Below are 56,645 nucleotides of genomic sequence, written 5' to 3'. Positions count from 1 at the left end.
CCCCAGGCATCCATTTCGAACCGGTCACACCCCAGCGAGGCAATGCAATCCGCCATCAAAAGCGCCGGGTGGTCCAGATCGTCCAACAAGGCGCGTAGTGCTGGAATGTCGTTCCGGATTGAGCTTGACGTGTCCACATGAACGGCCAGTACCGCCTTGATCATGTGGGCTTTGTCGTCACGCAATGCCTCGGCAATACGGTCAAAATCCCACGCCGAGGACGAGCCGAAGTCGATCAATTGAACCTTGGCGCCGATACCCTCGGCCATCTCGGCCCAGCCATGGGTAAATCGGCCAGATGCGGGGGCTAGAACCGTTTCACCGGGTGCGATGACGTTGGACAGCGCGGCTTCCCACGTTCCGTGGCCGTTAGAGATATAGATAGCAACATTATGCTCGGTCCGCGCCACGCGACACAGATCGCGGGTCAGCGACGGCATCATCTCGATCAGCTCGCCTTCGTAGATATTCGGTGACGGGCGGTGCATGGCTTGCAACACCGCGTCTGGAATGACCGAAGGTCCTGGAATCGCCAGATATTCGCGCCCTTGCGCCAGGGAAATGGAGTTTGTCATGGGATCAACCTGTATGAATTGACGCCCACCCTAGCGCAGCTTTAAGCGGCGTCAATCCATCAGCTCGGAGGCCGCGCGCGCAAGGTTTTCGATACCGGCCCAATCCCCATCAATGACCATCTTTTTCGGCGCAACCCAGCTTCCGCCCGCGCAGACCACATTGGACAAGGACAGGTAATCCTTTGCATTTTCGGGGGACACACCACCGGTCGGGCAAAACTTGATTTGCGGCAACGGTGCGCCGATCGCCTTCAACGCCGGTGCACCACCCGATGCTTCGGCCGGGAAGAACTTGAGCATGTCATAGCCCTTTTCCAACAGACACATCGCCTCACTGGCTGTGGCGGCGCCGGGCAACAAGGGCAGGCCTTCGGCCTCGCAAGCCGCGATCAGAATGTCGGTGGCACCGGGCGAGACCCCGAATTGCGCGCCTGCCTCTTTCGCGGCGCGCACATCTTCGGGCGTCACCAAAGTTCCTGCGCCGACGACGCCGCCCGGCACATCCGCCATCGCGCGGATCGCGTCCAGCGCGGCGGGTGTACGCAGAGTAACCTCAAGCGCGGGGAGGCCACCTGCGACAAGCGCCTCTGCCAATGGTCGCGCCTGAGCCGCATCATCGACGACAAGGACAGGAACAATGGGCGCAAGTGCGCAGATTTCACGCGTGCGTTGGGTTTTGGACATGGGTCAAACTCCGAAAATACTGGCGCCGGTGTCTGCTGATCCGACATTTTGGCGGAAGGTAGCGAACAGGTCACGCCCCACGCCGTGTTGGTTGGCCGACAGATCAGCAGTGGCAGGCGCACGGTCCAGAACCCCGGGGGTGACAATCTCCAACTCACCCTTCACCGCATCGACGCGCAAGATGTCGCCATCCTGCAGGTAAGCGATCGGCCCACCATCGAGCGCCTCGGGGCAGACATGGATCGCCGCAGGGACTTTTCCGGACGCGCCGGACATACGACCATCGGTTACAAGCGCCACCTTTTGCCCACGGCCCTGCAAGATCGACAGGATCGGCGTCAGCGAGTGTAGCTCGGGCATGCCATTTGCTTTGGGTCCCTGGAACCGGACAACAACGATGACGTCGCCTGTGAACTCTCCAGCCTTGAACGCGGCTTTCGCCTCATCCTGATCATGGAACATGCGTACAGGTGCTTCGACAACCTGATGTTCCGGGGCGACGGCCGAAACCTTCATCACGCCGGTGCCCAAATTGCCAGTCAGGCGCGACAACCCACCAGTGGGTTGGAACGGGTCTTTCGCCGGGCGGACGATTTTTTCGTTCAGGCTGTGGCCAGCTCCGTCTTCCCAAACCAGCTCACCGTTCTTCAGCTTCGGTTCTTTGGTATAATTCTGCAGCCCCTGCCCCGCGACGGTTAGAGTGTCGGGGTGCAGCAGCCCGTCTTCCAGTAGCGTTCCAATGCAGTACCCAAGACCACCCGCTGCGTGGAAGTGGTTCACATCTGCCAGACCGTTCGGATAAACCCGCGCAACCAAAGGCACCACGGCGGAAATGTCAGAAAAATCCTGCCAATCCAACACGATACCACCTGCGCGCGCCATTGCGATCAGATGGATCAGCAGGTTGGTCGACCCACCCGTGGCCATCAGACCCACGATGCCGTTCACAAACGCCCGCTCATCCAAAACCTGATAGACTGGTGTATAGTGGTTGCCCAGCGCACTCAGCGACAGGGCGCGGCGCGCGCCTTCTTCGGTCAGTGCGTCCCGCAGAGGCGTGTTGGGATTCACAAAGCTGGAGCCCGGCAGGTGCAGGCCCATGAATTCCATCAGCATCTGATTGGTGTTCGCGGTGCCATAAAAAGTACAAGTGCCCGGTCCGTGATACGCGGCCATTTCAGCGGCCATGAGTTCGTCGCGGCCGATCTCTCCTGCGGCAAATTTCTGGCGAATCTTGGCTTTTTCATCGTTGGGCAGACCGCTGGTCATCGGTCCTGCTGGCAGGAAAACAGCGGGCAGATGTCCGAACGCCTGTGCACCAATGACCAGACCGGGCACGATTTTATCACAGACGCCCAGGAAAACGGCCGCGTCGTAGGTGTTGTGGCTCAGCGCCACTCCGGTCGCCAGGGCAATCACGTCGCGGGAAAACAGAGACAACTCCATCCCCGCCTCGCCTTGGGTGACCCCGTCACACATGGCTGGCACGCCACCCGCAACTTGTGCGGTGCCACCTGCGGCTCGGATCGCATCGCGGATCAGGCCGGGATAACGCTCGAACGGCTGGTGGGCGGAAAGCATGTCGTTATAGGCGGTGACGATGCCCAGATTACCGGCCGTATCAGTGGCCATAGCTTGCTGATCCTTACCCGCACCGGCATAGGCGTGGGCTTGGCCGCTGCAAGACAAATGCGCGCGCGCCGGTCCCTTAGACCGGGCATGTTCCATACGTTCAATATGCGGGCCGCGCAGTTCGGCGCTGCGGTCGATGATGCGTTGAGTGACGTCGGTGATGACTGAATGTACCATGATTACCCTCCGATCTGACGCCAGCGGCGCCCATCGCGATGCATCAGCATCAGCGCTTCTTCTGGGCCGGAACTGCCCTGATCATATTTCGCAGGGCGATCTCCACGCTCTTCCCAACTGTGAATAATGGGATCAACCCAGGCCCAGGCGGCCTCTGCCTCGTCCCCGCGCATGAACAGTGTTTGGTCGCCACGAATGACATCCATGATCAGTCGTTCATAAGCGTCCGGCGACTGGGCCTCATCACCCAGTGCATCGGCAAAGCTCATGTCCAGCGCCACGTCGGACAAGCGGAAGCCGCCTTGCCCCGGTTCTTTGATCGTGGTGCGCAGTGTGATGCCCTCGTCCGGTTGCAGGCGGATCACCAGCACATTGCCGTGCAGCGGGCCGACATTGGGAAAGATCGTATGCGGCGGATCCCGGAAAAACACCGCGATTTCGGATTCGCGGGCACGCAGGCGTTTTCCGGTTCGCAGATAGAATGGTACGCCCGCCCAGCGCCAGTTGCCGATATGGGCCTTAAGAGCGATGTAGCTTTCGGTGCGGCTTGCGGGGTTACCAACATGATCCAAGTAACCGTCGCCGCCCTTGCTCGAACGATATTGACCGCGTGCGATGTCAGACGGCGCAACAGGCTCCAGCGCCTCGATCACCTTGACCTTCTCGTCCCGCACGGCGTTGGGCGAAAATTTGGACGGAGGTTCCATCGCAGTCAGACACAGAAGCTGAACAAGGTGGTTCTGCACCATATCCCGCATCGCACCGGACTGATCGTAATAGGCCCCGCGCCCTTCGACGCCAACAGTCTCGGCCACGGTAATTTGAACGTGATCGACATGTGTCGCGTTCCAGAGAGGTTCGAACAGGGAATTTGCAAAGCGCAGCGCCATCAGGTTCTGCACCGTTTCCTTTCCCAAATAGTGGTCGATCCGATATATCTGGTGCTCTTCAAAGCAGGCTCGCAGCCCGGAGTTCAGCGCCCGGGCTGACGCGAGGTCGTGGCCAAAGGGTTTTTCGACCACGATACGGCTGTCAGGGGTCGCCAAACCATGATCGCTCAGCCGTTTTGCGATGCCCGAGAAAAGGCTGGGACCAACTGACAGGTAGAAGGCGCGTACCACGTCAGGACGCAAGGTGTTGGCAAGATCTTTCCAGCCAGAATTTCCCATTGCGTCAACGGGAACATATTCAACATGGCTTAGAAACTGATCCAGAACGTCCTTTTTGAATGCAGGCGCAAATTCTTTCATCGAGGCGCGTATTTGGTCCCGGAACCCGTCGCTGTCCATGTCGGACCGCGCTGTGCCGATAATCTTTGCGTCTTCGGGCATCTGACCGACTTCGAACCGATGATAGAGCCCGGGTAAGATCTTGCGCTGCGCCAGATCACCGGTCGCGCCGAATAGCACCAGATCGAACGGGTCTACCGGGATTACGCGTGAAACCATCTATGGGCTCCTTCAAATCTGCTGGCATCACTTAGGCGCAGTTATCACTGGTCCTTGTGATGCAAGCATTGTTACCGCTAACATTCAGGCACTGAATAGGGAAGCACAACTGGAAAATCAACCCTGATTCCGCAACCACTCCATTACCGAGGATCGAACCGATTGGTCTCCGCGATGACGGGCGTCGGCAATGATCTTACGCAGTGACTGCAGGTCGGCACGCAACAACACGCTTTTGACCGGGCCAATCGACGCCGGGCGCATTGACAAGGTCCGAATACCCATGGCTGCCAGACACAGTGCCTCAACCGGTCGCCCGGCATCCTCGCCACAGAAAGACAACGGCGTGTTCGAGATATTGCAGCGCTCGACAATCCGTTCGATGAAGGTCAGGAAGCTGACGTTCAGCGTGTCATAACGTCGGCGCACCAGCTCGTTTTCGCGGTCAGCGGCAAAAAAGAACTGTTTCAGGTCGTTGCCCCCGATCGAGACGAAATCCACCTCGTCAAAGAACTTCTGCGGGGCAAAGGCGAGAGATGGCGTTTCCAGCATTGCGCCAACTTCGATCGATTCTGGCAGCACATGACCAAGACGCTTTTCGCGTTCGATGGTCTTGTTCACTTCCCAACGTGCTTCGCGGTATTCTTCGGCCTGCGCCACAAACGGGAACATGATTGTTAAAGGCCGCCCATTGGCTGCGCGCATCAGGGCCTGCAGCTGCATCCGCATCACGCCGCGTTTGTCCAGACCAACGCGAATAGCGCGCCAGCCCAAAGCCGGGTTCGGCTCTTCGACGTGCTTCATATAGGGAAGCACTTTATCCGACCCGATATCCAGTGTGCGGAACACAACGCGCATGTCGCCAGCAGCATCCATTACGCGTTGATACTGTGTCACAAGCTCGGACCGCTTGGGCATCTGATTGCGGATCAGGAACTGAAGCTCGGTGCGGAACAGGCCCACACCCTCGGCCCCGGAATTTCCCAGCGACGGCAGATCGGCCATCAGGCCCGCGTTCATAACCAGATTGATCCGCTCACCATCGCGCGTCACTGTCGGAGTATCGCGGATCGAGGCATAGCGTTCCTGCGCTTTGGCCTGCATGGCGATTTTATCGCGAAACGCGGAGACAACCGTATCTTCCGGGCGCAGTTGGACCATGCCCTGATCGCCATCGACCAGAATATGATCTCCGTTCAATGCCTCGGTTGTGATGTGCCCAACGTGAACCACCAGTGGAATTGCCAGGGCACGGGCCACAATCGTTGCGTGGCTACCGACTGAGCCTTCTTCAAGAACGATCCCTTTCAACGAGCGGCCATATTCCAACAGATCCCCAGGTCCGATGTTTCGGGCAACCAGGATCGGATCGGGTGGCAGGTCGGCCCCGTTGGTACCCCCCTGCCCGGTCAAGATGCGCAGCAGCCGGTTGCTGAGATCATCCAGATCTGCCAGCCGTTCACGCAGATAGGGGTCGGTGACCTGCCCCATCCGGGCGCGGGCTTGCGATTGTTCTTTCTCAACCGCCGCTTCGGCGCTAAGGCCCAGGGCAATGTCCTCTTCCATGCGGCGCATCCAGCCCTTGGAATTGGCAAACATCCGGTATGCTTCCAGTACCTGCAATTGCTCCTTGTCACCGCCCTGCGAAATCTCAAGCATCTTGTCGACGCCCACGCGCAGTTCATCCACGGCCTCGTTCAGACGTTCGCGTTCGCGGTGGGGATCGTCGGCAATCGGGTTGGTGACGACAACACGGGGTTCATGCAACCAGACATGCCCTTCGGCAGCTCCTTCCTGTGCCGGGCCTCCTTCAAATTGCACTGATTGCTGGTGCCGAGGTGAAAGGGCAGCGCCCTCGCCTACAAAGGCGCCAAGCTCGGTCATTTCGGCCAAGACCATGGCGACCACTTCCAGCGCGTAGACCTCGTCAGCGGAATACAAACGCGCGTCACGAGATTGAACGACCAATACGCCCAGCTTTTCACCCAAACGCTGGATCGGCACCCCAATAAAAGACGAGAATCTTTCCTCACCAGTTTCCGGCATATACCGAAACCCTTTGGTCGAAGGCGCGTCGGCGGTGTTCACGACCTTGCCGGATTGCGCGACATGACCCACGAGGCCTTCACCCAACCGCATACGCGTTTTGTGAACCGCCTCTGGCGACAACCCTTCGGTCGCGCAAAGCTCAAGTGTATCGGCATCCCGGAACAGATAGATCGAGCACACCTCGGCCCGGATACTATCCGCGATCAGATGCGTGATCCGGTCAAGACGTTCCTGACCGGCGGCTTCGCTCGCCATCTCTTCGCGCAGCCGCCCCAGCAGCTTGCGGGATTCTGTTTCGGTGCCTTCCGCCATATCCCACCCAAATTACGGAATCAGGCGAGACCTTTGGCTGAAATGCTTAGGCCGCCTTGTCCAATTCAAAGGCATCATGCAGTGCCTGAACAGCAAGTTCCATGTATTTCCTGTCGACAAGGACGGAAATTTTAATCTCAGAGGTTGTAATGACCTTGATGTTGATCCCCTCATCCGAGAGTATCTTGAACATCTTGGCCGCCACGCCCGACTGCGAGCGCATACCGATACCCACGACCGAGACCTTGCAGACATCCTGGTCCGCGACCAGTTCGGCATAGTTCAGCTCACCCGCATCCTTGATTGCCAGCAATGCCTGTTCGGCGCGCGCCACCTGATCGGTGGGGCAGGAAAAGGTCATGTCCGTGCGCCCCTCGTCCGAAATGTTCTGCACGATCATATCGACATTCACGCCCGCATCGCTGAGCGCGGTAAAGATAATCGACGCGATGCCCGGGCGGTCAGCCACCGAGACAACGGTCATCTTGGCTTCGTCGCGGGAATAGGCCACACCGGCCACAACATTGGATTCCATGATATCCTCCTCATCGCAGACCAGGGTACCGGCCTCGTCGGATTGTTCCTCAAAGCTTGAAAGAACGCGCAGTTTTACCTTGTAACGCATCGCCAGTTCGACAGAGCGGGTTTGCAGAACCTTTGCCCCCAACGAGGCCAATTCCAGCATTTCCTCGAACGAAATTCGGTCCAGCTTGCGTGCTTTTTCGCAGATGCGCGGGTCGGTGGTATAAACACCGTCAACATCCGTGTAGATGTCGCACCGCTCGGCACCGAAGGCGGCGGCAAATGCCACGGCGGTGGTGTCCGACCCACCTCGGCCCAGGGTCGTGATACGGCCTTCCGGGCTGATGCCCTGGAACCCGGCGACCACGGCAACCTTCATGCCCTCGCCAAACTTCTGGTTCAGGTTATCGGTCGGAATTTCTTCGATCCGGGCCTGGCTGTGGGCGCTGGTGGTCATCAGCGGAACCTGCCAGCCCTGCCAGCTGCGGGCCGGGACATCCATTTCCTGCAACGTCAACGCCATCAGGCCAGCGGTGATATTCTCACCCGAGGACACGACGGCATCATATTCCCGCGCATCGTACAACGGTGATGTTTCATCGACCCAGCCCACAAGCTCGTTTGTCTTGCCGGACATGGCCGAGACGATGACGATCACGTCATAGCCCTTCGCCACTTCGACGCCGATGCGCTTGGCTGCGCGGCGGATACGGTCAAGGTTGGCAACCGAAGTGCCGCCAAATTTCATCACGAGTAAGGGCATGGGGGCAAGTGTCTCCGCGCCTTGGATTTCTGGTCTCGTGCGTCTTATGCGAGGGGGGCCGCAAGGGCAAGAGTTCAAAACCGGTCGGATGGCCGCATCTGACCGCTTTACAACGGCCACAGAGGCTGTCAGCCTGCACCCCGCAATTATTCCCAGAGGTTTTCCATGTTCCGCGTTGCCGCAGCCCTCGCCCTTTTGTCTTCATCCGCCTTTGCGCAGGTCTCTACGCTGGCAGCAACCGACGGCAAGAATGCTTTGGGCACGGTGCCCTGTGCCAAAGCCGGTGCAGCGCTAAGCAGCTGCCACGCCGAGCTGCGCCACCATGACGACGGTACTACGACCTTGGCAGTGGGGCTGGGCGGAGCCGAAGTACGCAGCATCTATTTCACGGATGGTGTACCGACCTCTAGCAGCTCACCTGCCCGGATCAGTCACGAAACACGGGGTGATTTAACGGTGGTCTTCATCGATCCGGATGAAGTTTACGAAATCCCAACGGCGGCTTTGAAACGTCAATAAGCGTGCGGCTGACCGTCCCAGGTTTCAAAACACCCGGTTGTGGCAAGTGACAATGCCCCAAAGCGGTCAAGCAGCCCGTCGGCAGCCTGATCAACAGTGATCGCAGCCTGAGTGCCCCCCATATCCGTCTGCACCCAACCCGGATGGTAGATGCCAACGGCGACACCATCCGCGCGCAAATCCGTCGCCAGATTGCGCCCCAGATTCAGGGCCGCCGCTTTGGACGCACGATAGATATAGCTGCCACCGGGCGCGCGCGTATGCGACGCCATCTGGGACGACAGGATCGCAACCTTGCCTTTCGCGACCTGAAGATTGGGCAAAAGCGCCTGCACGGTCAGAAACACGCCCGTCACGTTGGTCGCAAAACTCTGCGCCCACATGTCGGCAGGATAGCCGTCTATGCCGTGGCCTTTGTCCAGATAGACCCCGGCGTTGCAGATCAACAGATCAACCGGACGACCCGCAAGCCCTTGTGCCATCGCGGCCTGCTGTTTCGGATCAGTCACATCCAGTACAAGCTGCGCACTGGAATCCCGGGCGGTTCCGGTAACGTCATGCCCCTGCGCGCGGTAACGATCTGCCAGAGCTTGGCCAATTCCGCGATTAGCGCCGGTGATAACGATATGCATGGGTCAGTTCGTTTTACGGGTGGGTAGGAAAGGAAGCGGCGAAACCGGCACGCCATCTTCAATCAGCGCTTTCGCCTCATCGGGCTTGGCTTCGCCATAAATCGCGCGTTCGGGCGCATCGCCCAAATGGATCTTACGCGCCTCTTTGGCAAAGTCCTTACCGACATAGTCCGAGTTTTCCTCGACCTTGCGGCGCAGATCGGCCAGCACCTTCTCGATGTCTGGCGACGGGGTCGCGACATCCACCTGTTTGCCTTGTGGTTCAGTTGTCTGAGCATTGCGGGCCGGACGAACGCGAGGGGTCATGATAGCCTTATCTACTTGCGCGTCACCACACACAACGCAGGTCACCATACCTGCGGAGGCGAGTTTGTCGTAAGCGGCGGCCGATTGAAACCAACTGTCAAATGTATGGTCGCGGCTGCATTTCAGCGAATATTGAATCATGGTCCGTCCATTTTCCGGTAGGCAAATAGATACCGACAGACATGGCAAGATCAAGCCCTTCGCAAGGCGAGTCAGTGTAGAATCGGGCCAAGACGGCGTAACAAAAGGGACAGTTCCCGCGATTTCACCAGAGAGGCCGCTTTTTTAGGCGAAACCCACTTTCGCTTTCGTTGGGCCCGTTCAGGAAATTCAGGCGCTATCGACGTAACACAGAGGGGAAAGACATCCACCAGACACAATACGGGGTTCGTACTGGAGTGGGGTTTCAAATATGAGAAACGGCCCATGGGATTGTTTGCGCAGTTGCCTTTAACCCCAGCCTCTTCCCAAGCTTCTCGTCCGGCGGTTTGCGACGGTGTCATATCCTCGATTAGCCAGCCCTTCGGTATGATCCAGCGCTTGGATTTGCGCGTTGTGATCAGCAAAACCCTGAGCTTTCCGTGTTTGATGCGATAGCAGAGCGCTGCCGATTGATGCTTAAGCCGCAGGTGCTGTTCGCTTCCCCGCAGACACGTCGGTTGCCTCGCACCGATCACGCCGCACCACCTTTCAAACTGCTTTCACCCTCAATCGCCGACCTTTGAGGTTTTTATACATTTAGCGGCCGGCTGGGGTCAGAATACCATATGGTGCGGTTTCTTCCAAGCATTTAGGTCGGTTTCAAACGCGGGCAGCCAGCTTCCGAACCAGATCTTCATGCGGGATATCGGCATCGATTGCCAGTCGCCGCAACCCGAAGTGAACGCGCGCCACCTGTTGATAATATCGGGTGTAGACATAGTTCGTACCACCACCTGCGATCGCACCCAGAACCGGTATCGATTGCGCTGCCAGCTTCTGGCCCAGTACAATGGACAGTCGCGGCGCTACCGCTGAAATTAGCTTTTGCATCGCTGGGCCAGTCAACGTCAGGCGGACCGAAAAGAAACCCAGATCGGCGCCATCGTCAAAAGACAGTGGTCCGGCTGCGGACAGGACCCGAACGCAATCAAATTTGACGCCTTCCTCGGACGGATCGAACCCTTCGCGGAACGCCGCACCCTGAATGGCACGCAATAGCATGGCCGTTGTTGCAGGCAATTCCATCAGGGCAGTCGACACGCCACCCATGCCACCGGCCGCCCCCATCGCCGTTGCGACAGCCGTGTTCACCCATGGCTTTTGATCCGGAACGGCACGACGCGAACCCTCGGCTGCGTGCATCGCTAGCCAAAGCGCCTGTTCGGAGGCCCCTGTCAGCCCCTCCCGCACAGATACAGGAAGTTGTTCCAGTAGCGATTCCGCCGACCCCCCCAAACTGTTCAACAGTTTAACGCCGGGACCTCCGGCGGTTCTGTAATACTTGGCCAACCGATCCAATTCGGCATCGGTATCCAGCTTTTCGACTAGAAGCACGTCCTGCATATAAGCCCTCCTGACGTTAAACATCGGGGCTGAACGGCAGGGTTTCAATAGCTCAGCGCGTCCAGCGGGTCACCTCGCCACGCACATTCAACCATTCACCGGGGCTCAATTCCACGCCTAAGACCCGGTCAGGGTTTGTTGGGGGCGGCATTTCCACACCGGAAAGCCGGGTGAACCCGAAACGCGCATAATAAGGCGCATCGCCCACCAGCATTGCCCTTTGCCAGCCAATTTCGCGACCAGCCTCAAGCCCCTGATGGATCAGGAATCCCCCCAGACCTTCGCCCTGGTGGGTCGGGTGCACCGCCACGGGACCCAGCAACAAAGCGTCGTGATCGCCCACATGCACGGGCCAGAAACGGATCGCCCCGGCCAGAATGCCCTGCCCGTCGCGCGCAACAAGCGAAAGGCCCGACACGGGTGGAACATCATCGCGCAGACGATACGAGGACAGCGCTTCACGCCCCGGCGCAAAGCACAGGTCGTAAAGTGCCTCGACCTCCCACCAATCATCCGGCTCCTCCGGCCTGATCACGAACTGCTGCACCCTGCCCTCTTTTCCTAGCTGGCAATCGCCCTAGCACTTCGGTACGCCTTGGGCAAACGCTTGGAGATCTTATGTTCTATCGCCCCGAAGACGGCCACGGCCTGCCACACAATCCGTTCAACGCCATTATCACGCCGCGGCCGATTGGCTGGATCTCGACGCGTGACACAGATGGGATCAACAATCTGGCTCCGTATTCGTTTTTCAACGGCGTTGCTTACACCCCGCCGCAGGTGATGTTTGCTTCAACCGGAACCAAACACGATCAAGACGGCACGAAAGACAGTCTTGCCAATATCAAGGCAACGGGGGTGTTTTGTGTAAACGTCGTCGCCCACGCACATCGCGACGCGATGAATGCCAGCTCAGCAGGCTTGCCGAAACATGTCGACGAATTTGGCCATGCAGGCCTGACACCCTTGGAATGCGAAACCATCCCATGCGCCCGGATCGATGGGGCTCCGGCAGCGCTGGAATGCAAGCTAACCCAGATCGTGTCCCTTCCGGGCGAGGCCAATCGGGTGGTGTTCGGAGAAGTAACCGGCGTACATCTGCGCGACGATTGCTTGAAAGATGGAATGTTCGACGTCACAACATTCCAACCGCTGGCAAGGCTTGGGTACCGGGACTATTCGGTGGTCACCGAGCTGTTCAGCCTTTCACGACCGGATGACTGATGCCAATTCCTGACCACTTACGCAGATACCCGATAACGCTCCCTGACGGCTCTGATCACAAGGGCACGGTTTTCCTGTCTGAAGCGATTGACCATCCCAAGTTTCAGGCCGGAGAATACAGCTACGCATCGGATTTTGATGCGCCCGAGGATTGGGCGCAACGACTTGCCCCCTACCTGTTTCCGTTTTCGCAAGAAAAGCTAGGGCTGGGGAAGTTCTGTCAGATCGCCCATGGCGTACGTTTCATCACGTCATCGGCCAATCATTCAATGGATGGATTGACGTGCTTTCCGTTTCCAGTGTTCGACCCGGACGGAATGACCGGGTTTCAGCCGGACACGCGCGACACTCTCATCGGCCACGATGTCTGGATTGGCTATGGCGCGATGATCCTGCCCGGTGCGCAGATCGGTTCGGGGGCAATTATTGGTGCCGGGTCTGTTGTTCGCGGAAACGTACCGCCCTATGCGATCATTACCGGGAACCCTGCCGAAGTGCGGCGGTTCCGGTTCGAAAAGGACACCATCGACCGGCTTTTAGCATTGAACTGGTGGGATTGGCCCGCCGAGAAGATCGCCGAAGCCGAAGAGGCGCTTCTGTCTGGTAATATTGAAGAATTGGAACGGATTGCTCCAAAGTAAAAGGCGGCCGAAGTGGCCGCCTTTTGCAATCAATGCCCGCCCAGCACACCCGTGCGGACCGAGTAATCGACGGCCAATTCGTAGTCCGGGTCATCGTCGCTATCGACCATAAGGTGGCCGGCCTTGTTCAGCAGTTTATGGCAATCCCGGCTGAGGTGGCGCAGCATGACGCGTTTGCCCGCAGCCTCGTATTTTCCAGCGATGTTCTCGATGGCTTGCAGCGCGGATTGATCCACGACGCGGCTTTCGGCAAAGTCCACGATTACAGTGTCAGGGTCGTTCTGAATATCAAACAGTTCAATGAATCCGTCGGACGAACCAAAGAACAAAGGCCCCTGAATCTCATAGACCTTTGCGCCTTCTTCCGTCTCCGAGTCCCGTGTGACCGCATGGATGCGTTTCGCATTGTTCCAAGCATAGGCAAGAGCTGAGACGATCACACCTACAACTACGGCAACCGCAAGGTCTTCCATCACGGTCACAACAGTCACCAGAACGATGACGAACGCATCCATCAGGGGCACCTTGCGCATGATCTTGAACGAGTTCCAGGCAAAGGTCCCGATCACCACCATGAACATTACACCAACCAACGCAGCCAGCGGAATCTGCTCAATCAGCGGTGAGGCGAACAAGATGAACACCAGCAGGAACAGGGCCGCAGCAATCCCGGCGATGCGGGTACGGCCGCCGGATTTTACGTTGATCATCGACTGACCGATCATCGCACAACCGCCCATGCCGCCGAAGAATCCAGTCGCTACATTGGACACACCCTGCGCAATGCATTCTTGCGAGGCCCCTCCGCGCTTGCCGGTGATTTCACCAACGAGGTTCAGGGTCAGCAGGGATTCAATCAAGCCGATGGCGGCCAGAATGACAGCGTAGGGCAAGATGATCTCAAAGGTTTCCCAGTTCAGCGGCACCATCGGGATGTGAAACGCCGGCAGGCCGCCCTCAATTGAGGCCAGATCACCAACGCGCGGCACATCAAGACCAAAGCCAATTACCAGCGCGGCCACGACAACGATCCCAGCCAAAGGCGCAGGGATAATGCGTGTGATGCGCGGCATGACCCAGATCACCGCCATGGTCAGCGCGACCAGTCCCAGCATCGTATAAAGCTGTAGGCCCGAAAGCCATTCGCCACCGCCCACACCGTGGCCGGTATTTTCCATGGTGCCGGGCACCTTGAACTGCCCCATCTGGGCCAGAAAAATCACGATTGCCAGACCATTCACAAAACCCAGCATCACCGGATGCGGCACCAGTCGGATGAACCGGCCCCAATGCATCGCGCCTGCAATGACCTGCAAAATGCCCATCAAAACCACCGTGGCGAACAGGTATTCCACCCCGTGTTCAGCCACCAACGCCACCATCACAACAGCCAGAGCGCCGGTTGCGCCGGAGATCATGCCTGGACGCCCGCCGATCAGCGCCGTGATCAAACCCACCATGAACGCGGCATACAGTCCGACCAACGGGTGGACACCTGCGACAAAGGCAAACGCCACCGCTTCGGGGACCAGCGCCAGCGCAACGGTCAGGCCCGACAACAGCTCAATCCGCAAGCGCGAGACGGTCAGCCCCTCATCCGGCATCCAGCGGAGATCGGGTTTGGCTATACGATTGGCAAAGCTTGCCAGCATGGCTCGGGGCATGAGACGTCCTGTGGGGTTGTTTGTTCGCGCGAAAGATGCCTTTTACCTGTCATACCTGACATTAGATACTGCACCCAGCGGGACCCTGATATGCGTAAACCGCATAGCTAGCAAGCAAGTTACACAAACCCTTGAAGCCACTTGCCAAACCCGCGGCTGCCACGCAGAAGTCTTTCAACAGTTTTTCACGGAGAGCAGCCATGACCCAGACCAAAATCGCCATCATCGGCGGATCAGGCATTTACGACATCGACGGTTTGGAAAAAGCGGAATGGGTCACAGTCGAAACGCCATGGGGCGATCCTTCGGATCAGATCCTGACCGGATCCCTGAACGGCGTAGACATGGCGTTCCTTCCCCGTCACGGGCGTGGTCACGTACATTCCCCGACTGACGTTCCCTATCGCGCCAATATTGACGCGTTGAAACGGCTTGGTGTGACTGACGTGATCTCAGTTTCGGCCTGCGGATCGTTTCGCGAGCACATGGCGCCGGGCGATTTCGTGATCGTCGATCAGTTCATCGACCGGACGTTTGCGCGCGAGAAGAGCTTTTTTGGCACCGGCTGCGTCGCCCACGTCAGTGTTGCGCACCCCACCTGCCCGCGCCTGTCGGACGCGTGTGAGACTGCCGGTCGAACAGCAGGCATCACCATTCATCGCGGCGGCACCTATCTGGCGATGGAAGGGCCGCAGTTCTCGACACTGGCGGAATCCAAGATGTACCGGGAACACTGGGGCTGCGACGTGATAGGCATGACCAACATGCCCGAGGCCAAACTCGCCCGCGAGGCCGAGCTTTGTTATGCCTCGATCGCCATGGTTACCGATTACGACAGCTGGCACCCGGATCACGGCGAGGTGGACGTCACCTCCATCATCGCCACGCTGACCGGCAATGCCGAGAAAGGCCGTGCGCTTGTCAAAGGTCTGCCCGATCTGCTGGGCGCTGACCGCGCGCCCTGCCCTCATGGCTGCGACCGGGCACTGGAATTTGCCATCCTGACCGCACCTGAGAAACGTGATCCCATTTTGCTGGCGAAACTGGATGCTGTTGCTGGTCGGGTTCTCTGACCGGCAGCTTTAATTGGCTTGCAAGGACTGTTGAACCTTATCCCACAACCCGTGCGACCAGAGGTCGTTGTGGGTGCCCTCCGGGATGACATAGATCTGCGCCGTCTCCCCGGCCATCGCGGCCAAAGCTTCGCCGTGATGCAGGGGAACCGTTTCATCCTCGGTCCCGTGGAAGATCAAAGTCGGAACGGTGACGTTCTCGATCAGATCACGGGTCGCGAACTGATCCCGCATCAGGGCATGCACCGGTAGCCAGGGATATCTTTCCGCCGCGACGTCCACCGTAGCCGTAAAGGGTGCCTCAAGCACCAGCAGCTGTGCATTTGGGCGCTGTTCAGCTACGGCAGTCGCAACGGCTGTTCCAAGACTTTGGCCGTGCAACACAACGTCCGCACCTTGGCGATCCAACTGGTCATACATCTGGATGCCGTCGGAAATCAGCGCCATCTCGGACGGTTCGCCCTCGCTGCCCGGATAGCCACGGTAGCTGGGGGCCAGCAGGCCGAAGCCGCTGTTGAGGATCTCTCTCATCCGGTCGGCCCGGTCGGCCAGATTGCCAGATTGGCCATGAAAAAACAAAACCGTCGGCGCGCCTTCTATCGCGGGTGGGGCAGTCCACGCGGTCAGCGTGACACCATCGGACATAGTGAGGGAAACGGTCTCAACATCGGCCAGGCCGATCGAATTGGGCGCAGACAACTCGCCATCTGGTTTGAACAACAGCGATTGCTGGTTCACATACATATACCCCACGATGCCCGCGTAGATCACCGCAAGGACCGGAACCAAAAGGATCAGCGCGCCCTTTACGTGGGCAAGCCGCGAGGGATTGGGTTCAGGTGTCGCGTTCGCGCGTGTTTGATCTGTTTGAACCATCGGCCTCTCCGAAGCGTTGCGTCCGGTCCAAGGTTGGTGGCCCGAGGAACCGTTTCAAGCCGCACGAAGCACACTTAATCCAATCTTAAAACTTGTTGCCGCATTGCACGGCCCCGGCTCTTTTTTGCCCGTCATCTTGAAAAATCGCCTGTGCTGCACCGATCTGTGGTTCGCACGGCACCGTCAAAACGCCGGCGAAACAGAGGGATAGCATGAAGCGACTTGAGGCATTGGACGCAGCGCGATTTCTGGCGTTTTGCGGAATGGTTCTGGTGAATTTCCGCATTGCTGCTGAGGTCGCCCCTGGCAATGACTGGGCCTCGACCCTGATCGATTTGCTGGAAGGCCGCGCCGCCGCTTTGTTCGTCATCCTGGCCGGCATCGGAATTGGGTTATCCTCTGTTTCAACGTCGATGCTGCTACGGCGCGCGGTGTTTCTGTTCGCGCTCGGCCTGGTCAACATGACTGTTTTTGACGCCGATATCCTGCATTTCTACGCCGCGTACTTCGTTGTTGGTGTAGCTTTCCTGACGGCCCCCGCAGGCGCGTTGTGGCTGGGTTCGGCTGGGGTGATGGCACTGTCCATCTTCGCCGTCATGATCTTTAACTATGACCTTGGCTGGGATTGGGACACACTGACATACACTGACCTTTGGACCCTGCCTGGTTCCTTGCGCAACCTGCTCTTCAACGGATGGCACCCGATCTTTCCCTGGGCGGCGTTCCTTTTGATTGGAATGGCCATTGGTCGGTCGGATCTTCACACAATCTGCATCCAACACCGGTTGATCATGTGGGGGTTTGGAGCCGCAGTATTTGCGCTTTTCCCGCAGATGCTGATCGCGGACCCTGATTTGGCGACCTATTTGGGAACAGAGTCCATTCCTCCTGGGCCATTCTACATCCTTGCCGGTACCGGGTCAGCTTGCGTGGTGATCGGATTACTTTTGAAGCTGTGGCCGAAGATCGAAAAGCTGCGCATCGGCCCTGCCCTGACTGCGCCCGGTCGGCAAAGCCTGACGCTCTATATGGCGCACATCCTGATCGGCATGGGCATATTAGAAGAGGCGGGTTTGCTGAACGGATCACTGAACGCCCCTCAAATCGTGGGCTGCGCGTTTGCGTTTTGCGCGGCATCCGCGGGCTTTGCGATTTTGTGGTCTCGAAAGTTCAAAAGCGGCCCGCTAGAGGCTTTGATGCGTTTGACCACACAACCACGCAGGGCTTGACCTTACGCGCTGGTCCGGGCTTGTTGCCAGAAACGTATTCACAGGATTTCCGATGTCCCTTGACCTTTGGCTCGCCTTTGTCGCTGCATCTACCGCCCTACTATTGATCCCAGGCCCGACGGTCTTGCTGGTGCTCAGCTATGCCCTATCCAAAGGGCGCAGCGTGGCTGTCGCCTCGGCGACAGGTGTAGCTGTTGGGGATCTGGTGGCTATGACGGCCTCTCTTTTGGGGCTTGGCGCGCTGGTCCTGGCCTCGGCTACCCTATTCACGGCCCTTAAATGGGTCGGTGCCGCCTATTTAGTCTGGCTGGGGATCAAACTGTTGCGCAGCGCGCCATCGGGCGGGCTTGAGACTGTGGACACCGGGCGCAATGTCACCGCCCACAGCGTTTTTGGCCATGCTGCCGCCGTCACCGCGCTGAACCCGAAATCCATCGCGTTTTTTATCGCCTTCGTTCCTCAGTTTCTGCGCCCGGCTGACCCACTCGGACCGCAATTTGCTATACTGATCGCAACTTTCGTGGGATTGGCATGGCTGAATTCGCTGGCATACGCCCTGTTGGCGGACCGTCTGCGCCAGATGATCGGCCGTTCTGGCGTCATCACCGCAATGACCCGGTTCGGAGGGCTGGCATTAATCGGGATGGGAGTGGCCACGGCTGTCCTGCGCCGCCCGGCCTGAGGGCTCAGCCCTCAGCGTGTTCCTTCATGAACCCGCGAATGAACCGCCGGATTTCTCGCGCGGCCGACGTGTCCAGCTCTTTGCATAGCTGAACAAACTCGTCCCGTTCATCCTTGTCCAGCCGCAGGACCAACTGACTGTTTTTCTTGGTTGAAACCTTGTCGTCTTTCGTTCCCACGCGTCCCATTTCCATCAAAACCCCAGACATACAAGATAGTCTTTGTATATACTTCGCATAGAATTTGTAATTCACAAGCACCTAACAACAAAAGAAGGTTGTGGCAATGAACCTTCATGTCGCTCAGGCGATTTTTGAAAGATCAGGGCAAGTGGCGCATTCCTTACCTGACGTGGATGCCCGATACACTGAACCGCGACAACGGCCAGTCGAAACGTCCCAAGTGAGGGGCGGCAATCTTTCCTTGCATGACTCACACCAATGGGCCAAACAGCCCAGCGTGTTTTGACGCCAGAGAGGTGGGCCATGTCCAGAAACAAGTCGGTCAAAGATTACATACGGACCATCGTGGATTTCCCACATGAGGGGATCATGTTCCGGGACGTAACGACCCTGTTCGCGGATCCGCGCGGTTTCCGCATGGCGATTGATCAGATGCTACACCCCTATGCCGGCGAACGCATCGACAAGGTTGTTGGACTTGAGGCACGCGGCTTTATCCTTGGCGGCGCGATCGCGCACCAGCTTAGCGTCGGTTTCGTACCGATCCGCAAAAAGGGCAAGCTGCCGGGAACCACGATCAGCCAAGACTACAAGCTTGAATACGGTGAGGCGATTGTCGAAATCCATGACGACGCCATCCAGCCGGGTGAAAAAATCCTCGTCGTCGATGATCTGCTGGCAACAGGAGGCACCGCTGCCGCAGGCATCAAACTGATCGAACGGTTGGGGGGCGAGATCGTCTCATGCTCGTTCATTATCGACCTGCCAGAGTTAGGCGGGCGCAAGGCATTGGAAGACATGGGAATGGATGTCCAAGTCTTGTGCGAATTCGAAGGCCTTTGACAGCCCGCACATTCACAAAATCGTGAGTGGAAACCTGAAACCGCGCTGGCTTAGCGCGGTTTTTCATTGGATCAACCCGAACTTATCGACATATTCAGTGATCTCCCTTTGATGCCGCCCCGTATCCCGGATGATGCCACCAAGGGCATTCCAACAAGGGATATCATACCATGTTTCGCAAACTCGCAATTGCCGGTGTCGCAAGCTTTCTCGTAGGAACGGCCGCTTATGCTGATGGTCACTCCAAGGATATTGTCGACACCGCAGTCGGTGCAGGCAGCTTTGAAACTCTCGTCGCAGCCGTTCAGGCCGCAGAACTCGTAGATACGCTGAAAGGTGAAGGCCCTTTCACCGTCTTTGCCCCCACTGATGACGCCTTTGCCGCTCTGCCCGAAGGCACAGTTGAAACCCTTCTGAAGCCCGAGAACAAGGATCAACTGGTTGCCATCCTGACCTACCATGTGGTGCCCGGGAAAGTGATGTCAGGCGATCTGTCCGATGACATGACAGCCGCAACCGTACAAGGCGGAGAAGTCAAAATTGACCTTGATAACGGCGTCATGGTCAACGACGCGAACGTTGTTCAGGCAGACATCGAGACATCGAACGGCGTCATCCACGTGATTGACAAAGTTATTCTGCCCGCATCGTGAACTCAGCGCGCGGCCTGTGTTAAACGGGCCGCGCCTACGCCTTTAGAACGGCACCCGGATTCATGATCCCTTTTGGATCAAGCGCTGCCTTGATCGAGCGCATCGCCGACAGCTTTACCGGATCGCCATAGCGGCTTAGATCATCCGTTTTCAAACGCCCTATGCCGTGTTCAGCGCTAATCGAGCCACCGAACTCATGCACCAAATCATGCACCAAGCGTTTTACCGTTTGCCGCTGTGCGTCATACTCTGAACGGCTATGCCCCTGCGGCGGGAACACGTTGTAGTGAAGGTTGCCGTCACCAAGATGCCCAAAACAGTTAATCCGGAATTCCCCCAACCCGCGTACAATTTCGGACCCTCGCAGGATGAATTCGGGGATTTGCGAGATCGGGACCGAGATGTCATGGCTCGAGACCGAACCGATCAACCGGTTGGCTTCGGGAATCTGCTCACGTACGGCCCAAAGCTCCAATCTTTGCGCTTCGCTTTGGGCTATGACCGCGTCACCTACAAGCCCGCTCGCCTCCGCTGTTTCGAACAGCGACTCCAGCGCATTTGACGGTGACGCACCGCCAGAAAGACCCAATTCAATAAGCACCATCCATTCAGGCTGGACGTCAAAGGGCTGGCGGATATCGGGCAAAACCTCGGACAGGAACTGCAGGCCTTGCTTATGGATCAGCTCAAAGGTGCTGACCCCCTCGCCCACCTGATCGCGTGCCAGCGCCAGCAAATCAATGGCAGCTTCAGGCGAGGTTACCTGAAACATTGCAGTGCCGGTTTCCGCCGGACGTGGGGACAGTTTCAACGACGCGGCTGTGATGATCCCCAGCGTACCTTCCGCTCCGATCAGGAGGTTGCGCAGATCGTACCCGGTATTATCCTTACGCAAACGGCTCAGACCATGCCAGACCTCACCGTTCGGCAAGACGGCCTCAAGCCCCAAGCACAAATCTCGCGCATTGCCGTAGCGCAGGACATTGACCCCGCCCGCATTGGTCGCAAGATTGCCGCCGATCCGGCACGATCCCTGTGCAGCCAACGCAAGGGGGAACAGCCGGTCCGCCTCTTCCGCGGCGGCTTGAACATCGGCCAGAATGGCACCGGCCTCGGCGATCAGAATGTTCTCGGTCGGGTAAACCGCCCGGATGGCGGACATCCGCTCCAGTGAAATAAGCAACGGGGCCGGGCCGTCAGCCATCACCTGCCCGCCGACCAGCCCGGTCCCGCCGCCATAAGGCACAACGGGAACCGAGGCGTCCGAGGCCAGCTGAACGAGCGTCGAAACCTGTTCTACCGACCTCGGCAGGGTCAGAACGCCCACATGGCCCGCAAACCTGCGGCGCGGCTCCTCCAGATATCGTTCCTCAACGGGGTGCAGAACATCGTCACCCATCGCCGCGCGGATCGACTGGGCAAAAGTATCATCGGCAGGGTTCAGTTTCATACCCTTTCCTTGCCCAAGCAGCCGTGCGCCCACAAGCCCTATTCCAGTTCAATGAGGTATTGCGGCTCAAGCACCACAACTGTCGGGCGGTCGGGCAACGTGCGCAGGGACACTGTGATCTCAGACTCCCCTTTGCGTTGAAACGGAAAATCTTCGCGGATATCGACCAGAAACCGGTCCAGTGAAAAGCTGGAAAACCAATGCATCGGAATGATGATCGAACTTTTCAGTCGCTTCAAAACCGTGATCATTTCCGGCAACGGCATCGTCGTACCGCCATCCACAGCAGCCATCACAACATCCAAACGGCCCAATGCGGCAAATTGTTCATCTGACGGCACGTGGTGCAGGTGACCCAGATGACCAATGCACAACCCTTCAACCTCAAAAACAAAGATAGAGTTTCCGCGCTCTTCCACACCGCCATAAGAGGATCGAATATCGGTCGAGACATTGCGTATCAGCATCTCTCCCAGATCAAGATAGTGATCGATCCCCTGCCCGAATTCGCCCCACCCCGGCAACACATTCGGGATGGCAGGATCCGGATGGGCGGTCCAATGGGTGCCGTGGGCATGGTTCATCGTCACCACGTCCGGGATTAGATCCGCGCTACCGATGAAACCGGTGAAGTCCGTTACCGCGTTCAACCCGCCCTGCGTCTGGATCATAAACGACGCATGAGCGATATAGCTGATCCGAACCGAGAACTCTGGCACAGGATCCTGCCAGGCTGCTTTATGAATATACTCAATCCCCGGTGCGGCATCCGCGATGGCAATGCAATGGCTCGGCCGCCGTTCCTGTGCCGAAGCCCCACCCGAGATCACCATCAATACCGCAACAATCCAGCGCATGCTCGGAGTGTAGCGCAGAACACGGGTAAGTCACGCCTGCAGATATCGCGTGAGTGAAATCACGGAATTGGCATTTTCTAGGAGCAGTTCAGAGAACGATGCACTTCCGCAGCTTGAAGGGCCGTGAAACTTTCGCCACACGTAACGCTTGAGCCAACGGATCACTCACAAAAAATGCGCGGCGCATTTTTGTGTCAATCCAGATATCCGGGCCATCCAATGCTATCGCGCTCACGGCGATGTCTTTGTCTTTCATGACCAACGGTGGCTGATAAACTTCTTGATTTTCGTAGGGTCTATCAATGTTCGGAGATTGATCTGTCAGCACTGCAGCTTTTTGATTGCCGAAGTTCAGACAATAATATTCTCCTTCAACCGGAGTGGCACGGTCATGTTGAAACAGTTTGACTGGATAGAGATTCCCGTCGCCAAGATCAAACTGTCGCACACGCGGCGGACACGGTCCATGCACCCGCAGCCATAAAGAAGTCTGGTTGCTTCTTCTCTTTTTTGTCTTTGTAATCGGCAAATACCTCCGAAGGGAAGAAATCCGCTGTAAGCGGCTCTCCTCGGACCTTTCGGGTGTTTGCGTCCGCTGTGAACTTCAGATCATTATCCCAACGATCAGAATGAAATCCTTTCAACGCCGCAGTGCCCACCATTGCATCGCTGATCCAGATCACTGGCTGTTTTGCCCGCGCCATAGACCTACCCCGCGTCCGTCTTCCCGCGCCGGTCCGAGCGCAAGCTGGCATACAGCACATGCGTCCGCCAACGCCCGTTGATCTGTAGGTACGACTGCGCCACGCCCTCGTATTTGAACCCCGAACTTTCCAGCAACCCACGTGATGGTTTGTTCTCGGGCAGGCAGGCAGCCTCTATCCTACTCAGGTCCAGTCGGGTAAAGGCGTGATGAACGATCGCACCAATGGCCTCGCGCATGTAACCCTGACGGGCAAAAGACTGGCCCGTCCAATATCCCAAGGTTCCTGCCTGCGCCGGGCCGCGACGGACATTGTCCAGCGTGATGGCCCCCAAAAGCACATCATCCGTGCGACGGAACAAAAACAGTGGGATCGCCGTCCCACCGGCCACGGAGCGCTGCGCCCAATAAACCCTGTTGGTAAAGGACTTGCGGCTTAGGTGATCCTTGGCCCAGACCGGCTCCCACGGGGTTAGGTATTCCTGTGACGCGCGCCGTAGCGCCGCCCAGTCGTTAAAGTCGGAATGCGCGGGCGGGCGCAAGCTCAGGCGCTCGGTTTCAAGTTTCAGCTTGCGTCTGCCCAACAGCATCACGCCGCACGCCTCTCCTGCAATTGCGCCAGCGTGGGTGCGCCCGAGACAGGACCGTATAGCGCCAGCGCAGCAGGGGCCTGCACTGCCATCTGTTCGGCGAAGGCACGCACATCTTCTGTGCTGACGGCGTCGATCTTGGCCACTGCATCCTCAAGCGAGGGAACCCGGTCCCAGATCTGCACCAGACGCGCCAGACGTTCCGCCCGGTTCGACGGGCTTTCCAGCCCCATCAGCATACCGGCTTTCATCTGCGCGCGGGCGCGGGCAACCTCTTCGGCGCTCATGTCTTCGGCGGCGCGCTTCATCTCATCAATCGTTATGCTGGCCAGCTCTGCCACCTGATCTGCTGACGTTCCGGCGTAAATCGTCGTCGTGCCGGTATCGGCATAAGCTCCGGTCTGCGCAAAGATCGTGTAGCACAACCCGCGTGTTTCGCGCACTTCCTGGAACAGGCGAGAGGACATGCCTCCGCCCAGCGCAGTCGAATAAATCTGTGCGGTATAGATCGCATCGTCGCGATAGCCCGGGCTTTCCAGCGCCAGTGCGAAATGCGCCTGCTCCAGCTCTTTCTCCTGCCGCGCTTCGCCGCCAGTGAAACGGGCGGTTTCCGGGATCAGCCCCTTGCAGGGTTTAAGATGGCCAAACAACGCCTCAGCGGTTTTCATCAGCGCATCATGATCAACGGCACCTGCAGCAGACAGGATCATCTGCTCAGGCCCGTAGTGCTCGGCGACGAAACCGGAGAGATCCTCTCGGGAAAACGCGCTGACACGTTCGGTCGGACCCAGAATGGTTCGACCCAGCGGTTGATCGTGATAGCTCTGCTCTTGCAACCAGTCAAAGATCACATCGTCGGGCGTGTCATAGGCCTGACCTATTTCCTGTAGGATCACACCGCGTTCAACTTCAATCTCACGCGGGTCGAAGATCGGGTTCAGAACGATGTCACCGATGACATCCATCGCCAGCGCCACATCGTCTTTGAGAACACGCGCGTAATAAGCCGTCACCTCGCGCGACGTGTAGGCGTTGATATACCCGCCCACGTCCTCAATCGCCTCGGCGATTTGCAAAGCTGAACGGCGCTTGGTTCCCTTAAAAGCCATATGCTCCAAGAAATGCGCGATACCGTTCTGTTCAATCCGCTCGTGCCGCCCACCGGCGGTCACCCAAATGCCGATGGCCGCCGATTGCAACCCCGGCATATGTTCACTGACGATACGAAATCCGTTCTTCAGTTGGTCTTGTCTGACAGTCACTCAGCGATATGCCTTCTGATATGATCCTCGAGGGTGCCCAGATCGTTGGCGATGCGGGTCACCCGTTCCGGACGTTCATACAGATCAGACATGCGGGATGGAAGAGGCGGATGTTCGCCGCTTGCCTTCTCGACCGCTGCCGGGAATTTTGCGGGATGTGCGGTGGCCAGTGTGATCATCGGAACGTCGGTCGAGCGATGCTCTTCTGCAACCTTGATGCCCACGGCGGTATGCGGGCAAACCAGTTCTGCACTGTGGGTCAGAGTGGACTTGATTGTCGCCAGCGTCTCATCCTCAGATACACGGCCCGAGTCAAAGCTTTCGCGCAGCGCTTCCATTGCGCCCTGGCTGACGTTAAAGCCGCCGGTCTTCAATTCATCCATCAACTGCGCGACAGCGCCGCCATCTTCACCGTACGCATAGTAGAGCGCGCGTTCAAAATTTGAGCTGACCTGAATATCCATCGACGGGCTGATTGAGGGGATGGTGTCGCCCTTGAAGTACCCCTCGCCCGACAGGCAACGATGCAGAATGTCGTTCTGGTTGGTTGCGACAACCAGACGATCAATTGGCAGGCCCATGCGCTTGGCAAGGTAGCCCGCGAAGATGTCACCGAAATTGCCGGTCGGCACCGTAAAGCTGACCTTGCGATGCGGTGCGCCGAGGCTGACAGCAGCGGAGAAGTAGTAGACGATTTGCGCCAGAACACGGGCAAAGTTGATCGAATTCACGCCAGCCAGCTTCACGCCGTCGCGGAAGTCGAAATCGTTGAACATGTCCTTTAGCGCGGCCTGACAATCGTCAAAATCGCCGTCCACGGCCAACGCATGCACGTTGCGGTCCGCGGGTGTCGTCATCTGCCGACGCTGCACTTCCGAAACTCGGCCATGCGGGAACAGGATGAACACGTCCACGGCGTCGAGCCCCCGGAACGCTTCAATCGCAGCCGATCCGGTGTCACCGCTGGTCGCGCCAACGATGGTCACACGGTCGCCACGGCGCTTCAGCGCCACCTGAAACAGTTGACCGATCAGCTGCATGGCGAAGTCTTTGAAGGCCAAGGTCGGCCCGTGGAACAGCTCCAGCAGGAAGTGGTTTTCGTTCAACTGCTTCAATGGCGCGCGGGCGTCATGGCCGAAGCCTTCGTAAGCGCGGCCGATGATCTCTTTGAACTCACTCTCACCGAAAGATCCGCTGACATAGGGCCACATCACCCGGAACGCGATTTCCTCAAAGGGCAGTCCGGCCAGTGCCGCGATCTCATCCTGCGTCATCACCGGGATCTCGGCAGGCAGGTACAGACCACCGTCACGAGCCAATCCGGTCAGCATCGCCTCTTCAAACGTCAGTTCGGGCGCCTGCCCGCGGGTCGAGATGTATTTCATGTCGCGTCACTCTCAGAAGGGGCGCGGCTGCGCCACAGAAAATATCCGGTCATCGCGGCCCAGACCAAAGCCAGGCCAAACCATGTTATTGCATATTGCAAGTGATCATTCGGGATACCCGTCACCGAAACAGGCAAGGGTGTGATGTTGGGGTCGGTTTGCGACCGCGCGATTAGCAGAACAGGCTCAGCCCCAAGTGCGGCGGCCAGGTTCGGTACATCGCGGGCAAACCATATATTGTCGTCAATATCCGGCTCAGGCGTGTAGCCGTCAATTTCGTCCGGCCAGTGCAGATTTCCAGTGATCTCCATCGGTCCATTCAGCCTTTGATCGTGCTTCGCGGTCACAGGAACAAAGCCCCGGTCCACAAGAATTGTCCGGTCATTTGTGCTAAAAGACTGGATGATGCGATAGCCCGCCCCAACCTGTTTGACCGAGACAAGAACGTGGATCTCGCCCGGCTCGACCTCGCCCGCAATTGTGACCGGCAGGTACTTATCAGCATCAGGCAACACGGTGTCAGGCAAATCAACCGGATCGGCTGAAATCCGATTTTCAATTTCGGCTAAAACGCCTTGTTTCCACGCCAACCGCTGCATTTGCCAGACACCCAGCGACACAAGGATCGCCAGACCGGCAATGCCAAAGATCATCAGAAAGAGAATGCGGCGCATGTCAGGACCAGGTTGTGTTGTTCGAAGGCTCTGCAAGAGCCGGCGTCTTGTTAAGGGCTGCAGCCGCAGAAAGGCAACCTTGCAATTGTATGGGGCGCAATCTTGCGCCCCGAATAGAGAAAAAGCCGCCCCGAAAGGGCGGCTTTTGCAATTTGTTCGCCCGTCTGGCGCTACATCAACGGCGCCTGGCCCCAGATGTATACTGCGAAGAACAGGAACAGCCAGACAACGTCAACGAAGTGCCAGTACCAGGCAGCCGCCTCAAACCCGACGTGTTTCTCAGGTGTGAAGTCACCCTTGAGCGCCCGGATTAAGCACACTGACAGGAAGATGGTACCGATAAGAACGTGGAAACCATGAAAGCCGGTTGCCATGAAGAAGTTCGAATAGAACTGATCACCGCCGAATTTCCAGCCTTCATGCGCCAGCAGCTCATAGTATTCAAAGGCCTGCAGACCTGTGAATGCGACGCCCAGAGCTATACCGATGGCCAACCCCTGCACCAGCGCCTTGCGGTCATTGCCATGCACCAGCGCGTGGTGCGCCCAGGTGATTGCGCAGCCCGACAGCAGCAGGACCAGAGTGTTGATCAGCGGCAGGTGGAACGGGTCAACCGCATGAATGTCAGGCTGGATATATTCGGTACCGGCATAGTCGTACATCGGGTACATGCGATGTTTGAAGAACGACCAGAACCAGGCAAAGAAGAACATCACCTCGGACATAACGAACAGGATGAAGCCATAGCGCAGGCCGATGCGGACAACCGGTGTGTGATCACCCTGGCGGCTTTCGACCACAACCTCGGACCACCATGCGAACATGGTATAAAGAACGGCCACGAGTCCGGCCCAGAACATCCACGAGGTAACCCCGTGCATCCACAGGACGGCTCCGAACAGCATCACAAAGCCGCCGATCGCGCCGATCAGAGGCCAGATCGACGGGGCCAGAATGTGATAATCATGGTTTTTTGCGTGTGCCATCAGCGTCCCTCACCTACAGGCGTTAGTTCGTTGTTATATCAGCCTGCGTCTCAAGGGCGGCAACGCCCTCGGGCAGGTCAATTTCGTAGAATGTATACGACAGTGTGATCGTATGAACATACTTAGCTTCAAGATCCTCGACCATTTCAGGGTCGACGAAAAAGGTGACCGGCATCTCAACACGTTCACCGGGTTGCAGCACCTGCTCTTCAAAGCAGAAACAGGCGATTTTTTGAAAGTACCCGCCGGCTGAATACGGAGTCACGTTATAGGACGCCTGTCCCGCGATGGGGCGGTCGGTCGGGTTGTAGGCTTCGTAAAAGGCCAGTCCGGTTTCGCCGATACGCACTTCCATCTCGCGCGCGACCGGCTTGAATTCCCATGCCATGCCTTTCGCCTTCGAGGCGTCAAAGCGGATGGTCACCTTGCGATCCAGAATGTCTTCGGGTGCAGTCGCGGCCACACCAGTGGTTCCACCAAATCCGGTTACACGGCAGAACCAGTCGTAAAACGGAACAGAGGCCCACGCCAAGCTGCCCATCAGGACAACCACGCCGACTGTCTGCGCAACAGTTTTCTGAGGACCTGTCAGCGCCATCAGTTCTGTACCTCTTGCGTCGCCAAGCTGAAGTCCGTGCCCGAAACCTTAACGATCGTCAGGCCAAAGATGATCACGATGAAGGCAGCCAGCGTCAGACCTACCCCTAGGTTACGACTGAACCGGCGTTGGTGTAGTTCGTGGCTCTTGCGCAGGCTCATGACCAACCTCCTAACCCATAGGGTTTCAGCAGTGCTTCGACCAGGATAGCACCAAAATGCAGGAACAGGTACAGCAGCGACAACTTGAAGAACGCGCGTTCAACCTTGAAATTGTCGGCCTCGGAATCATCTTCGTTGCGGCGCGAAATCTGCCACGCTCCGCGCAGGAACAGCGCGTTCAACACCACCGCGACAGTCAGGTAGATCGGACCTCCAATGCCCGAGAATGCGGTTCCAACAGCCAGCATGGCCAGCAGCCCGGTATATACCAGAATGTGCCAGCGCGTCGCGCGACGACCATGTGTGACGGTCAGCATCGGAACACCCGCATCGTCGTAATCCGAGCGCATGAACAGCGCCAGCGCCCAGAAATGCGGTGGGGTCCACATGAAGGTCAGGGCAAACATCAGCCACGGCTCGATGGACATAGACCCCGTTGCGGCAACCCAGCCGATGACCGGCGGAAATGCCCCTGCCGCGCCGCCGATCACGATGTTCTGCGGCGTCGAGCGTTTCAGCCACATCGTATAGACGACAACGTAGAAAAAGATCGTGAAAGCTAGGAAAGCGCCAGCAAACCAGTTGGTTGCCAGACCCAGCATAATAACGGACAGCCCCGACAGGGCCAGCCCGATTGCCATCGCCTCACCCTCCTGGACCTTGCCAGACGGGATCGGGCGGCCTTTGGTCCGCTTCATAACGCGGTCGATATCGGCGTCCCACCACATGTTCAAAGCACCGGATGCGCCGCCGCCAATGGCAATGAACAGGATGGCGCAGAAGCCCACGAATGGATGAACAGGGACCGGTGCCGCAAGAAGGCCGACCAAAGCGGTGAACACGACCAGCGACATCACGCGCGGCTTCAGCAAGGCAAAGAAATCGCCAAAGCTGGCCTCATCCGCGTGGGATTGGGCGCTTACTGTGCTGGCATTGATGCTTGCGTCGCTCATTTCAGGTCCTTCTGGGGCGAAAGCCGCGCGGATACCGCGCAGCCTGCATTACCTTTGGCGCGAGTTTTCAGCCCGCGCGGGTCATCACTTGAATGCAACCTGATAGGCTGCGGGCTGACCTGCATACTCTTCCAGTGCGCCTTGCAGCCACTGCTCATACGCCTCTTCGCTGACCACTTTGACGGTGATCGGCATGTAAGCGTGGTCCTTGCCGCACAGTTCGGAACACTGACCGAAATAGATGCCTTCCTTTTCGGCCTCAAACCACAATTCGGCCAGACGTCCAGGAACACCGTCCTGTTTTACGCCGAAGGACGGGATGGTCCACGAATGGATCACGTCTGATGCGGTAACCTGCATCACAATGATCTTGCCAACCGGGACCACAACGGCGGTATCGGTAGCCAGCAGCCATTCGTCATCGCTGTAGCCCGCATCCGCCAGCTTGGCACGCATCGCGTCGTTCAGAACAAACGGGGTCACGTCCGCATCGGCCGGGCGTGCGCCTTCGTCCAATGTGGCCGGGTGGCCCAGCAGATAGCTGTCAAAGGCGAAATCGTGATCAACGTATTCGTAAGTCCAGTACCACTGGTTCCCAACGACTTTGATGGTGATGTCGCCTTCGGGGATTTCCTGCTGATTGAACAGAACTGGCAGCGAGAAGGCACCGATGAAGACCAGAATCAGGATCGGGCCAAGGGTCCAGGCAATCTCAACCGGGGTGTAGTGCGAGAATCGCGCCGGTTCAGGGTTGTTGCGCGAATTGTAGCGAATGATGCAGTAGATCAGCAGACCCGCAACAAACAGGCAGATCGCGGTGATGATCACCAGAATCATATCATCCAGCCGCTGAATCCCCGAGGCCAGGCTGGTCGCCGCGGGCTGGAACCCAAGGCCGCCATCAACCGGCTTACCAATAATCTCAAGCTCCTGAGCCATTGCGGGAAGGCTGGAGAGGGCTGTCATCAACCCCGAAAGCATCAAAGCATTCTTCATTTTCTGTCCTGATCGTCTGATCTTTGCTTCTCTGGCGAAAAGGTGTGAATCAGTCGCACCTCTCCCGTTGTCTTTGGCCGCGTTAAAAACCATATTCCGTCGGGTAGATAAAGCAAAATGCTTGCGTCAAACAGACGCTATTTTTGATCTGGATCAAACTCGGAAGGTCCCAACAGATGTCCAACGACCCGTTTCGCCCATTTGACAGCGCTGTTCCGCAGGACGAGGCGCTTGCGGTTTTGCAATCTGCCACCGCTGGGGCGGAAGACGGAGAGCTGTTTGTCGAGCGGCGGAAATCCGAGGCTTTGGTCTTTGATGACGGGCGCTTGAAGACAGCATCTTATGACGCATCCGAGGGGTTTGGCCTGCGGGCCGTACAGGGCGAGGTTGCCGGGTATGCGCATTCCACCGACGTCTCAATTCCGGCGCTGAAGCGGGCAGCCGAGACCGCGCGCCTGGCGGTTGGCGACGGCGGCGGCACGCTCGCCGACGGTCCCCGTCCCACCAATACCCGCCTTTATACGGACGAAGACCCGATTGAATCCGCTGATTTCCCGGTCAAGATCGAAACGCTGCGCGAGATCGACGCCTATGCCCGTGACATGGATCCCCGCGTCGTGCAGGTCAGTGCGACAATCGCCGCAGCCGTGCAAGAGGTCGAGATTTTGCGCCCGGACGGCGTACTGATGCGAGACGTGCGGCCAATGACCCGCCTCAATATCTCTGTCATCGTCGAACAGAACGGCCGTCGCGAAAGCGGCTCGGCCGGGGGTGGCGGGCGCGTCGGGCTTGACGGTTTGATCGACCCGGCAGACTGGCAGGACAAAGCACGCGAGGCATTGAGGATCGCCTTGGTCAATCTCGACGCGATCCCGGCCCCTGCCGGCGTGATGGAGGTCGCGCTTGGCCCCGGTTGGCCGGGCATCCTCTTGCACGAGGCAATCGGACACGGTTTGGAGGGGGACTTTAACCGCAAGGGAAGCTCGGCCTTTGCCGGTTTGATGGGACAGCAGATCGCATCCAAAGGCGTGACCGTCGTCGATGATGGCACGATCCCGGATCGTCGCGGGTCGATCTCCTTGGATGACGAAGGCACACCCAGTTCGCGCACGGTTCTGATCGAAGATGGCGTCCTGACCGGCTATATGCAGGATCGCCAGAACGCGCGCCTGATGGGCGTGGCCCCCACCGGAAACGGGCGGCGGCAAAGCTATGCACACAAACCCATGCCGCGGATGACGAACACGGTGATGCTGGGTGGCGACGCTGATCCGGCCTCTTTGGTGGCAGATATCAAAGACGGAATCTGGGCGGTTGGTTTCGGCGGCGGTCAGGTGGATATCACCAACGGCAAATTCGTGTTCTCCTGCACCGAGGCGTACCGCGTTGAAAACGGCAGGATCGGGGCACCGGTCAAAGGCGCGACCCTGATCGGCGACGGCCCATCGGCCCTTAAACGCATTCGGGGACTGGGCAACGACATGGCGTTGGATCCGGGCATGGGGACCTGTGGCAAAGACGGCCAGTGGGTGCCGGTCGGCGTGGGCCAGCCAACCGTTCTGATGGATGGCCTGACGGTCGGCGGATCGGCTGCGTAACCGGGAATCGCTTGGCGGGCAATCGAGAGCGCAGAGTTAACACTGTGCTTTCTGTCCGTCTGCGCATTAACATCCTGTCAGGCGACCGTGTCGAGGAAAGTGATTTTTATTTATTATATTTCAACGCGCTAGAAAGCTCTCAATAATAAAAGCCGAAAATTATCCGGATAATTTGAAGAGATTCACAAGCTGTTAACCCCGGCAATCGTAAACCAGTTCTGCAATCAGGCGGAGCATCGGATGACCGAAGAGCAGCATTCTTCCTATCACCCCACACTCCCACCCACCACGGAAGAGGATCAGTTTTCCTGGCTTCGCCTGTTGCGCTCTCGCAAGGTTGGTCCGGCGACGTTTCGTCGGCTGTTGCGGGAACATGGCTCGGCGCAGAACGCGCTGGCCGCGCTGCCGGAAATGGCACGCGCTGCCGGAATTGAAGGGTATGAAACCTGCCCGCCCGGCGTGATTGAGGCGGAACTCAAGGCCGCAAAAGCTGCGAACGCGCGCCTTTTGTGCCTTGGCTCCGCCGATTTTCCTGATGCGTTGAATGATTTATCCGACGCCCCGCCATTGCTTTGGGCGATTGGAGATACCTCCCTGCTTCAGCGTTGGTCGATTGGGATGGTCGGCGCGCGGAATTGTTCGTCCTTAGGTGCGCGGATGGCGCGGGCGCTTGCCACGGATCTCGGCAAGCAAGGCTATGTCGTTGTGTCCGGCCTGGCACGCGGTATTGATACAGCGGCCCATATGGCCGCGCTTGAAACGGGCACTGTCGCTGTGATGGCAGGCGGCGTGGATGTCGTCTATCCCACCGAAAACACTGTTTTGGCGGAAAAGATTGGCCAAACCGGATTGCGTGTCTCCGAACAGCCCATGGGCGTCACACCGCAGGCCCGACACTTCCCGCGCAGAAACAGAATTATCTCAGGTCTGGCACAAGCGGTTGTCGTCGTTGAAGCGGCAGCAAAGTCCGGCAGCCTGATTACGGCGCGGGATGCCTTGGACCAAGGGCGCGAGGTTCTGGCCGTGCCCGGCCACCCCTTCGATGCGCGGGCCGCGGGGTGCAACATGTTGATCCGGGACGGCGCGATATTGGTGCGAACCGCGGAAGACATCATTGAAGCGCTTCCGAAACAGGTAACAGCGCCTCAGGTTGAGGCCCCCGCCCCACCCATCGCAGTTGATGAACCAGCAATCACAGGTGCCGCGTTGCATAGTGCGATCTTGTCACTGTTAGGCCCCTCCCCGATTGCCGAAGATCAGTTGATCCGCGACATTGCTGCAACAGCCGGAGAAATAGGACCGGCTCTGATTGATCTGGAACTCGAAGGACAGATCCAGCGGCAGCCCGGCGGACTTCTGTCATTGTCTGCATAAATACCAACTCTGACGAGCGGTTCCTGCCCAAGCCCTTTTTGTGCACAGGCTACGTGATTGAAATAACAACATAACTTCTGTGTTCAAAGGAACGCATTGACAATTCGCCCTTGCCCTCCACATCTTGCACGATCATAGAAGGCGCCAATTCCGTCGAGCGAGGTTTTCCCTTAAATGCCTGTAGTTGTTGTAGAATCCCCTGCCAAGGCCAAAACAATCAACAAATATCTTGGCCCTGACTACACGGTGCTGGCCTCATATGGCCATGTCCGGGACTTGCCGCCCAAGGACGGATCCGTCGATACCGAGCATGAATTTGAGATGAAATGGGAGGTCGGCAACGACAGCCGCAAACATGTCAAAGCCATCGCCGATGCGCTGAAAGAAGACAACGCTTTGATTCTCGCGACTGACCCTGATCGTGAGGGTGAGGCTATCAGCTGGCACCTGCAAGAAGCCCTGACCAAGCGCCGCTCGATCAAGAAAGACACGCCCGTCAGCCGCGTGACCTTCAACGCGATCACCAAGGATGCGGTGACCGAGGCGATGCAGAACCCGCGCCAGGTCGACATGCCGCTGGTCGAGGCCTATCTGGCCCGCCGCGCGCTGGACTATCTGGTGGGTTTCAACCTGTCGCCGGTCCTGTGGCGCAAGCTGCCCGGCGCGAAGTCCGCCGGTCGCGTTCAGTCAGTCTGTCTGCGCCTAATCGTCGAGCGCGAGATGGAGATCGAGGCGTTCAAGCCAGTCGAATATTGGTCTGTGAAGGCAGTGTTCGAAACACCGCGCGGCCAGACTTATGAGGCACGCCTGGTCACACTGGCCGGTAAGAAACTGGACAAACATGATTTGGCCAACGCCACCCAGGCTGAATTAGCGGTGCAGGCCATTACCAGCCGCGCGCTGAGTGTTTCTTCGGTCGAAGCCAAGCCTGCCGCGCGCAACCCCAGCGCGCCCTTCATGACCTCTACCTTGCAGCAGGAAGCAAGCCGCAAGTTCGGAATGGGCGCGCGTCACGCGATGCAGGTTGCTCAACGCCTCTACGAGGCGGGCTACATCACATATATGCGGACCGATGGCATCGACATGGCGCCCGAGGCCGTGGCGGCCACCCGCGATACCATCACAGACCGTTACGGTGCAGAATACGTGCCGGACAGCCCGCGTATCTATAAAAACAAGGCCAAAAACGCCCAGGAGGCGCACGAATGTATCCGCCCGACGGATATGTCCCGCGATACCAAGGCCCTGAAGGTCACAGATGAAGATCAGCGCAAGCTGTATGACCTGATCTGGAAGCGTACCATTGCCTGCCAGATGGCTGCTGCGCGACTGGAGCGCACTACGGTCGAGATTGGCAGCGATGACGGCCAGATCGGCCTGCGCGCCACCGGTCAGGTTGTTCTGTTCGACGGGTTCATGCGCGTTTATGAAGAAGGCCGCGACGACGTGGCCGATGATGATGAAAAGCGCCTGCCGCAAATCATGCAGGGCGATCCAGCTCGGTTTGCCAAAACATCCCTGCGCGATCAGTTCACCAAAGCAACCAGCGAGGGCACTGAAAAGGCCGCGAAAGAGGCCATTCTATCCGAGAACGAATCTGTACTGGCCCTGCAGCACCACACTCAACCGCCGCCGCGCTACACCGAAGCTACGCTGGTCAAGCGGATGGAAGAGCTGGGGATCGGGCGACCGTCGACCTATGCCTCGATCGTGACCACGATTCAGGACCGGGAATATGTGCGCAAAGACAAGAACCGGCTGATCCCCGAGGAGAAGGGCCGGATCGTTACGATCTTCCTGCTGAACTTCTTCCGGCAGTACGTGGGGTATGAGTTCACCGCCAATCTGGAAGAACAATTGGACGACGTCAGCGCCGGTGGGCGTGACTACAAGGAGTTGCTGAGCAAGTTCTGGCGCGATTTCTCGGCTGCTATCGGCGAGACGTCCGAATTGCGGATCTCCGAGGTTCTGGACAAACTCGACGAAGCCCTGGCGCCGCAGCTTTATCCGCCGCGTGAAGACGGCTCGGACCCTCGTGTCTGTCCGAAATGTGGAATGGGTCAGTTGCACCTGAAGACGTCGCGCACCGGCGGGTTCGTTGGGTGTGGAAACTATCCTGAATGCACCTATACCCGCCCCATCGCCGGCGAAGGCGCTGAAGGCGAGGAACGTCTTCTGGGCGAAGATGCAGGGGATGATATCTGGCTGAAATCCGGCCGCTTTGGCCCCTATGTTCAGCGCGGCGAACCGACGCCCGAGAACAAAAAACCACCGCGCGCCTCACTACCGCGTGGCTGGAGCAAGGATGACATGGATCTGGACAAGGCGCTGACGCTGTTGTCCCTGCCCCGCCAGATTGGCGAACACCCAGAGGGTGGCATGATCAGCTCGAACTTTGGGCGGTTTGGTCCCTATCTGATGCATCAGTTGGCGGATGAGGCCAAGCCGGTCTACGCAAACCTCAAAGACCCCAACGACGTGTTTGAAATCGGCATGAACCGCGCTGTCGAGTTGCTGGCTGAAAAGCGCGCCAACCCCGGGCGGGGCCGTCGCGCAGCGGCAAAAGCGTTGAAGGAATTAGGCGAGCACCCAGATGGCGGCGCGATGCAGGTTCTGGATGGGCGCTATGGGCCATACGTGAAATGGGAAAAGGTCAACGCGACCATTCCAAAAGATATCAAGCCCGAGGACGTAACGCAGGAAATGGCCATCGAACTGGTCAACGAACGCGCAGCCAAAAAGGGCACCAAGAAAAAAGCGGCTCCGAAAAAGAAAGCTGCTGCCAAGAAGACGACCAAAAAGGCGGCCACCTAACGACTGGCTAGGTAGAAATACCACCTACCCCTTGGTTTCATTGACTTCCCCGTGACGTGGCGGCACAACCTGCGCCATCACCATGTCATTGGGGGAGTTTTCCATGAAGAAAGTCTATGCCAATGCCACCGAAGCACTCGATGGAGTGATTTCGGACGGCATGATGATCGCGGCGGGCGGTTTCGGCCTGTGCGGTATTCCCGAATTGCTGCTTGAGGCGATCAAGAACTCGGGCGCTCAAGATCTGACGTTTGCTTCGAACAACGCCGGCGTTGACGATTTCGGAATCGGCATCCTGTTGCAGACCAAGCAGGTCAAAAAGATGATCAGCTCTTACGTGGGTGAAAACGCCGAGTTCATGCGCCAATACCTGGCCGGAGAGCTGGAGCTGGAATTCAACCCGCAAGGAACCCTGGCCGAGCGCATGCGCGCCGGTGGCGCAGGCATCCCGGGGTTCTATACCAAGACCGGTGTGGGCACCGTGATTGCCGATGGTAAAGAGCACAAAGACTTCAATGGCGAGACTTACATCTTGGAAGAAGGCATCTTTGCCGATCTGGCCATTGTCAAAGCCTGGAAGGCCGATGACACCGGCAACCTGATCTTCCGCAAGACCGCGCGCAACTTTAACGTACCTGCTGCGACCTGTGGTAAGATCTGCATCGCCGAGGTCGAGGAAGTCGTGCCGCGTGGTTCGCTGGACCCCGATATGATCCACCTGCCCGGCATCTACGTGCATCGCATCATTCAGGGTCAGCACGAAAAGCGCATCGAACAACGCACCACCCGTAAGAAGGAGGAAGCATAATGCCCTGGGATCGCAATCAGATGGCCGCACGTGCGGCGCAAGAGCTGGAAGACGGCATGTATGTAAACCTTGGCATCGGTATTCCGACGCTGGTGGCAAACTATGTTGGTGACAAGGACATCACCCTCCAATCCGAGAACGGAATGCTGGGTATGGGCCCCTTCCCCTTTGAAGGCGAAGAAGACCCGGATCTGATCAACGCTGGCAAGCAGACGATCACGGAACTGTCCCGCACCGCCTATTTCGACAGTGCCACATCGTTTGCTATGATCCGCGGCGGTAAGATTGCGGCCGCCGTTCTGGGCGCGATGGAGGTCGATGAAGAAGGCGATTTGGCCAACTGGATGATTCCGGGCGTGCTGGTTAAAGGCATGGGCGGCGCGATGGACCTGGTTGCAGGTGTTCGTCGCGTGATCGTCGTGATGGATCACACCAACAAGCACGGCAAGTCCAAGCTGCTGAAGAAGTGCACCCTGCCATTGACCGGCAAGAAGGTGGTAAACCGCATTATCACCAACCTTGGCGTTCTGGACGTGGTTGATGGCGGCTTGAAGATCATCGAGATCGCCGAAGGCGTGACCGAAGATGAAATCCGCGCCGCGACCGAGGCCAACATCGTCAACTGATTCACACCAATGAAAAGGCCCACCAAATTCAGGTGGGCCGTTTTCAGTTCAGCGATTGGAATACACACCCATCCGTAATCAGCTGGGGCGGTGTCGAACACAACGCCCGCGCCACCTGAAACGCTGCAAGAACCTTGGGTACGTAATCACGGGTCTCTGCGTAAGGCGGGACGCCCTCGTGCTTACGTACGGCCCCTTCCCCTGCGTTATACCCCGCAAGGACGAGGATCGGGTCGTTACCGAATTCTTCCATCAGCCAGTTCAGGTACTTCACACCGCCCGCAATGTTTTGCGATGGCTGGGTACTGTCCTGAACCCCAAACCGTTTGGCGGTTGCGGGCATCAGCTGCATCAATCCTTGTGCCCCGGCCGAGCTTACAGCGTCGGTGCGCCCAGCGGACTCAACGGAAATGACCGCCAGAACCAATGCCGGTGAGACATTTGTTCCAACGGTCGAGCGCAGAATATCCACGCGGCGCTGTTGGGCGATGTTTTGCAGGGTCTGTAAACGGGGTGCCGCGACATTGATCGCAGCCAGCGCATTCATGGCATCGTGCAATCGTCCGGACCCGGCCTCGGCCAAGGACGGCGACACCCTTTCCCAGAAAGCCTTGTACGAACCAACCGGTTTTTTGCCCGCACCGGGAAGAGTTGGCGGTACGACACGCGTGCGCGCGATGATTTCAGGTTCGACCAATTCTACGCCCGTACTAGGGGCAGACGGGGTCTTCGCATGCTCATCGGGCGTGATCTGGACCGTGACGCGCGGTCGTGTGCCGGGCTTTGGGGCCTTGACCCGTTTGTAAACGCCTCTTGGCTCAACCTCGTTCGCCACGACTGGCACTGGGCCAGACAGCATCAACGCCGCCAAACCGGCGCAAGTCATTGCGAGCCGGAGATTCATTTGCCTGCCTCATGTTTTTCTTTTGGTTGATTTGAACCTCGAATCTGCCCGTAAAGCCAGAAAAACAACGTGAAATGGGGCAAATTCGCCTCATTTGCCGCAAATTTGCATCTGGCCGTCTAGACAACCTTTGCGTAGTGAAGTTTTTTATTGTTTTTTTTCAATTACTTACCAAAATAACTACCAAAAAGTTAAACTTCATCAAAAAAAAATGGTGTTTGGCCCAATTCCTGCCACGCATAGCGGTCAATCATAGTGCCATACCGAGACGATCGGGAGCGGACTGAGAGAGGAAGCTCTGATAGACGCCGAGGTTTAATAGACTTTTTTAGATCCTTTAGGAGGGACGTAACATGATCAAGTTCATCAAGAACTTCCGCAAAGACGAAGACGGCGCCGTAACAGTAGACTGGGTCGTTCTGACCGCAGCAATCGTTGGCCTGGCATCGGTCGCCTATACCCAAATCGGTACCGGCACTCAGGCTGTTTCGAACAAAGTAGGTGCGACTCTGTCCGACGCGGCGACCAAAACCGCTTCATCGATCCCTGTCACTCCGCCGACCACGCCTTAATCTAAGCGCTTAGTCTTTGTGACTATTTTTCTCGGGGCTGGGTTGTTTGACTCGGCCCCGTAATTTTTCATGGCCCAGCATTGGAAACGATATGTTCAAAAGAACGATCCTATTCTGCAAACGTGAAGACGGGGCCGTGACGGTTGACTGGGTGGTTTTGACAGCCGCAATCGTGGGAATTGCCGCCGGTGTTTTCGTTGTTTTTCATCAACCAGTCCGAGACCTGGATGCCAGATCAGGTGCAGCCCTGAGTGGGATCGATGTCGCTGACGAAATTTCCGTGCGTTTCGACGCACCGGATTCGTGAACTCGCAATTGCTTAAATGTCCAAAAAAATTATTGGACGCGAAAATTTTCAAATATTGTCCCCCTTTTCGACACAATCTCCCTTTAGATCAGTGTTGATCTTCGTCGTAAATCTTTGACGAACTAACCAAATCGAATAACTAAGAGGGGACGCGAATGCGGCTAGTATTTGGACTTGTCCTGATTGTTGGGGTCGCTTTGGCCGGTGGGGCCGTCTACTTGGCAAGGGACTACATCAGTCAAACCCAAGCGGAACTTGAACGGGAAAGATTGGCGACTCAAAACGCGCTCGCAAATGTTAAGACCATTCCAACAGTCCCTGTCACGGTCGTTAACCGGGCCATGAAGTATGGGGAGCGTCTTGCGCCGGAAGATGTACGCATCGTGCAGTGGCCTGAGGACGCGATTCCCGAAGGGACTTTTTCGGATATGGCCGTTTTGTTTCCCACGGATGGGAGGGGCGAGCGGTTTATCCTTCGTACAATCGAAAAAGACGAAGCCCTTTTGGAAGTCAAAGTTACCCAACCCGGTGAGTCGGCCGGCCTTACGTCTCGTCTTGAGAAAGGCATGCGCGCCTTCGCAATCAGTGTAGATGTTGCATCTGGTGTATCTGGCTTTTTGCGCCCAGGCGATAACGTCGACGTTTACTGGACCGGATCCCTAAGAGGTACTGGCGGCGAGGGAGAGATCACACGTCTAATCCAGACCAACATCGAACTTATCGCAATTGATCAGACCGCAGGATCGGACGTGACCGGCACAACTATTGCCAGGACGGTTACTGTCGCTATTACCCCGGAACAGGTCGCCGCTCTCGCCCAGGCACAGAACACCGGGCGGTTGTCACTGGCGCTGGTCGGTGCACAAGATGAGACTATTGCGACTGCGATTGAAGTGGACCAAAGAAAACTCCTGGGAATCGAAGAAGCAGCGCCCGCACCCGTCAAAGTCGAGAAACAGATTTGCACGGTTAAGGCGCGTCGTGGCGGCGAAATCGTCGATACCGGAATAATAACGCCCTGCACAAACTAGCGCGAAATCAAAACGTTAAAGCCACAAGCCGCGCCATCAGCGCGGCTTGTTTCGTTTCGAATGTTGCGCATTACCCACATAAGGAAAATTCCAGAAACCATTGATTATTGCAATAAAATCGTAATTCGCGCAGTGTTACCGCACATAAGGCATTAGACCTAAAACGAGGCGTGATCGGAGAGGCAGGTCACATGAAAATAAAATCTTGGTTCAACGCAACCCTTCTGGGGTTGGCGTTAGTTATCAGTTCGGCCAGCACTGCTGTCCAGGCTGAAACACTTCGCGTGGTTAAGAACGGTACGGCGGAAACGCTGGACGTTCCGATGAACCGCGCAATCGTCGTTGAAAGCGAAACACCTTTTGCGGAACTCAGCATTGCCAACGCAGGCATCGCTGACATTTCGTCGCTTTCTGATCGTACCATCTATGTTTTGGGTAAGGCACCTGGCCTGACCACGCTGACTTTGTTCGATGGGGCTGGCAACCTGCTGGCCAATGTTCGGGTCCGTGTTTCGCCGGATGTGTCTGAATTCAAAGAGAGATTGCGGCAGATTCTACCGGGTGAGCCAATCGAAGTGCGCACTGCCAACGACGGCATCGTTCTTTCTGGCACGATTTCCAGCTCGGCCAAATTGGCCCGTGCTCTGGAGCTTGCAGAACGTTACGCGCCCGAGCGGGTTTCGAACCTGATGTCCGTTGGCGGCGTTCAACAGGTTATGCTGAAAGTTCGCTTTGCCGAAATGAATCGGTCGGTTGCGAAAAGTCTGACTGCATCGTTGGGCTTTGGCGGCGGTGACGCTACGGGCGGCTTCAACACCCTGAACAGTGCAGGCGCTTTGGCGAACGCCCTCGCCGACAGAATTCCCTTCCAGCAGACAAATACAGGTGCCATCCTGTTTGGCTTTGGTGCCGGTTCAACGCAGGTACGCTTGTTGTTGGAGGCGCTCGAAACCAAAGGGCTCGCCCGTACTCTTGCAGAGCCCAACCTGTCAGCCCTGTCAGGTCAGGAAGCTGAATTCCTGGCGGGTGGCCAAGTCCCGATTCCTGTTCCTGCGGATGACGGCAACATTGCAATCGAATATCGGAACTTCGGTGTGCAGGTTCTCTTTACCCCTCGCGTGGTGGATGGTGATCTGATTAACCTTGAGTTAGGAACATCGGTCTCAACTATTGACCCGAACTCCAACTTCTCAATTGCAGGCAACAACGTGCCTACCTTTATCTCACGTCAAACAAAGACGACAGTTGAATTGCGAGACGGAGAGAGCTTTGCGATTGCAGGGTTGATTCAGGACAACTTCGCAGACCTGAACAGCCAAATCCCATGGGTCGGCGACATTCCTGTACTGGGTTCTTTGTTCCGCAGCGCGGAATACCAGCGTCAGCAATCTGAACTGGTTATCATCGTCACAGCCCATCTGGTATCACCCACCCGTGGTGAAGCCCTGGCCCTGCCGACAGACCGCGTCAAACCGCCTAGCGAGTTTGACCTGTTCTTGAACGGAAGAACGGCGCGAACCACACGCGTTGGTTCGGGTGCTGCGTCTGAAGTCGCCAAACAGGACTTTGGCAGCTCATACGGCTACATCCTGGAATGATTGAGAGGATAGGACCAATGCAAAAGTGGATCATAACACTGGGTCTGTCGGTCGCCGTTGCCGCGTGTACACGTGAAGCGGGGTACGAAGCTGACCAAGGCGCCTTTGGCAACGCAACTCTAAACAACGTTCAGGTCATGAACGGTGAGCTGACATACGCACAAATCCTGGGCCAGCGGTTTGCCGCAGAAGTGCCAACGCAGATCAATTTTGCGTTTAACAGTTCTCAGCTGGACGCTCAGGCGCAGCGGGTCTTGTTGCGGCAAGCGGCATGGATCAAGCAGTTCCCCGAAGCACGGTTCCGCGTTTACGGCCATACCGATGCCGTTGGCTCAACCGGGTATAACCAGTCGCTTGGGCAACGTCGTGCAAACGCAGCCGTTGCATTCCTGACGCAGCAAGGGATCTCGCGGTCGCGTTTGGAAGCTGTAGTTTCCTTCGGGAAAACGCGGCCTCTGATCGACACTCCGAACCGAGATCGCCGCAACAGGCGCACGGTCACCGAAGTGTCGGGCTTTTTGGATCGCAATCCGCTGGTTCTGGATGGCAAATACGCCGAAATCGTGTACCGCGAATACGTCGAAAGCGCCACGAGGGAAAGCTACATCCAGCGCGACGATGCTGGCGGCAGTGATGAATAATCCATAAGAAATGGGCGGCATCGTCGCCCATTTCCCTACAATTGGTTCTTTTGCGCCAAAATCTTGCCTAAGTTCCAAGCCATCTTTTCAACAATTAGGTGAAGTGCGGCCCGAATTGGCCGCGACCGGGCAACAGCGAACTGAACCGAACCAGACATGTTCGGGCAGTGAGCAGGCCCAGACGACGAGGATTGTGTGAATGACAAGCGCCAAAACGCATGATGACGGAACTGCCATTCTGGCCTGCACGATCAGCCGTGACGTCCAAAATTTTGATCTTCTGATCGAGGACATGGAAACCATTTTGGGCGAACGCTGGGGCGACCTTGGCTTCGCCGAAGCCCTGGCTTTTTTCAGCCAACCTGAGGCGGAAAGCCTTGAATTCGTTGCGCTTGCCATTGACGGAGAAGATGAGGACAACCTTTCTCTGATGGGCGAGATCATCTCGCAGGCCAAAGAGAAAAAGATCAAGATCGTACTGATCGCCGAAGACGTCACACCTGCATCTCTGCACCAACTACTTCGCAAGGGCGCGGACGAGTTTGTCCCCTACCCTCTTCCCGAGGGAGAGCTGCAGGAAGCCATCGAGCGCATGAACAAACCTGAGCCGGTAGCAGCGACTGCGGTTGCGACAGCTCCTGCCGCTCACGGTGATTCGAAGGAAGGCGCGCTGTTTGTGGTCCATGGGCTGGCAGGCGGTGTGGGATCAACGACTATGGCGGTCAATCTCGCCTGGGAGCTGGCAACTGCGTCAGACAAAGAGGCACCTTCTGTGTGCGTCATCGATCTGGATCTGCAATACGGCAGCGTGTCGACCTATCTGGACCTTCCCCGACGCGAAACCATATTTGAGATGCTGTCGGACACAAACTCGATGGACGACGATGTCTTCTCGCAGGCCCTACAAACCTATGAGGAAAAGCTTGAGGTCCTGACTGCACCGTCCGATATGGTTCCGTTGGACCTGATCACACCCGAAGACATCGAGCGCGTCATCGAAATAGCCCGCAGGAAATTCGACTACGTGGTTGTCGATATGCCGACAACCCTTGTTCATTGGTCGGAAACGGTTCTTCAGGCTGCACATGTGTACTTTGCCATGATCGAGCTGGATATGCGATCCGCTCAGAACGCGCTGCGGTTGAAACGCGCCCTTCAGGCCGAGGAACTGCCGTTCAACAAGCTCCGGTTCGCTCTGAACCGAGCCCCGAAATTCACTGACTTGAATGGCAAAGGCCGGGTCAAGCGAATGGGCGAAAGCCTGGGCATTTCAATTGACCTGCAATTGCCAGATGGTGGCAAACCCGTCATGCAAAGCGGTGATCACGGATTGCCGCTGGCCAAATCCGCCGCCAAAAACCCGCTGCGTCGGGAAATCGCAAAACTTGCAAAATCGCTTCACAGTTTGGGCAGCAGCAGCGCCGAGGCCGCGTAACCGTATTTCAGAGGGGTAGTCGCCGTGTTTTCAAGATACAAGAAGCAGCCAGCAGCGCAGCCGGTCGAGGCTGCTCCTACGCCTGAGGCTGCGGCACAAACGCCTGCTCCGAAAAAAGCATCCACTGAAAACGCCGTCGCCCGTCGCCCAATCCAAAAAAAGGCCGCTGAACCGGTCGCTTCGGACCGGGATCGCAAGCGCAAAGAGCGCCTGGGTGAAATCAAGATCGAGATGCACCGGGAACTGCTGGAAAACCTGAATCTTGCGGCACTTGAAAAGGCCGGAGAATCTGAACTTCGTGCAGAAATCAGCGCAATCTCGAGCGAAATCCTTGAATCTCGTGATATCGTTCTGAACCGCGAAGACCGGTCGCAGTTAAACAAGGAACTGTATGACGAAGTCACTGGTCTGGGGCCCCTTGAGACGCTGCTTCAAGACGACAGCGTCAACGACATCTTGGTAAACGGCCCTCAGCAGATTTTTGTCGAGCGGCACGGCAAGCTAGAAATCAGCGACGTCACGTTCAAGGACGAAAAGCACCTGATGCGGATCATCGACAAGATCGTATCCGCCGTGGGTCGTCGGGTCGATGAATCCAACCCTTATGTCGACGCCCGCCTAGCTGACGGGTCGCGCTTCAACGCAATGGTGCCACCTATCGCCGTTGACGGGTCGCTTGTTTCCATTCGTAAGTTCAAAAAAGACAAGCTGGCCATCGACGATCTGGTCAATTTCGGCGCATTTACCGAAGAAATGGCCGCCTATTTGCAGGCAGCTGTTTCAACGCGTCTGAATATCATCGTCTCGGGCGGTACAGGCTCGGGCAAAACGACGACGCTGAATGCCTTGTCCAGCTTTATTGATGACGCCGAACGCATCCTGACCATCGAGGATACGGCGGAACTTCAGCTGCAACAGACCCATGTGGGACGGATGGAAAGCCGCCCCCCTAACGTCGAAGGCAAAGGCGAAGTCAGCCCGCGCGACTGTCTTAAAAACGCTCTTCGTATGCGTCCTGACCGCATCATCGTTGGCGAGACGCGTGGCGCCGAGGTGATCGACATGCTGCAGGCTATGAACACCGGCCACGACGGTTCGATGACCACGATCCACGCCAACTCGGCCCGTGACGGGATTTCGCGTCTCGAAAACATGATCGCAATGGCCGGAATCGAGATGCCTCTCAAAGCGGTCCGCAGCCAAATCTCATCAGCTGTGAACCTGATCGTTCAGGCCAGCCGCTTGCAGGACGGCTCGCGTCGGATGACCTCGATCACCGAGATTACAGGGATGGAAGGTGACGTGATTTCGATGCAGGAAATTTTCAAGTTTCAACGCGTTGGTCTAACGCCGGACAACAAAATCATTGGCCATTTCACCGCGACCGGTGTGCGCAGCCACTATTCCGAACGCTTCCGCTTGTGGGGCTTTGATCTGCCTCCATCCATCTACGAACCTACGACCGTCTAAGGAGATCCGGATATGCAACTGCCCGTAGAGGCTCTTATCTATGTTGTGATCTTCGTCGGAGTTCTTCTCCTGGTCGAGGGCATCTATCTTGTGGCATTTGGCAAGTCCATCAGCCTGAACAGCCGCGTGAACCGGCGTCTGGATATGCTTGAAAAAGGCGTCGGACGCGAACAGGTTCTGGAACAGCTGCGCAAGGAAATGCAGCAGCATATGAAAACCCAGAGCATCCCGCTCTATTCGCTGTTGGCCGACAAGGCACAAAAAGCTGCGATCGCCTTTTCGCCACGCCAGTTGATTATGATCATGGTGCTGGTTTCAGGCTTTGCTTATGTTGGGCTAAGTATCGGGACGGCCACGGATACCGTATTGCGGATTGCGCTTTCGATCGGGATCGGTGTCGGCGGTGTCTATGCTTGGGTGAACCACAAAGCCTCGAAACGTATGGGCCTGATGGAGGAACAACTGCCCGACGCCGTTGAGCTGATGGTTCGTTCTCTTCGCGTTGGTAACCCATTTGTCTCAACAATTCAGATTGTTGCGAGCGAAGTACAAGATCCGCTTGGAACGGAATTTGGTATCATCGCGGACGAATGCGCCTATGGCCGTGACGTGGGTGAAGCCCTAAAGGACATGGCAGAACGTCTGGGGATGCAAGATCTGCGCTTTTTGTCTGTTGCTGTCGGAATCCAACAACAGGCAGGCGGTAACCTGGCGGAAATTTTGGCGGGCTTGGCCCAAGTTATCCGAGCTCGGTTTCGCCTGTTCCGGCGCGTTAAGGCGATCACTGCCGAGGCTAAATGGTCCGGCAAGTTTCTGTCTGGCTTCCCCCTTTTCTGCCTGTTGTTCATTCTGGTGAAAGATCCGGGCTACTATGACGAGGTTGTTGACCACGAGTGGTTCATTCCGATGTGCTTCTTTGTAGGCATCATGCTGACACTGAACCTGATCGTAATGCGCATTCTTACGAACATCAAAGTCTGAGGGCTTGAGTATGGAATTTCTGACCCAAATCAATGAAGTCCTGACCGAGCATTTGGGGCCGTTCGGACCACTTATTGTGGTTGGTGTTCTGGGGTTGTTTATGATTCTGGTGGCCGTGCCACTGATGTTGAACCAACCAGAGGACCCTCTCAAGAAACTGCAACGTTCAAATGCAGCGCCCAAGGAAGGCAAGAAAGGCAACAAGGACAAACTGCGACAAGCCAGTCGCAACGAGCAGCTTCAGAAATTTGCGAACTTCCTGGAACCACAGAATCAGGAAGAGCTGTCCGCGATGGAACTCAAGCTGCGCCAGGCGGGGTATCAATCCAAGGACGCGGTGCGCTTTTTCCACTTTGCCCAATTTGCCCTTGGTTTGGTCGGGGTCGCGATTGGTGTTCTGTTGGTCACGGTTTTCTCCGGTGGCCAAGAATTCACACCGACTCAAACGGCCACCCGCGTCTTGATCCCGGCATGTGCGTTCTACTTCCTCCCCCGCTATTGGATCACGCGACGCGTTGCCGAGCGAGAAGAAGCCATCGTCGCAGGGTTTCCCGATACTCTGGACCTGATGCTGGTCTGCGTGGAAGCCGGTCAGTCGCTGGATCAGGCAATCGTTCGGGTCGCGGCTGAGATGAAAGTCTCTTACCCGGATATCGCCCTAGAGTTCGAAGTCGTCGCGCACGAACTGAAGGCAGGTAAGGACAGGGACAGCGTTCTCAGAGACTTTGGCACACGTTGCGGTGTTCAGGACGTCAGCTCGTTCGTGACTGTTATGATCCAGTCGGCCACATTTGGTACATCAATAGCCGAAGCCCTGCGGGTTTATGCCGGTGAAATGCGTGACAAACGAGTGATGCGCGCCGAAGAGGCAGCGAATAAGTTGCCAACCAAAATGACACTTGCCACAATGATACTGACGGTGCCGCCGTTGCTGGTCATTCTGGTCGGCCCCTCGGCAAAAGGCATCGCGGACTTTGCAAACAGTGGATCCGGTGGATAACGTCCCGATGAATTCAAATTTCAGGTGTATCCGGTTTAGGCTACGCCGCACGTTTCAGGCCACCTTGGTTCTTGCCATGGTGGCCTCTTGTACAGAAACAGGCCTTTCGAACGATCTGGATGCTCCTGGCATCGACCCTAAGGCCGAAGCTGTTGATCCGGTTACAGTCGGAAACCGGCTGATGGCATCGGGCGAATATGAGCTGGCGCTGACATCCTTTTCTCGTGCCGCGCTGGATCAGGGGATGACAACGGAACTCCTGACCTCAATGGGGACTGCGAACCTGGGTCTCAGGCGTTTAGGGCAGGCAGAGGAACTGCTGCGCCGCGCAATTGAGGATGAGCCTGACTGGCCTATCGCGTGGAACAATCTTGGTGTTGTGCTGATGGAAAAGGCCGAATACCCCGAGGCAGAACAGATGTTCCGGCGCGCCTTTGCTTTGGACAATGGCGAAAGTGACGCAATCTTGGACAATCTACGCTTAGCACTCGCAAAAATGGAAAATCCTGTTAATACTACCCCGGAAAAACAAGAATATACACTGGAGCAGCAAGGCGACGGGCAATTCAAGCTGCGCAAGCTCCCGTAACATTGGCAAGAGCAGTAAGGGACGCAAAAAATGCGCCAGCAATTCTTGATTCCAACGATGGTAATCTGCGGGATGGTCCTGTCCGCCTGCGAAAAAGAAACCGAGGAAGAAAAGGTCGAACGCACCTATCAGGAGGTGGACGTCATTGACGAAACCAACCTGAGCGAGGTTCTTCTGACCGCGGCTGACCCGAACGAGGCTGTGACCTATTTCAAAGGTGCTGCTGCAAAAAACCCCGGCCGGATCGACCTGCAACGGGGCCTCGCGATTTCTCTTACGCGCGCCAAACGCACGACCGAGGCCGCTTCGGCGTGGAAAAAAGTGACAACCATGAAGGGCGCGAGCAACGTCGACCGGGTCGAATACGCCGCGGCATCGGTCCGCGCAGGTGACTGGTCGACCGCCAAGTCGACGCTGGATTCTGTTCCTCCAACCTATGAGACATTCCAACGTTACCGCCTTGAGGCGGTCGTTGCAGACTCTCGCAAAGACTGGAAACGCGCAGATCACTTTTACGAAACAGCCGTCGGTCTGACCACGCGCCCTGGCAGCGTTATGAACAACTGGGGCTACTCCAAGCTGTCACGCGGTGACTACGCGGATGCGGAAAGGCTGTTTTCTGAAGCTATCCGTCAGGACAAATCGCTGTTCACAGCCAAGAACAACCTTGTGCTGGCCCGGGCCGCGCAGGGCAACTATAACATGCCGGTTGTTCCTCTGACACAGGTTGAGCGGGCCATGTTACTGAATACAATGGGCATTTCTGCAATCAAGCAAGGCGACATCACAACGGCCAAGAACCTGTTCCGCGAAGCCATTGCAACCCACCCGCAGCACTATGAGGAAGCCGTTCGATCGCTTCGCGCGCTTGAAGAGGCCTGATTCATGAATATCCCTGCGACGGCAGCCGCATGGTTTTTGCCATTTGTGTTGCCGATCTGCTTGTACGTAGCCTTCACTGATCTGCGTAGCATGTTGATCAAAAATCACGCCGTGATCGCTTTGGTCGCGATTTTTGCTGTTGTCGGATTGATTGTGCTGCCACCTTGGTCCACCGAGTGGACGACCGGCGGCGTTGGTCCGATTGCCCTGACGCTGCCGCCCTATCTATGGCAATTGCTGCACATCTTTGTCGTTCTGTTTTTTGGCATCCTCCTCAACGCGGCTGGGGTTATGGGCGCAGGTGATGCCAAGTTTCTAGCGGCCGCCTCGGCCTTTGTCTGGGCCGGTGACTATCTGCTTATGACGCTGATCGCCACTTGTGCCATGCTTGGTGCATATGTGACACATCGGCTGGCCAAACACACGCGCCTTAGGGCAATTGCCCCGGACTGGGAAAGCTGGGATCGGGGCAAGAAATTCCCGATGGGTTTTCCGTTGGGGGCCAGCCTGGCGATCTATCTGATTCTCGGTACTGTTTCCGGCTCATAAACTATCATCAGTCCGCCTTTTCAGTGCCTTGGTGCTGACACAAACCAGGTTAAGATTTTAGGCAAGTGGCCCGTGTGGGGCTTTTGGCGTGATTAGTGGATAGACGGGCAACGCTCATGAATATGCAGACGACCTCGGTTATGGCCCCCCCTGCCCCTAAGGGTATGGCCGAAATGAAACTGCCCATCGTGATGATGCGGGACATTCTGCTTAAGACGATATTCCGAAAGAACGTGGATACGGTCACGGAAATCGCGGAAGCGGTCTGTTTGCCAGGTGCGGTCACGCAAGAACTTGTGGACATTGCCCGCGAACAAAAGCTGCTCGAAGCGACCGGCACACTGAACGCCAACAGTGGCAACGAGATGGGCTATCAGCTTACCGATGCCGGCAAAGCCCGCGCTCTGGACGCGCTGAGCCAATCTGAGTACTTCGGCGCCATGCCGGTTCCGCTGGACGTCTACCGGGAACAGGTCAAGCGTCAGTCTATCCGAAATATTCAAGTGACCCGCGATCAGCTAACGGGCGCCATGGGGCATCTGGTTCTGCCCAACAGCCTGCTGGACCATCTGGGCCCCGCGGTCAGCGCTGGCAGATCCATTCTGATGTATGGCCCTCCGGGAAACGGTAAGTCCTCAATCTCGAACGGTATTCGCGACGCGTTAGGGGACAACGTCTATGTACCTCGTGCCATCGAGTATGCCGGTCAGGTCATCACCGTTTATGACCCGATCGTCCACACCGCGATCGAGCAGGAAGCAGATGACCCCAACAGTCTCCGCCGCCGCAAACGGTTCGACACACGCTATGTTCAATGCGAACGCCCGACCGTTGTAACGGGCGGTGAACTGTCGCTTTCCATGCTGGATTTGGTCTACAACCCGACTGCACGCACCTATCAGGCGCCGCTTCAACTGAAATCAACCGGCGGCATCTTTATCGTGGACGACCTTGGTCGTCAGCAGGAACCGCCACAAGCGCTGGTCAACCGTTGGATTGTTCCTCTGGAAGAGAACAAGGATATTCTTGGCCTCCAATCAGGCGAAAAATTCGAGGTTCCCTTTGACACATTGGTCATCTTCTCGACCAACTTCCACCCGAACGAGATCTTCGACCAAGCGGCCCTGCGCCGGATCTTCTTCAAGATCAAGATCGGTGGTCCGGTTCAAGAAGACTTCCTGAAAATTTTCGCAATGGTGGCGCGAAAACGCGGCATGCCGCTGGATGAATCCGCTCTGGTGCATTTGCTGAAGGTCAAATACCCGACCATCAACAACGTCTACGCCAACTATCAGCCGATCTTCCTGATCGACCAGATGATCTCGATCTGCGAGTTCGAGGGCATCCCCTATCAGATGAGCCCCGACCTGATTGACAGGGCCTGGGCCAACATGTTCGTTAAAGACGAGACTATCGTAAAATAACGCCGTGCCATTTCCGGGACAGGCCGGGTAGTCTGCGTTCATGACGCAGATTCCCGCCCGGATCACGGCTTGGTTTGACACCAAAGGCTGGTCCATCCACCCACATCAGCAAGAGATGTTTGACCGGGCTGCGGACCCGGCCACTTTGCTCATTGCGCCAACCGGCGGTGGCAAGACGATGGCCGGTTTCCTGCCGACGCTGGCCGAACTGGCGGAAAATGATCACCCCGGCCTGCATACGCTCTATGTTTCGCCGCTCAAAGCGTTGGCCGCCGACATTCGCCGCAACCTGCGCGGCCCGGCGGATGAAATCGGTCTGCCCATTCGCATTGAAGACCGAACAGGCGATACCACGGCCACGCAAAAGAAACGGCAGCGCGTGGACCCTCCACATATCCTGCTGACCACGCCTGAAAGCCTGGCTTTGCTGACCTCTTACGAGGATGCGCCAAGGATGTTTGCAGGGGTACAGCGCGTGATCGTGGACGAGATTCACGCCCTGGCAGAAAGCAAACGTGGCGATCAGTTGATGTTGGCGCTGGCCCGTTTGCAAAGCTTGTGCCCTGACCTGCGACGCGTCGGCCTGTCGGCCACAGTCGAAGACCCAAAAGCCATCGCACAGTTTCTGGCCCGTAACCCTGATCCATGTCAGATCATTCAGGCAGACCCCGGCCCCGATCCCGACATCCGAATGCTTGAGACGCAAGAGATGCCGCCCTGGTCCGGTGGAGGGGCGGCCTATTCGATCCCTGCGGTGCTGGATCAGATCAAACAACACAAAACCACGCTTATCTTTCACAACACCCGCGCGCAGGCCGAAATATTCTTTCACAACATTTGGCTTGCCAATGATGACGGGTTGCCCATTGGCATTCACCACGGCAGCCTAGATCGGCAACAGCGCGAACGGGTCGAGGCTGCGATGGTCCGCGGTGACCTACGCGCCATTGTTTGCACCGGCAGTCTGGATCTGGGCATCGACTGGGGCGATGTGGATCTGGTGATCCAGATTGGCGCGCCCAAGAACGTCAAGCGTCTGGTGCAGCGGATTGGTCGTGCCAACCACCGCTACAACGCCCCGTCCAAAGCCCTTTTGGTGCCAGCGAACCGGTTCGAAGTGGTCGAGTGCGTCGCCGCATTGGAGGCTGCAAAGGCGCATGATCTGGATGGCGAACCGCGCGGACGGGGCCCAAGGGACGTGTTGTGCCAGCATATGCTCATCGCCGCTGCGGCGGGCCCGTTCGATGCAGACGCCCTGTTCACCGAAATGACAACAGCAGGGCCATTTTCTGACCTCAGCCGCGCTGAGTTCGACGCCTGTTTGGATTTCTGTGCAACCGGTGGCTATGCGCTGCGCGCCTATGATCGCTGGCAGCGGCTGTTGCAGCGCCCCGACGGCCAATGGCAGCTAAGAGACCCGCGGGCTGCACAGCGTATTCGCATGAATCTGGGCACGATACAGGACACTGACACGCTGAAAGTCCGCCTAAAGCGCAATCGTGGGGGCAAACCGCTGGGTGAGGTCGAGGAGGCATTTGCAGCCTCTCTGACGCCCGGAGATACCTTCCTGATAGGCGGGCAGATCGTCCGCTATGAGGGGCTGCGAGAAATGGTGGTCGAGGTCAGCCGTCGGGCCGACAAGAAACCCAAGATCGCCACGTTCTCGGGTACAAAGTTCGCGACCTCGACCCAACTCAGCGATCGTATCCTGCGCATGTTCGCTCAAACCGACTGGCCGCAATTGCCTGCACACACAGCCGAGTGGCTTGCCCTGCAGCGAGATATGTCCCGATTGCCGCAGCGTGATCGCTTGCTGATCGAGAGTTTCCCCAATGATGGCCGTGAACATCTTTGTGTTTACGGCTTTGCCGGTCGCAATGCCCAGCAAACCCTTGGCCTTTTGTTGACCAAACGGATGGAGGAAACCGGGCTTGCCCCGCTTGGTTTCGTTTCCACCGACTATGCGACGCTGATTTGGGGCTTGGACGCAGTGACCGACCCGCGCCCTCTGTTCCAACTGGACGAATTGCGTGACGGGCTTGAGACATGGCTGGCGGGCAACGCTGTCATGAAACGCACTTTTCGCGCCTCTGCCACAATCGCAGGCCTGATCGAACGCAATACAGGCGGGCAACGCAAGAGCGGGCGTCAGGCTACGTTTTCGTCGGACATCCTTTACGACACGTTGCTTAAATATGACCCCGACCATCTGCTGATGCAGATCACCCGCGAGGAAGCAATGCGCGGCCTGGTCGATTTTGGGCGTATCGAGGCGATGATCGAACGCATTGGCGACCGGATCGATCTGGTTCGGCTTGATCGGGTCTCTCCGCTTGCTGCTCCGTTGTTTCTGGAGGTTGGCAAGGTACCAGTCAAAGGTGCCGCCGAAGAACGCCTGTTGGCCGAGGAAAGCGCCCGGTTGCTACAGGCTGCGGGACTGGACACGAAGTAAATCAGGTTGCGCCAGAGGTCAAAACAGGCAAAGAACGTACCATGAACGATTTGGCGTTTTCCTTTGTTGATCAAGACCTGCGCGCTCTGGGAACTGGTGCGTTGTGGTGGCCAAGCCGGAACCTGCTATGCGTCAGCGATCTGCATCTTGGCAAATCCGAACGTATGGCGCGACGCGGTGGTCCCTCACTTCCGCCTTATGACAGTCAGGACACCCTGACCAGGCTGGCCGTAGACATCGACAGAACCGGCGCGCAAACTGTCATCTGTCTGGGCGATAGCTTTGACGATCTGGATGCGTTGACTGCATTGGGCACCACCGAGAAGCTTTCGTTGACGGCCCTTCAGGCAGGCCGACAATGGATTTGGATCGAAGGAAACCACGACCCGGGCCCAATAGATCTGGGCGGAACACATCTGGCTGAATACACGGTGGGTCCGCTGGTTTTCCGACATATCGCCCTACTTGGTGCGCAAGGTGAAGTCTCGGGTCACTACCATCCCAAAACCCGCATCAGGGCACGCGGTCGGACGATCACACGCCCGGCGTTTTTGCTGGACAATGCACGGCTTATCCTACCGGCCTATGGCACCTATACAGGCGGGCTGCGAAGTTCCGAGAAGGTTCTAAGTGACTTGATGAGCGACCGGGCAATGGCCATCCTGACCGGCCCTCATCCGCAAATCATCCCAATGCCGCGCTAAGATCATATCAGCCCATCATCCTCGAGCTTCGGCTTGTACTTCCGGCTGACTGGTATCAGGTCACCATTCACCAGCTTCAAGTAAATTCTGTCGGCTACTTTCTCAGTGGCTGCAACTGCTTCATCCACGACCCAGTGAGAGCGGTGCGCACAGTGCCCGCGCAAGGGCTCCATTTCCCCAACCGCATCAGAGAGCCGTAACCGGATCGCAAAGGTGCCCTCAGATGTGACCACATCCACATAGTGATTGCGCGAGCTCAGGCGATAAATCTGCCCCTGAAAAGACGCAGGCAACCGTCGCGCAAGCCGCGGTGCCGGGGATGATAGTGGTGCGCTTTTGCGTTCCGCTCGGCTGGTCAGTATTAGGCCAGCAGTAAACAAGGCGCTGTATCCTATAACCTGCGGGATGCCGGGTGCAGAGTGGCCCCCAATGGAAAACAGAACCACGCCCAGCAACCAAAGGGACGGGATAAACAACAGCAGAACAAACAGGGCGATTGCCAGGTCACGCACCGGCAGGTTCAGAACAGTCCCGGTTTCGCGGATCAGTTTTCGGGCCATCCAGGTCGACGTCACAGCGATGCCCATCACCCCGAACCAAAATAAGAAGCATATGACAAATGGCAAATCAGACATCTGGAATGGCGGAAAAGCGTAAGCCAGCATAGGAAGGAAGAACGCTCCGGCCACCACACGTTGTGGGCTGCACAGGCTTAAGATGGGTCTTAGCTTTGAAGTCATACCATATCAAAAACCGCTTTCAGGGGCCCAGCCAAAAGCCCCGGAAAGCTAACATTCACACACTGTAAACGGCTGGGATATCCCGGCTACCACGCGCCATTCAGACATTCAAACCTTAAAGTGGGGAAATTTAGCCCGTTGACATCATGGTCAAATTTGGCGCTTGGACAATTTACCGGTGCGTTAGGGCGCATTTTGCGCCCCAACAAAATAGCTCAGGCTGTGAGGCCTTCTGGTTCTGGCAGTTTGTTTGCGCGGCAGGCGGCGGTAAGTGTGTTGGCCAGCAGGCAGGCGATGGTCATGGGGCCGACACCTCCGGGGACCGGGGTGATGGCGCCGGCGCGTGCGGCGGCGCTGGTGTAGTCGACGTCGCCGACCAGCTTGTTCTTGCCGTCGCGTTCAATGCGGTTGATGCCCACGTCGATGACGGTGGCGCCTTCTTTGATCCAGTCACCGGGCACCATTTCGGGGCGGCCAACGGCGGCCACGACGATGTCGGCGCGGCGCACAACATCGGGCAGATCCTTGGTGCGGCTATGCGCGATGGTCACGGTGCAGCTGTCGCCCAGCAGCAGCTGCGCCATCGGCTTGCCCACGATGTTCGAGCGTCCGATCACAACCGCATCCATGCCCGACAATGAGCCATGGTGGTCACGCAGCAGCATCAGGCAGCCCAGCGGGGTGCAGGGCACCATCGATTTCTGACCGGTGCCCAACAGGCCGACATTCGAGATATGGAACCCGTCCACATCCTTGGCCGGGTCGATCGAATTGATCACCAGATCCTCGTTCAGATGCTTGGGCAGCGGCAATTGAACCAGAATGCCATGCACAGCCGGATCGTTGTTCAGCGTGTCGATCAGCGCCAGCAGGTCCTCTTCCGAGGTATCGACATCCAGCTTGTGCTCGTACGAGTTCATGCCGACCTCGACCGTCATCTTGCCCTTGGAGCGGACATAGACCTGGCTGGCCGGGTCTTCGCCGACCAGAACCACGGCCAGGCCGGGGGTGATGCCGTTTTCCTCTTTCAGCTTTGCAACCTGATCGGCCACTTGCGCACGGACCTTGGCCGCAAAGGCCTTGCCGTCGATAACCTGGGCTACCATCCTTTGATCCCTTCTTTCAAAAACGGATCGGGCGCGTGAAGCGCCCGGTCATTCAGTCCGGGCCGAGAACACGTTCCTCACGTGCAATCGACCAGTCAATCAACATGCGCCACAGTCCTTCGGCCAAATCCGGATCCATTCCCAGCTCGGCCGAGCTTGCGCGCACGCGGTGCACCACGTCTTCGACACGGTCCG

At 57.3% G+C, this 56,645-nt stretch carries 59 protein-coding genes (1 of these 59 running past the window's edge); 28 read left to right on the top strand and 31 right to left on the bottom strand.

Going from position 1 to position 56,645, the window contains the following annotated elements; genetic code table 11:
• From AC2FFH_RS15420 to AC2FFH_RS15395, 6 genes are all read right to left on the bottom strand, one after another.
• Positions 1–575 carry the beginning of a pyridoxal-phosphate-dependent aminotransferase family protein gene (locus tag AC2FFH_RS15420; protein ID WP_496844726.1) on the bottom strand. It extends 622 nt beyond the left edge of the window, so only the first 575 of its 1,197 coding nucleotides appear in the window; its start codon is at positions 573–575; the stop codon falls past the left edge of the window.
• Between the two features lie 51 nt (positions 576–626).
• Positions 627–1,259, bottom strand: coding sequence for a bifunctional 4-hydroxy-2-oxoglutarate aldolase/2-dehydro-3-deoxy-phosphogluconate aldolase (locus tag AC2FFH_RS15415; RefSeq protein WP_496844725.1), 633 nt, complete (start codon positions 1,257–1,259; stop codon positions 627–629).
• 3 nt (positions 1,260–1,262) lie between these two features.
• The gene (gene edd / locus AC2FFH_RS15410; RefSeq protein ID WP_496844724.1) at positions 1,263–3,068 is read right to left on the bottom strand and encodes a phosphogluconate dehydratase; all 1,806 of its coding nucleotides are present in this window, start codon (positions 3,066–3,068) and stop codon (positions 1,263–1,265) included.
• 2 nt (positions 3,069–3,070) lie between these two features.
• A complete protein-coding gene (zwf, locus tag AC2FFH_RS15405) occupies positions 3,071–4,516 on the bottom strand; it encodes a glucose-6-phosphate dehydrogenase (protein WP_496844723.1) in 1,446 nt (481 codons plus the stop codon).
• 117 nt (positions 4,517–4,633) lie between these two features.
• Entirely contained in the window at positions 4,634–6,877 is a 2,244-nt protein-coding gene (gene ptsP / locus AC2FFH_RS15400; protein ID WP_109313424.1) for a phosphoenolpyruvate--protein phosphotransferase, read from the bottom strand.
• A 46-nt stretch (positions 6,878–6,923) separates the two neighbouring features.
• Positions 6,924–8,162: an aspartate kinase gene (locus tag AC2FFH_RS15395; RefSeq protein ID WP_058272246.1), complete on the bottom strand. Its 1,239-nt coding sequence runs from the start codon at positions 8,160–8,162 to the stop codon at positions 6,924–6,926.
• Between the two features lie 165 nt (positions 8,163–8,327).
• Between AC2FFH_RS15395 and AC2FFH_RS15390 the strand changes: the two genes are divergently transcribed.
• Complete coding sequence (locus AC2FFH_RS15390) at positions 8,328–8,681, top strand: hypothetical protein (protein ID WP_496768171.1); 354 nt, start codon at positions 8,328–8,330, stop codon at positions 8,679–8,681.
• On the opposite strand, the gene AC2FFH_RS15385 is transcribed toward AC2FFH_RS15390, so the two are convergent.
• The 5 genes from AC2FFH_RS15385 to AC2FFH_RS15365 all read right to left on the bottom strand — a co-directional run bounded on the left by AC2FFH_RS15385 (position 8,675) and on the right by AC2FFH_RS15365 (position 11,711).
• Positions 8,675–9,313, bottom strand: coding sequence for an SDR family NAD(P)-dependent oxidoreductase (locus tag AC2FFH_RS15385; protein WP_496768169.1), 639 nt, complete (start codon positions 9,311–9,313; stop codon positions 8,675–8,677). The genes AC2FFH_RS15390 and AC2FFH_RS15385 overlap by 7 nt on opposite strands.
• A 3-nt stretch (positions 9,314–9,316) precedes the next feature.
• Positions 9,317–9,760 (bottom strand): DUF1178 family protein, encoded by a 444-nt coding sequence (locus AC2FFH_RS15380; protein WP_496768167.1) that lies wholly within the window; start codon positions 9,758–9,760, stop codon positions 9,317–9,319.
• Positions 9,761–9,831: 71 nt separating this feature from the next.
• Positions 9,832–10,296: an NUDIX hydrolase gene (locus AC2FFH_RS15375; RefSeq protein WP_496768165.1), complete on the bottom strand. Its 465-nt coding sequence runs from the start codon at positions 10,294–10,296 to the stop codon at positions 9,832–9,834.
• 124 nt (positions 10,297–10,420) lie between these two features.
• Complete coding sequence (locus AC2FFH_RS15370; RefSeq protein ID WP_496768163.1) at positions 10,421–11,164, bottom strand: EcsC family protein; 744 nt, start codon at positions 11,162–11,164, stop codon at positions 10,421–10,423.
• A gap of 52 nt (positions 11,165–11,216) precedes the next feature.
• Positions 11,217–11,711, bottom strand: coding sequence for a GNAT family N-acetyltransferase (locus AC2FFH_RS15365; RefSeq protein WP_109313430.1), 495 nt, complete (start codon positions 11,709–11,711; stop codon positions 11,217–11,219).
• A gap of 71 nt (positions 11,712–11,782) precedes the next feature.
• On the opposite strand from AC2FFH_RS15365, the gene AC2FFH_RS15360 reads away from it, so the two are divergent.
• The gene (locus AC2FFH_RS15360) at positions 11,783–12,388 is read left to right on the top strand and encodes a flavin reductase family protein (protein WP_058272253.1); all 606 of its coding nucleotides are present in this window, start codon (positions 11,783–11,785) and stop codon (positions 12,386–12,388) included.
• Complete coding sequence (locus AC2FFH_RS15355) at positions 12,388–13,029, top strand: CatB-related O-acetyltransferase (RefSeq protein ID WP_496768160.1); 642 nt, start codon at positions 12,388–12,390, stop codon at positions 13,027–13,029. The genes AC2FFH_RS15360 and AC2FFH_RS15355 overlap by 1 nt, the downstream gene beginning before the upstream one ends.
• A gap of 29 nt (positions 13,030–13,058) precedes the next feature.
• Here the strand turns inward: AC2FFH_RS15355 and AC2FFH_RS15350 are convergent, their stop codons facing one another.
• On the bottom strand, positions 13,059–14,693 hold the full coding sequence (locus AC2FFH_RS15350) for a SulP family inorganic anion transporter (protein ID WP_496844721.1): 1,635 nt from the start codon (positions 14,691–14,693) through the stop codon (positions 13,059–13,061).
• Positions 14,694–14,893: 200 nt separating this feature from the next.
• On the opposite strand from AC2FFH_RS15350, the gene AC2FFH_RS15345 reads away from it, so the two are divergent.
• Positions 14,894–15,766 (top strand): S-methyl-5'-thioadenosine phosphorylase, encoded by an 873-nt coding sequence (locus AC2FFH_RS15345; RefSeq protein WP_496736760.1) that lies wholly within the window; start codon positions 14,894–14,896, stop codon positions 15,764–15,766.
• Between the two features lie 9 nt (positions 15,767–15,775).
• On the opposite strand, the gene AC2FFH_RS15340 is transcribed toward AC2FFH_RS15345, so the two are convergent.
• Complete coding sequence (locus AC2FFH_RS15340) at positions 15,776–16,642, bottom strand: alpha/beta hydrolase (RefSeq protein ID WP_496736758.1); 867 nt, start codon at positions 16,640–16,642, stop codon at positions 15,776–15,778.
• 212 nt (positions 16,643–16,854) lie between these two features.
• On the opposite strand from AC2FFH_RS15340, the gene AC2FFH_RS15335 reads away from it, so the two are divergent.
• Complete coding sequence (locus tag AC2FFH_RS15335) at positions 16,855–17,871, top strand: DUF418 domain-containing protein (RefSeq protein ID WP_496844720.1); 1,017 nt, start codon at positions 16,855–16,857, stop codon at positions 17,869–17,871.
• Positions 17,872–17,923: 52 nt separating this feature from the next.
• Positions 17,924–18,553, top strand: coding sequence for a LysE family translocator (locus AC2FFH_RS15330; RefSeq protein ID WP_108861737.1), 630 nt, complete (start codon positions 17,924–17,926; stop codon positions 18,551–18,553).
• A 4-nt stretch (positions 18,554–18,557) separates the two neighbouring features.
• Here AC2FFH_RS15330 and AC2FFH_RS15325 read toward each other — a convergent pair whose 3' ends face one another.
• A complete protein-coding gene (locus AC2FFH_RS15325; protein ID WP_496844809.1) occupies positions 18,558–18,740 on the bottom strand; it encodes a hypothetical protein in 183 nt (60 codons plus the stop codon).
• Between the two features lie 297 nt (positions 18,741–19,037).
• Between AC2FFH_RS15325 and AC2FFH_RS15320 the strand changes: the two genes are divergently transcribed.
• Both AC2FFH_RS15320 and AC2FFH_RS15315 read left to right on the top strand, forming a co-directional pair.
• A complete protein-coding gene (locus AC2FFH_RS15320) occupies positions 19,038–19,577 on the top strand; it encodes an adenine phosphoribosyltransferase (protein WP_109313474.1) in 540 nt (179 codons plus the stop codon).
• A 170-nt stretch (positions 19,578–19,747) separates the two neighbouring features.
• Complete coding sequence (locus AC2FFH_RS15315; protein WP_058272260.1) at positions 19,748–20,230, top strand: fasciclin domain-containing protein; 483 nt, start codon at positions 19,748–19,750, stop codon at positions 20,228–20,230.
• A 34-nt stretch (positions 20,231–20,264) separates the two neighbouring features.
• On the opposite strand, the gene AC2FFH_RS15310 is transcribed toward AC2FFH_RS15315, so the two are convergent.
• The 13 genes from AC2FFH_RS15310 to coxB form a co-directional block, all read right to left on the bottom strand.
• Positions 20,265–21,680, bottom strand: a complete 1,416-nt coding sequence (locus AC2FFH_RS15310; protein ID WP_496844719.1) for an FAD-binding oxidoreductase — start codon at positions 21,678–21,680, stop codon at positions 20,265–20,267.
• Between the two features lie 38 nt (positions 21,681–21,718).
• A complete protein-coding gene (locus AC2FFH_RS15305; protein WP_496844718.1) occupies positions 21,719–22,537 on the bottom strand; it encodes an MBL fold metallo-hydrolase in 819 nt (272 codons plus the stop codon).
• Between the two features lie 88 nt (positions 22,538–22,625).
• Positions 22,626–22,985, bottom strand: coding sequence for a hypothetical protein (locus AC2FFH_RS15300; RefSeq protein WP_496768138.1), 360 nt, complete (start codon positions 22,983–22,985; stop codon positions 22,626–22,628).
• On the bottom strand, positions 22,972–23,241 hold the full coding sequence (locus AC2FFH_RS15295) for a hypothetical protein (RefSeq protein WP_496768134.1): 270 nt from the start codon (positions 23,239–23,241) through the stop codon (positions 22,972–22,974). The genes AC2FFH_RS15300 and AC2FFH_RS15295 overlap by 14 nt, the downstream gene beginning before the upstream one ends.
• Positions 23,242–23,245: 4 nt before the next feature.
• Positions 23,246–23,830: a GNAT family N-acetyltransferase gene (locus tag AC2FFH_RS15290; protein WP_496768133.1), complete on the bottom strand. Its 585-nt coding sequence runs from the start codon at positions 23,828–23,830 to the stop codon at positions 23,246–23,248.
• Complete coding sequence (locus tag AC2FFH_RS15285; protein ID WP_113790541.1) at positions 23,830–25,092, bottom strand: M16 family metallopeptidase; 1,263 nt, start codon at positions 25,090–25,092, stop codon at positions 23,830–23,832. Before AC2FFH_RS15285 ends, AC2FFH_RS15290 begins: the two co-directional genes overlap by 1 nt.
• Positions 25,089–26,477 carry a threonine synthase gene (gene thrC, locus AC2FFH_RS15280; RefSeq protein ID WP_496699808.1) on the bottom strand — a complete coding sequence of 463 codons (1,389 nt, stop codon included), beginning with the start codon at positions 26,475–26,477 and terminating at the stop codon, positions 25,089–25,091. Before thrC ends, AC2FFH_RS15285 begins: the two co-directional genes overlap by 4 nt.
• Positions 26,474–27,151: an SURF1 family protein gene (locus AC2FFH_RS15275; RefSeq protein WP_282169115.1), complete on the bottom strand. Its 678-nt coding sequence runs from the start codon at positions 27,149–27,151 to the stop codon at positions 26,474–26,476. Before AC2FFH_RS15275 ends, thrC begins: the two co-directional genes overlap by 4 nt.
• A gap of 170 nt (positions 27,152–27,321) precedes the next feature.
• On the bottom strand, positions 27,322–28,137 hold the full coding sequence (locus AC2FFH_RS15270; RefSeq protein WP_058272267.1) for a cytochrome c oxidase subunit 3: 816 nt from the start codon (positions 28,135–28,137) through the stop codon (positions 27,322–27,324).
• Positions 28,138–28,159: 22 nt separating this feature from the next.
• Positions 28,160–28,735, bottom strand: coding sequence for a cytochrome c oxidase assembly protein (locus AC2FFH_RS15265; protein ID WP_496707186.1), 576 nt, complete (start codon positions 28,733–28,735; stop codon positions 28,160–28,162).
• A complete protein-coding gene (locus AC2FFH_RS15260) occupies positions 28,735–28,896 on the bottom strand; it encodes a cytochrome c oxidase system small membrane protein (protein ID WP_239336011.1) in 162 nt (53 codons plus the stop codon). Before AC2FFH_RS15260 ends, AC2FFH_RS15265 begins: the two co-directional genes overlap by 1 nt.
• Positions 28,893–29,849, bottom strand: a complete 957-nt coding sequence (cyoE, locus tag AC2FFH_RS15255) for a heme o synthase (RefSeq protein WP_058272269.1) — start codon at positions 29,847–29,849, stop codon at positions 28,893–28,895. Before cyoE ends, AC2FFH_RS15260 begins: the two co-directional genes overlap by 4 nt.
• Before the next feature lie 84 nt (positions 29,850–29,933).
• Positions 29,934–30,845: a cytochrome c oxidase subunit II gene (gene coxB / locus AC2FFH_RS15250; protein WP_496768129.1), complete on the bottom strand. Its 912-nt coding sequence runs from the start codon at positions 30,843–30,845 to the stop codon at positions 29,934–29,936.
• Positions 30,846–31,021: 176 nt separating this feature from the next.
• On the opposite strand from coxB, the gene tldD reads away from it, so the two are divergent.
• The 5 genes from tldD to AC2FFH_RS15225 all read left to right on the top strand — a co-directional run bounded on the left by tldD (position 31,022) and on the right by AC2FFH_RS15225 (position 38,065).
• Positions 31,022–32,443 carry a metalloprotease TldD gene (gene tldD / locus AC2FFH_RS15245; RefSeq protein WP_496768127.1) on the top strand — a complete coding sequence of 474 codons (1,422 nt, stop codon included), beginning with the start codon at positions 31,022–31,024 and terminating at the stop codon, positions 32,441–32,443.
• A gap of 240 nt (positions 32,444–32,683) precedes the next feature.
• Complete coding sequence (gene dprA, locus AC2FFH_RS15240) at positions 32,684–33,817, top strand: DNA-processing protein DprA (RefSeq protein ID WP_496768125.1); 1,134 nt, start codon at positions 32,684–32,686, stop codon at positions 33,815–33,817.
• 174 nt (positions 33,818–33,991) lie between these two features.
• The gene (gene topA / locus AC2FFH_RS15235) at positions 33,992–36,631 is read left to right on the top strand and encodes a type I DNA topoisomerase (protein WP_496844716.1); all 2,640 of its coding nucleotides are present in this window, start codon (positions 33,992–33,994) and stop codon (positions 36,629–36,631) included.
• 103 nt (positions 36,632–36,734) lie between these two features.
• Positions 36,735–37,439: a CoA transferase subunit A gene (locus tag AC2FFH_RS15230; RefSeq protein ID WP_496768122.1), complete on the top strand. Its 705-nt coding sequence runs from the start codon at positions 36,735–36,737 to the stop codon at positions 37,437–37,439.
• Positions 37,439–38,065: a CoA transferase subunit B gene (locus AC2FFH_RS15225; protein ID WP_058276937.1), complete on the top strand. Its 627-nt coding sequence runs from the start codon at positions 37,439–37,441 to the stop codon at positions 38,063–38,065. The genes AC2FFH_RS15230 and AC2FFH_RS15225 overlap by 1 nt, the downstream gene beginning before the upstream one ends.
• 43 nt (positions 38,066–38,108) lie before the next feature.
• Here AC2FFH_RS15225 and AC2FFH_RS15220 read toward each other — a convergent pair whose 3' ends face one another.
• The gene (locus AC2FFH_RS15220; protein ID WP_496736731.1) at positions 38,109–38,969 is read right to left on the bottom strand and encodes a lytic transglycosylase domain-containing protein; all 861 of its coding nucleotides are present in this window, start codon (positions 38,967–38,969) and stop codon (positions 38,109–38,111) included.
• Positions 38,970–39,322: 353 nt separating this feature from the next.
• Here AC2FFH_RS15220 and AC2FFH_RS15215 point away from each other — a divergent pair, with 353 nt between their 5' ends.
• From AC2FFH_RS15215 to pdeM, 15 genes are all read left to right on the top strand, one after another.
• Complete coding sequence (locus tag AC2FFH_RS15215; protein ID WP_496725986.1) at positions 39,323–39,541, top strand: Flp family type IVb pilin; 219 nt, start codon at positions 39,323–39,325, stop codon at positions 39,539–39,541.
• A gap of 91 nt (positions 39,542–39,632) precedes the next feature.
• Positions 39,633–39,848, top strand: a complete 216-nt coding sequence (locus tag AC2FFH_RS15210; protein ID WP_496725985.1) for a hypothetical protein — start codon at positions 39,633–39,635, stop codon at positions 39,846–39,848.
• Positions 39,849–40,003: 155 nt separating this feature from the next.
• On the top strand, positions 40,004–40,879 hold the full coding sequence (cpaB, locus tag AC2FFH_RS15205; protein WP_496725984.1) for a Flp pilus assembly protein CpaB: 876 nt from the start codon (positions 40,004–40,006) through the stop codon (positions 40,877–40,879).
• Between the two features lie 191 nt (positions 40,880–41,070).
• Complete coding sequence (locus tag AC2FFH_RS15200; protein ID WP_496725983.1) at positions 41,071–42,477, top strand: type II and III secretion system protein family protein; 1,407 nt, start codon at positions 41,071–41,073, stop codon at positions 42,475–42,477.
• A 17-nt stretch (positions 42,478–42,494) separates the two neighbouring features.
• Entirely contained in the window at positions 42,495–43,118 is a 624-nt protein-coding gene (locus tag AC2FFH_RS15195) for an OmpA family protein (protein ID WP_496725982.1), read from the top strand.
• Positions 43,119–43,317: 199 nt separating this feature from the next.
• Positions 43,318–44,553, top strand: a complete 1,236-nt coding sequence (locus AC2FFH_RS15190) for a CpaE/TadZ family protein (RefSeq protein ID WP_496725981.1) — start codon at positions 43,318–43,320, stop codon at positions 44,551–44,553.
• Positions 44,554–44,577: 24 nt separating this feature from the next.
• Positions 44,578–46,023, top strand: coding sequence for a TadA family conjugal transfer-associated ATPase (locus AC2FFH_RS15185; protein ID WP_496725980.1), 1,446 nt, complete (start codon positions 44,578–44,580; stop codon positions 46,021–46,023).
• Positions 46,024–46,035: 12 nt separating this feature from the next.
• Positions 46,036–47,004, top strand: a complete 969-nt coding sequence (locus AC2FFH_RS15180; protein WP_496844715.1) for a type II secretion system F family protein — start codon at positions 46,036–46,038, stop codon at positions 47,002–47,004.
• A 10-nt stretch (positions 47,005–47,014) separates the two neighbouring features.
• Positions 47,015–48,004 (top strand): type II secretion system F family protein, encoded by a 990-nt coding sequence (locus AC2FFH_RS15175; RefSeq protein ID WP_496725978.1) that lies wholly within the window; start codon positions 47,015–47,017, stop codon positions 48,002–48,004.
• Between the two features lie 7 nt (positions 48,005–48,011).
• Positions 48,012–48,593: a tetratricopeptide repeat protein gene (locus tag AC2FFH_RS15170; RefSeq protein ID WP_496740612.1), complete on the top strand. Its 582-nt coding sequence runs from the start codon at positions 48,012–48,014 to the stop codon at positions 48,591–48,593.
• A gap of 30 nt (positions 48,594–48,623) precedes the next feature.
• Positions 48,624–49,475, top strand: coding sequence for a tetratricopeptide repeat protein (locus AC2FFH_RS15165; protein WP_496725976.1), 852 nt, complete (start codon positions 48,624–48,626; stop codon positions 49,473–49,475).
• Between the two features lie 3 nt (positions 49,476–49,478).
• Complete coding sequence (locus AC2FFH_RS15160; RefSeq protein WP_496740614.1) at positions 49,479–50,024, top strand: prepilin peptidase; 546 nt, start codon at positions 49,479–49,481, stop codon at positions 50,022–50,024.
• Positions 50,025–50,140: 116 nt separating this feature from the next.
• A complete protein-coding gene (locus AC2FFH_RS15155) occupies positions 50,141–51,448 on the top strand; it encodes a DUF8689 domain-containing protein (protein WP_496725974.1) in 1,308 nt (435 codons plus the stop codon).
• 40 nt (positions 51,449–51,488) lie between these two features.
• Entirely contained in the window at positions 51,489–53,900 is a 2,412-nt protein-coding gene (locus tag AC2FFH_RS15150; RefSeq protein ID WP_496844714.1) for a ligase-associated DNA damage response DEXH box helicase, read from the top strand.
• A gap of 41 nt (positions 53,901–53,941) precedes the next feature.
• Entirely contained in the window at positions 53,942–54,604 is a 663-nt protein-coding gene (gene pdeM / locus AC2FFH_RS15145; RefSeq protein WP_496725972.1) for a ligase-associated DNA damage response endonuclease PdeM, read from the top strand.
• A gap of 2 nt (positions 54,605–54,606) precedes the next feature.
• Here the strand turns inward: pdeM and AC2FFH_RS15140 are convergent, their stop codons facing one another.
• The 3 genes from AC2FFH_RS15140 to AC2FFH_RS15130 all read right to left on the bottom strand — a co-directional run.
• Complete coding sequence (locus AC2FFH_RS15140) at positions 54,607–55,191, bottom strand: LytTR family DNA-binding domain-containing protein (protein ID WP_496725971.1); 585 nt, start codon at positions 55,189–55,191, stop codon at positions 54,607–54,609.
• Positions 55,192–55,559: 368 nt separating this feature from the next.
• A complete protein-coding gene (gene folD, locus AC2FFH_RS15135) occupies positions 55,560–56,450 on the bottom strand; it encodes a bifunctional methylenetetrahydrofolate dehydrogenase/methenyltetrahydrofolate cyclohydrolase FolD (protein WP_496844713.1) in 891 nt (296 codons plus the stop codon).
• Between the two features lie 52 nt (positions 56,451–56,502).
• Positions 56,503–56,645 (bottom strand): chorismate mutase (locus AC2FFH_RS15130; protein WP_496844808.1); only part of this gene is annotated, 143 nt, incomplete at its 5' end.

The sequence above is a fragment of the Ruegeria sp. YTSC003 genome (assembly GCF_059609785.1).
This window is presented reverse-complemented; position numbering and strand designations above follow the sequence as displayed.

Bases quoted from the DNA above. Each gene is read 5' to 3' on its own strand.
- AC2FFH_RS15200 (WP_496725983.1), top strand. From the start codon at position 41,071: ATGAAAATAAAATCTTGGTTCAACGCAACCCTTCTGGGGTTGGCGTTA.
- AC2FFH_RS15140 (WP_496725971.1), bottom strand. From the start codon at position 55,191: ATGGGCATCGCTGTGACGTCGACCTGGATGGCCCGAAAACTGATCCGC.
- AC2FFH_RS15180 (WP_496844715.1), top strand. From the start codon at position 46,036: ATGCAACTGCCCGTAGAGGCTCTTATCTATGTTGTGATCTTCGTCGGA.
- AC2FFH_RS15190 (WP_496725981.1), top strand. From the start codon at position 43,318: ATGACAAGCGCCAAAACGCATGATGACGGAACTGCCATTCTGGCCTGC.
- AC2FFH_RS15175 (WP_496725978.1), top strand. From the start codon at position 47,015: ATGGAATTTCTGACCCAAATCAATGAAGTCCTGACCGAGCATTTGGGG.
- AC2FFH_RS15225 (WP_058276937.1), top strand. From the start codon at position 37,439: ATGCCCTGGGATCGCAATCAGATGGCCGCACGTGCGGCGCAAGAGCTG.
- AC2FFH_RS15230 (WP_496768122.1), top strand. From the start codon at position 36,735: ATGAAGAAAGTCTATGCCAATGCCACCGAAGCACTCGATGGAGTGATT.
- folD (WP_496844713.1), bottom strand. From the start codon at position 56,450: ATGGTAGCCCAGGTTATCGACGGCAAGGCCTTTGCGGCCAAGGTCCGT.
- AC2FFH_RS15345 (WP_496736760.1), top strand. From the start codon at position 14,894: ATGACCCAGACCAAAATCGCCATCATCGGCGGATCAGGCATTTACGAC.
- AC2FFH_RS15290 (WP_496768133.1), bottom strand. From the start codon at position 23,830: ATGCTGTTGGGCAGACGCAAGCTGAAACTTGAAACCGAGCGCCTGAGC.
- AC2FFH_RS15265 (WP_496707186.1), bottom strand. From the start codon at position 28,735: ATGGCGCTGACAGGTCCTCAGAAAACTGTTGCGCAGACAGTCGGCGTG.
- AC2FFH_RS15170 (WP_496740612.1), top strand. From the start codon at position 48,012: ATGAATTCAAATTTCAGGTGTATCCGGTTTAGGCTACGCCGCACGTTT.
- AC2FFH_RS15340 (WP_496736758.1), bottom strand. From the start codon at position 16,642: ATGGTTCAAACAGATCAAACACGCGCGAACGCGACACCTGAACCCAAT.
- AC2FFH_RS15360 (WP_058272253.1), top strand. From the start codon at position 11,783: ATGTTCTATCGCCCCGAAGACGGCCACGGCCTGCCACACAATCCGTTC.
- AC2FFH_RS15330 (WP_108861737.1), top strand. From the start codon at position 17,924: ATGTCCCTTGACCTTTGGCTCGCCTTTGTCGCTGCATCTACCGCCCTA.
- edd (WP_496844724.1), bottom strand. From the start codon at position 3,068: ATGGTACATTCAGTCATCACCGACGTCACTCAACGCATCATCGACCGC.
- AC2FFH_RS15370 (WP_496768163.1), bottom strand. From the start codon at position 11,164: ATGCAGGACGTGCTTCTAGTCGAAAAGCTGGATACCGATGCCGAATTG.
- AC2FFH_RS15270 (WP_058272267.1), bottom strand. From the start codon at position 28,137: ATGGCACACGCAAAAAACCATGATTATCACATTCTGGCCCCGTCGATC.
- zwf (WP_496844723.1), bottom strand. From the start codon at position 4,516: ATGGTTTCACGCGTAATCCCGGTAGACCCGTTCGATCTGGTGCTATTC.
- AC2FFH_RS15310 (WP_496844719.1), bottom strand. From the start codon at position 21,680: ATGAAACTGAACCCTGCCGATGATACTTTTGCCCAGTCGATCCGCGCG.
- AC2FFH_RS15160 (WP_496740614.1), top strand. From the start codon at position 49,479: ATGAATATCCCTGCGACGGCAGCCGCATGGTTTTTGCCATTTGTGTTG.
- AC2FFH_RS15150 (WP_496844714.1), top strand. From the start codon at position 51,489: ATGACGCAGATTCCCGCCCGGATCACGGCTTGGTTTGACACCAAAGGC.
- AC2FFH_RS15335 (WP_496844720.1), top strand. From the start codon at position 16,855: ATGAAGCGACTTGAGGCATTGGACGCAGCGCGATTTCTGGCGTTTTGC.
- AC2FFH_RS15260 (WP_239336011.1), bottom strand. From the start codon at position 28,896: ATGAGCCTGCGCAAGAGCCACGAACTACACCAACGCCGGTTCAGTCGT.
- dprA (WP_496768125.1), top strand. From the start codon at position 32,684: ATGACCGAAGAGCAGCATTCTTCCTATCACCCCACACTCCCACCCACC.
- thrC (WP_496699808.1), bottom strand. From the start codon at position 26,477: ATGAAATACATCTCGACCCGCGGGCAGGCGCCCGAACTGACGTTTGAA.
- AC2FFH_RS15415 (WP_496844725.1), bottom strand. From the start codon at position 1,259: ATGTCCAAAACCCAACGCACGCGTGAAATCTGCGCACTTGCGCCCATT.
- cyoE (WP_058272269.1), bottom strand. From the start codon at position 29,849: ATGAGCGACGCAAGCATCAATGCCAGCACAGTAAGCGCCCAATCCCAC.
- cpaB (WP_496725984.1), top strand. From the start codon at position 40,004: ATGCGGCTAGTATTTGGACTTGTCCTGATTGTTGGGGTCGCTTTGGCC.
- AC2FFH_RS15320 (WP_109313474.1), top strand. From the start codon at position 19,038: ATGTCCAGAAACAAGTCGGTCAAAGATTACATACGGACCATCGTGGAT.
- tldD (WP_496768127.1), top strand. From the start codon at position 31,022: ATGTCCAACGACCCGTTTCGCCCATTTGACAGCGCTGTTCCGCAGGAC.
- AC2FFH_RS15315 (WP_058272260.1), top strand. From the start codon at position 19,748: ATGTTTCGCAAACTCGCAATTGCCGGTGTCGCAAGCTTTCTCGTAGGA.
- AC2FFH_RS15210 (WP_496725985.1), top strand. From the start codon at position 39,633: ATGTTCAAAAGAACGATCCTATTCTGCAAACGTGAAGACGGGGCCGTG.
- AC2FFH_RS15355 (WP_496768160.1), top strand. From the start codon at position 12,388: ATGCCAATTCCTGACCACTTACGCAGATACCCGATAACGCTCCCTGAC.
- topA (WP_496844716.1), top strand. From the start codon at position 33,992: ATGCCTGTAGTTGTTGTAGAATCCCCTGCCAAGGCCAAAACAATCAAC.
- coxB (WP_496768129.1), bottom strand. From the start codon at position 30,845: ATGAAGAATGCTTTGATGCTTTCGGGGTTGATGACAGCCCTCTCCAGC.
- AC2FFH_RS15295 (WP_496768134.1), bottom strand. From the start codon at position 23,241: ATGGCGCGGGCAAAACAGCCAGTGATCTGGATCAGCGATGCAATGGTG.
- AC2FFH_RS15350 (WP_496844721.1), bottom strand. From the start codon at position 14,693: ATGCCCCGAGCCATGCTGGCAAGCTTTGCCAATCGTATAGCCAAACCC.
- ptsP (WP_109313424.1), bottom strand. From the start codon at position 6,877: ATGGCGGAAGGCACCGAAACAGAATCCCGCAAGCTGCTGGGGCGGCTG.
- AC2FFH_RS15155 (WP_496725974.1), top strand. From the start codon at position 50,141: ATGAATATGCAGACGACCTCGGTTATGGCCCCCCCTGCCCCTAAGGGT.
- AC2FFH_RS15395 (WP_058272246.1), bottom strand. From the start codon at position 8,162: ATGCCCTTACTCGTGATGAAATTTGGCGGCACTTCGGTTGCCAACCTT.
- AC2FFH_RS15275 (WP_282169115.1), bottom strand. From the start codon at position 27,151: ATGCGCCGCATTCTCTTTCTGATGATCTTTGGCATTGCCGGTCTGGCG.
- AC2FFH_RS15325 (WP_496844809.1), bottom strand. From the start codon at position 18,740: ATGGGACGCGTGGGAACGAAAGACGACAAGGTTTCAACCAAGAAAAAC.
- AC2FFH_RS15220 (WP_496736731.1), bottom strand. From the start codon at position 38,969: ATGAATCTCCGGCTCGCAATGACTTGCGCCGGTTTGGCGGCGTTGATG.
- AC2FFH_RS15390 (WP_496768171.1), top strand. From the start codon at position 8,328: ATGTTCCGCGTTGCCGCAGCCCTCGCCCTTTTGTCTTCATCCGCCTTT.
- AC2FFH_RS15380 (WP_496768167.1), bottom strand. From the start codon at position 9,760: ATGATTCAATATTCGCTGAAATGCAGCCGCGACCATACATTTGACAGT.
- AC2FFH_RS15215 (WP_496725986.1), top strand. From the start codon at position 39,323: ATGATCAAGTTCATCAAGAACTTCCGCAAAGACGAAGACGGCGCCGTA.
- AC2FFH_RS15165 (WP_496725976.1), top strand. From the start codon at position 48,624: ATGCGCCAGCAATTCTTGATTCCAACGATGGTAATCTGCGGGATGGTC.
- AC2FFH_RS15385 (WP_496768169.1), bottom strand. From the start codon at position 9,313: ATGCATATCGTTATCACCGGCGCTAATCGCGGAATTGGCCAAGCTCTG.
- pdeM (WP_496725972.1), top strand. From the start codon at position 53,942: ATGAACGATTTGGCGTTTTCCTTTGTTGATCAAGACCTGCGCGCTCTG.
- AC2FFH_RS15195 (WP_496725982.1), top strand. From the start codon at position 42,495: ATGCAAAAGTGGATCATAACACTGGGTCTGTCGGTCGCCGTTGCCGCG.
- AC2FFH_RS15305 (WP_496844718.1), bottom strand. From the start codon at position 22,537: ATGCGCTGGATTGTTGCGGTATTGATGGTGATCTCGGGTGGGGCTTCG.